Source organism: Streptomyces sp. NPDC006691, from assembly GCF_042869955.1.
In the GTDB taxonomy this organism is placed as follows: domain Bacteria; phylum Actinomycetota; class Actinomycetes; order Streptomycetales; family Streptomycetaceae; genus Streptomyces.
Map to the genome: position 1 here is coordinate 1 of NZ_JBIAGW010000034.1, position 44,671 is coordinate 44,671.

Genomic DNA, 44,671 nt, shown 5'->3' on the forward strand with positions numbered 1-44,671 from the left:
ACCCAACACCACCAACGGCCACACCCGCCGCACCGCCAACACCACCACCACAAAAACCTGCAACCCCAACCCCACCCACGGCCCAAACCGCGGATGGCTCTCGTGATGGATCTCGTTCCCCACGGCCACGACGACGTTCAGCGTGATCAGAAGGGTGAGGAGCAGGAGGTCGCAGGAGGTGGGGCGCAGCGAGGGGCGCTTACGGAACCGTTTGGCCGAGCCTGGGGAGGGTTGGCCAAAGGCCTGGGCGGAGTGCTGGGCGGGCGCCTCCGGGGACGCCTCTGACTGCTGTTCTCCGGCCGTCCTGGCTGGCTGCACGACAAGCCCACCCCCGTACATGTCGGCTTCGCGCTCAGTGGGTCGTTCGAGAGCTTAATGCGTTGCCCGACCAGACCGGAATCCCGCGCCTGGCCTGGGACTTCAACGCCCTCCAGCGGCTTTCGCGAGGTCCGCGCGGCGTGCCGGCCGCCGGGGCCCTTCACCTGCGCGGCACGGCGCACTAGGTCCACGAGAGGGGGAACGCCGTACGCGGGCACTACTTTCGTCGGTAGTGGTACCTACGTTTCCCTCTGCCCGGCCTTGGGTCCGCACCGGTTGAATAGTTGTTGTTGGCAGAGCGGAAAGCACAAGACTGCTCACCCGAACAGAAATTTTGAGGAGCGACATGCTGTGGGTCGGCATCGTCCTGGCGGTTCAGGGATTCGGTTCATTCCTGACGGAGCGCATTTGGGACACAAAATTCGGTGTCACGGCATTGCTGGGCGACAAGACGCCCTCGTGGGTGAGCCTTGCGATCGGTGTAGTGGGTCTCGTCATCCTCGCGTTCTGTGCGAGTTCACGTTCCCGTAAGGCCACACACAACTAGCACGACGGCCGTACACAACTGCACAACAACATCCCCCCTGGTATTTTGCCTCCCCTGCTGCGGCAGGGGACACGGATTCCCGGTGGCCGGTTCACCCCCGTAACCGGCCACCGGGCTTTTTCATGCCCGCGAAAGCTACGAGGTGAAGTGCGCCTTGAGGATCGCGATGACGTCGGGGGCGTGGTCGGTCAGGTAGAAGTGGCCGCCGGAGAAGACCTTCATGTCGAAGGTGCCCAGGGTGTGCGGCTCCCAGGCGCGCGCCTCGTCGAGGGTCGTGCGCGGGTCGTCGTCGCCGACCAGGACGGTGATGGGGCTGCCGATCTGCGCGCCGGGATCGGCCCGGTAGTTCTCGATCGCGGTGTAGTCGCTGCGGATGGCGGGCAGCACCATGCGCAGGACCTCGTCGTCGCCGAGGATCCGCGGGTCGGTGCCGCTGAGCTTGCGCATCTCGGCGATGACGCCCTCGTCGTCACGCTGGTGGACGTTCTCGGGGCGGTGGCTGGAGGGGGCGCGGCGGCCGGAGGCGAAGACGTGTGCCGGGGCCCGGCCGGTCCGCTCCAGGCGGCGGGCCACCTCGAAGGCGAGCACGGCGCCCATGCTGTGCCCGAAGAAGGTCAGCGGCGGCGAGGTGTCCGAGCGCAGCACCTCGGCGATGCGGTCCGCCAGCTCGGCGACGGTCTCGATGCCCTTCTCGGTGTGGCGGTCCTGCCGGCCCGGGTACTGCACGGCGACCACGTCCGCGACCGGGCTGAGGGCCGCCGATACGGGGAAGTAGAAGCTGGCCGAACCGCCCGCGTGCGGGAAGCAGACGAGACGGGCGGCGGCGTCGGGCGTCGGGTGGTAGCTGCGGAGCCACAGGTCGGCTGCGGTCGTCATGACGGGGTTCCATCCATGGTCGTCGGGGAGTCGGTACGTCGGGGCATCCGGCCGCCGTCGCCGGACGGCGAACGGAACGAAGGCGGGCCGGGGGCCCGCCTTCGTCGTGTGCGGCGCGCGGTGCGCGGGGGTCACTTGAGCGGGAAGCGGACTTCGCCGGCGACGATCGGGTTCGCGTAGTTCTTGCTGGAGATCTTGATCCGGTTCAGGGCGAGACCGGTCAATGCCTCGAAGACGGCCCTGCGGGCGTTCATGGCGGTGGAGTAGCCCGCGTCCAGGTGCGGGGCGACCTCGACGACGTCCATGCCGATCAGGTCCGTCTCGTGCGCGATGCGGCGCAGCGCGGTGAACAGTTCGCGGGTGGTGAGCCCGGCGGGCTCGGGGGTACCGGTGCCGGGCGCGAACGCGGGGTCGAGGACGTCGATGTCCAGGGACAGATAAACGTGGTCGGCGACGGCCTTGGCCTCCTCGATGACCTTGTCGATGACGGCGGCGAAGCCGACGCGCTCGATCTCGGCCATGAAGTGCGAGCGCATGCCGGCCCGGCGCATCCAGTTGAACAGCTGGTCGTCGGGTCCCGAGATGGTGCGGATGCCGACCTGGATGATGTTCGGACCCGGCACCATCTCCTCGTCGATGAGGCGGCGGATCGGCGTGGTGTGGGTGGCGCGGTGCCCGAACAGCTCCTCGTGGCAGTCGGGGTGCGCGTCGAAGTGGATGACGGCGATGGAGCCGCGCCCGTGGACCTCGCAGAGCGCGCCGACGCTCGGCCACAGCAGCGAGTGGTCGCCGCCGAGCACGACGGGCCGCGCCCCGACCTCGGCGATCTCGCGGACCAGACCGCGGATGGGCTCCATGGACCGGGTGATGTCGAAGGGGTCGACGGCCGCGTCGCCGTAGTCGACGACCTTCAGGACGTTGAACGGGTTGACGCGGGTCGCGGAGTGCACGAAGCCCTCGGGCGTGGCGTACAGATAGCGCTCGTCGGCGCGGATGGCACGCGGCCCGTAGGCGGCGCCGCGGTGCCCGCTGGAGACGTCCACGGGGCAGCCCACCACGGCCACGTCGACGCCGCCCGCCCGCAGGTCCTCCTGGTTGAGGGCGAGGGGGACGCCCATGAAGGTGGGCACGCCCGAGTAGGACGGCTGGACGTAGTAGCGGCGCAGGTCGATGGGGCCGGGATCGCGCCGGGGGAACGTGGAGCGATCGACCTCCCGCCGCCAGGCCTCGGACTCGGGTGTCTCGCTCATCTCTCTCCTCGGATACGGGGTTCGGTCACGCGGGGGTACCGGTCACGGGCAGCCGCGTACAGCCGCTGATCACCGGCGAGCTGCGGCGCCGCACCTGCCCGGCGACCCGCAGGTCGGGCAGCCGCTCGGCCAGGACACGCAGCGCGGTCTCGCCCTCCATGCGGGCCAGCGGGGCGCCGATGCAGTAGTGGATGCCGCCGGAGAACGACAGGTGCTCGGCCGGGTTCTCGCGGGTCAGGTCGAAGCGGTCGGGCTCGTCGTACACCTCGGGATCGCGGTTGGCCGCGCCGATCAGGACGACCACGGAGCTGTCGGCGCGGATGTGGTGGCCTTCCAGCGCGATGTCCTGGTGCGGGACGCGCTGGGCCTGCAGGGCGGGCGAGTCGTAGCGCAGGGTCTCCTCGACGGCGCTCGGCGCGAGGTCCAGGTCGTCACGCAGCAGGTCCCACTGGGCGCGGTCGCCGGTCATGGCGAGGACGGCGTTGCCGATGAGGTTGGTGGTGGTCTCGAAACCGGTGACCGCGAGGACCGTACAGAAGGCGAGCAGTTCCTCGGTGCTCAGCTTGCCCTCGCCGTTCGCCACGGTGAGGCGGCTGATGAGGTCGTCGCCGGGGTCGCCGGCGCGCAGCGCGATCAGTTCGGTGAAGACCTGGTCGAGGTCGTCGACGGCGCCGCGGAACTCGCGTGCCATCTTGAGGGACTTGACGCCGTCGATGACGGGCCCGACCTTGCGTCCGGCGTGGATGAACCGGTCGTGGTACTCCTCGGGCACGCCGAGGAGTTCGCCGATCACCAACAGGGGCAGCGGCCCGGCGAAGTCCTCGATGAGGTCGAAGCCGTCACGGGCGGACAGCTGGTCGAGCAGGCCGTGGCACAGCTTCTCCACCTGGACCTGGTACTTACTGATCATGCGGGGGCCGAAGGCGGGCTGTGCGAGGCGGCGCAGGCGGGTGTGATCGGGCGGGTCGAGGCCGAGGATGGAGCTGTTCCAGGGGATCTCGTCCATCATCTCGTGGCCGGGCACGCCGCCCTGCTCACGGTTGAGGAACAGCGAGCGGTCCCGCAGGATGCGGCTGCCGAGCTCGTGGCTGCCGGTGACCCAGGCGCCGAGGTGGCTGCGGTGCAGGGGGCCGCGCCGGCGGACCTTCGCGTACAGCGGATACGGGTCCTCCTGCCCCTGGAGCAGGCGGGTGAAGGGGTCGCCGAAAACGCCGAAGGCACGGAGGATCGCGCGGGTCGCGCCCAGCTTGGCACTGAACGCGAACCCGGCCGACTTGCTGTCCATGAGCGTGGCCATCAGTGCTCCTTGCGAGAGGTGGTCCTGGAGGGCCGGAGGGCCTGCTCCGGTCCCAGTGCCACCACGTCGAAGGCCCGGGTGGTGACGTCTAGGCGGTGGATGAGCCGGTCGGGTCCGGTGACGTGGACCGTGCGCACGCCCATGCCGCGCAGGGTGTCCACGACCGGGTGCCAGCGGACCGGGTGGTCGAAGGTGTCGAGGAGCAGGGTGCGCAACTGGTCGGCGCGGGTGATCAGGGACCCGTCGTGGTCGGCGACCAGCGGCAGTTCGGGGTCGGCGATATCGAACTTGGCGAGCACCTCCTCCTCGACGCGGGCCCGCAGGCCGGTGAGGACCCGGCAGTGCGCGGGCGGCTTCATCGAGTACAGCGAGTAGCCGCCGACAGCGCTGATGCGGCGCTGGAAGGGCTCCAGGGCCTGCTCGCGCATCGTGATCATGTGCATGCCCTCGTCGAGGTGGCCGGAGACCTCGTGGAACTCACCGCGCTCGTCCAGTTCGCCGAGGACCTCGTCGAGTGCCGCCCGGGGCACCCGGGTGATGGTGAGCGTCACCAGGTCCTGGTGCTCCTCCTCGAAGAAGCGCTGTTCGCACAGGGCGAGTTCATGGGTGAAGCGGACGGCCTCGGCGAATGGCAGGGCGCCGCTGAACGTGGTCGCGGCCTTCTGGCCGAAGCTGAAGCCGACGCAGATGTCAGGGGTGAGGCCCTGGGTCTCGACGGCCCGGTCGGCCAGGGCCACCGAGTTGATGAAGAAGGCGACCTGGGCGAACGCCCCGAAGTCCGTTCCCGCGGTGCGGAATTCGTCCAGGACCGAACAGCCAAGGGCGTCGTCCGCGGCGGCGAGGCGCTTGCGCACGAAGGGGTCGATCATCATGAACTTGCCCACGTCGGTGAAGCGCGAGGGCCCCATGCCCGGAAACACCACGGCGCTGCGTGCCTGGTCGATCGTCATCATGTCCGCTCTGTCTGGTCCGTCGGGTGGTTCTGGGGCACACGGTCGGTGCGCCGGTTTCCCGGGAGCGCCCGGCCGTTCGCGCTGGGGGCAGTCGTACGCGAACGGGGCCGCACCCGGGGGGCTCAGGCGGAGGCGGCGAGCTCCGCCGTGGCCCGTTCGGCCGCCCGCTGTTCCAGGGCGCGCCGGTCGGGCTTGCCGTTGCGGTTGAGGGGGAAGCTGTCGATGACGACGACCCGGTTGGGGTGCTCGTACGAGGGCAGGGCGTCCTTGATGCGGGCGCGCCACTCGGCGGCGTCCCGTCCCGAGGGGTCCTCGACGAAGAAGACGAGTTCGCAGCCGCGGGCGTCGTCGGGCAGGGCCACCACCTTGACGGCACAGCCCGCAACGGCGGCCCTCCGCTCGATGATCTCCGGGTAGAGCGTGTATCCCATGCGGTGCACGGCGAGCTTGCGGCCGGCCACGAAGAGGTTGCCGTCCACGTCGACGTGACCGAGGTCACCGGTGCGGTACCAGCCCTGCTCGACCGGCGCCAGGGTGCCGTCCTCGGCGAGGTAGCCGGCCATCATGTCGGGGGTGTCGACGACGAGTTCGCCCATCTCCCCCGCCGCGAGGACGTTGCCGTCGTCGTCCTGGACCGTCAGTTCCAGGCCCTTCATGACCCGGCCGCAGGCGACCGGGTTGTCGGTGGTGGCGAAGGCGATGTTGCCCAGTTCGGTGCTGCCGTAGCTGTCGAGCAACGGCTTGCCGAAGGACTCGACGTACTCGTCGGACAGCGCCGGATCGAGCGGCGCGGCGCCGCTGCAGAACATGCGTACGTTGCCCAGCGCGGCGCGCACGTCGGGCTGGCGGCGGGCGAGGTTGAGCATGCTGCGGTAGGTGGCCGGGGTCGCGTCGATGACGGTCACACCGCACTGGCCGCCCATGAGCAGCGACCGGTCGAGCCGCCGGTGCGGCGCGACGATCAGGGAGCATTCGGCGAGCCAGGCGATCAGGACCATGGACAGGCCGTACTGATGGGCGAAGGGCAGCAGCGGAAGCAGGACGTCGCCGGGGCCGTGGCCCATGTGGTCGGCGTTGCGCCGCAGGTTCTCCAGGAAGCGGCCGCCGTTCTTCACGACGCCCTTGGGGGTGCCGGTCGAGCCGGAGGACCACATGATCAGGCCGTCCGGCAGCGCGCACCACGCGTCGAAGTCGAGGGCCGGCTCGGTGGGTACGAGGCCGGACGCATCGACGAGCAGCTTGTACAGGTAGACGTCGCCGCGGGTCCCGGCCGGCACGGGGGCGTCGTCGTCGTACAGACAGAGCTTGGCGCGGGTGCGCTCCACGATCCGCGCGGTCTCACGCGCGTGCTCCTGCTGGTCGACGAGCACAATGGAGGCACCGACGTGCATCAGCGCGAAGAACGCGTTCAGCCAGGCCGCCGAGTTGCCGGCCTTGAGCAGCACCCGGTCACCAGGGCCGATGCCCTCCGCGCGCAGCACCATCGCGACCCGCAAGGTGTCCTGCTCGAATTCGGCGAAGGTACGTGCCGAATCCCCCGTGAATATGCTGGGTGTCATCAAAGCCGCCCCCTTTCCCAGTTCTGAGAAGCTTCGGGCACGATAAGGACGTTACGGTCGAGCATTTCTCCCACCCCGATCAAGTCGCCGAGGACCTACAGTAGAAGCTAGGGAGACCGCCCGAGCAGTAGAACCCCTATCTTCCCCCTAGCGGCCCCTGAGCAGTCAACTTGCCGCTCTCGGCGGCCAGCTGACGGGCCGTACCTGGCGCTACCTTCGACGGTGTTTACGCCATGTATCGCATAAGCCGCGGAGGCCCCGGTGGGAGTTCGGACGGAAGCCGGTGAAGTGCCGGATCAGGAAAAGAATAAGGAAGGCCTGGGAGCGACGGCAGCCAAACAGAAGGAACACCCGCAATCAACGGAAGGGGAGTGGCCGCCGGAAGGCTCCGATACGGCGGGGCCACCGGAAGGCTCCGCGCCACCGCCCTTCGCCGGGCGCTGGGTCGGCGCGGTCGCGGGTACCTCCGGTCTGGCCCTGCTCCTGGTGAGCACGCGGTACGGATTCCAGGGCGACGAGCTCTACTTCCTGGGCGCCGGAAAGCACTTGAGCTGGGGATACGCCGACCAGCCGGTGCTGCTTCCGCTGCTCGCCCACGGCATCGACGCGGTGACCGGCGGCTCGCTGTTCGCGCTCCGGCTGCTTCCCGTGCTGCTCACGGTGGCCGGCGCGCTCGTCGCCGCGCTCATCGCCCGCGAGTTCGGCGGGGCGCGCCGCGCGCAGCTCCTCACGGCCGCCGCCTACGGCTTCGCGCCCGCGGTACTGATCAGCGGGCACGCACTGTCCACGATGGCCGTCGACCTGTTCCTGTGGACGCTGGTGAACTGGCTCCTGGTGCGCTGGGTGCGCACCCGTGAGGACCGGCTGCTGCTGTTCGCCGGGCTTGCCACGGCTCTGGCGCTCCAAGGCAAGTACCTGATCGTCGGCTTCTGGGCCGTGCTCGCCGTCTGCCTGTTCGTCGTCGGGCCGCGTGAGCTGCTGCGCCGCAAGGCGCTGTGGATCGGCGCGGCCGTCGCCCTGGTCACCTCGCTGCCCGGCCTCATCTGGCAGGCGCAGCACGGCTGGCCGCAGCTGGAGATGTCCTCCGTCCTCGCCGACGAGGGCATCCTCGGCGGCCGGGCGGGCTTCCTGCCGTACCTGATCGTGCTGTCCGGCGGCGTGTTCACGGTCGTTCTGGTCTACGGCCTGGTACGGCTGCTCCGCTCGCCGCAGCTCGCGCCGTACCAGTTCCTGGCCTGGACGTTCCTCGGTCTGACAGCCGTGTTCCTGGTCACCGGTGGCCGGCCCTCGTACGTCGTGGGCGCCTTCGCGCCGCTGTGGGCGGCGGGCGCGGTCGAGCTGGCGCGCGGGGGCGGTGCCCGCTGGTGGCGGTGGCTGGCCGCGTGGCCGGTCGTCGCGCTGACGGCGCTGGTGGCGGTGGCCCTTTCGCTGCCCGTGTATCCGGTGTCGCTGGCCACGAAGACCGAGCAGCCCACGAACAACCCGATGACCGCCGAGACGCTGCGCTGGCCGAAGCTGATCGACGCGGTCGACAAGGCGAACCGGTCGCTGCCTGCTGCCGAGCGGAAGCGTGCCGTGGTGGTCACGCAGTACTACGAGGAGGCGGGCGCCGTCGACCACTTCGGCCCCGACCGCGACCTGCCGCCCGCCTACAGCGGCCACCGCGGCTACTGGTACTTCGGCGCGCCCTCCGACTCTTCCGGGCCCGTCCTGTACGTGGGCTCGGACGTGGCGAAGCTCAAGCCGTACTTCTCGTCGGTGAAGAAGGCGGCGACGGCCGCGGGCGGCCCCGGCGAGAGCTTCGTCGACGGCGTTCCCGTGTGGGTTCTCGACGGCCGGACGAAGCCGTGGTCGGACATCTGGAAGGACTACGGGCACTTGTCCTGACGCTTCGGCACCTTGCCCTGACGCTGCCTCGGCGTCGCACCACGCGGACGGCCCCGCCCCCACACCATGTGGGGACGGGGCCGTCGTGCTGCGTGTCTGTCGGGCCGGGTGTCAGAGCTTGCCCAGCCACTCCTCCACGGCGCGGGCCGTGGTGTGCGAGTGCTCCTCCATCACCGTGAAGTGCGTTCCGGGTACGTCCACCGCGGTGTGCTCCAGCTTCCAGGACGGCCGCCAGTCGTATTCCTTGGTCCACTCCACGAGGGGTTCGCCCGCCCGGACGAGGAGGGTCGGCGCCTCGATGGCGTCGGGCAGCAGGCCGAGGAACATGTAGCGGGCCATGGCGGTCACCCAGGCGTCGCCCCAGTCGTTGTCGCCGTCGCCGGTCTCAGCCCCGGACACGGAGTCGTAGCGGTCGCTGAGCTGCTGCCCCATCGCGGCGGCCATGTCGCCGAGCGCCTTCTCCTCGACGTACGTGTCGATGAGCACCACGCCCGCGGGCCCGGCGCCGCGGCGCTCCAACTCCCGTGCCACGGCGTGCGCGACGAGCCCGCCGGAGGAGTGACCGGCGAGCACGAACGGCTTGCCGCCGGTGCTCCGCTGCACGGTGTCCGCGTGCAGCCGCACCAGCGCCTCCTTGTCGGCGGGCAGCAACTCGCCCTCCAAGAAGCCGGGGTGGGTGATGACGCTGACATCGCGCCGGTCGCGGAAGTACGCGCCGAAGCGGGCGTAGTCGTACGCGCTGGAGCGGCCGACGAACGACGTGAAGAGCACCATGCCGACCGGGTCGTCGCCCCGGGCCAGCGTGAACGGGGCGCGCGGTGCGCCCAGTTCGTCCTCGCTGAAGGAAGCGCGGAACTGCGCCATGGTCCGCAGGAGCGGGATCAGGTCGTCGGCGCGGCCCTGGCGCGCGGCCTCGTCGTACAGCTCGGCGAGGCCGGTGGCCGGGCGGAGGCCGGGCACCGGGGGCGTGGCCGTGGTGGCCGCGCCCGGTGCCGGGGAGTGCCGACGTGCGGCTTCGGACTGCTGCGGGGCCGTGGGCTGCTGGTCCGCCGTCTGCGGCGCCCCGGTCCTCGGGGTGCGCTCCGGCTGTCCGGTCGCCGTCACCCGCTCGCGCGGCGACGCCGCGTCCCGGGCCGCCGCGGGTGCGGCCTGGTCCAGGTCGGCGGCGATCCGTTCGGCGAGCGACCTCGGCGTGGGGTTCTGGAAGACCAGGGTCGCCGGGAGCCGCAGGCCGGTGGCCGCCATGAGGCGGTTGCGCAGTTCGACGCCGGTCAGGGAGTCGAAGCCGAGCTCCAGGAAGCCGCGTTCGTCCTCGACCCGGTCTGCGGAGGCGAGGCCGAGTACGGCCGCGGCCTGGTCCCGTACCAGCGCGAGGAGCAGATCCGCGCGCTCGGCTCCGGACGCGGCCGCCAGGCGGCGCGCGAACGCCTCCGCCTCCGAGGCCGCGGCGCCGACGGCGGCCCGCCGGGCGGAGACCCGCACCAGGCGTCGCAGCAGCGGCGGCACGGCCTCTCCCCGCCGTGCGCCCGCGCGCAGGGCCGCTGTGTCGAGCCGTACGGGCAGCAGCAGCGGGGCGCCCGCGGAGCGGGCAGTGTCGAAGAGGGCGATGCCCTCCGCCGAGGACAGCGGCAGGACGCCGCCGCGTGAGATCCGGGAGCGGCGGGCCTCGTCGAGGTGGCCGGTCATCTCGCTGCTCTCGGCCCACAGGCCCCAGGCGAGCGCCGTCGCCGGTACGCCCCGTGCGCGCAGGTGGTGCGCGAAGGCGTCGAGGAAGGCGTTGGCCGCCGCGTAGTTGCCCTGCCCGGGGCTGCCGAAGGTGGCGGCGGCCGAGGAGAACAGGACGAACTCCGCCAGGTCGTGCCCGGCCGTCAGCTCGGCGAGGTTGAGGGCCGCATCCAGCTTCGGCCGCAGCACCGCGTCCACGCGCTCGGGCGTCAGGGAGGCGACCAAGGCGTCGTCCAGGACTCCGGCGGTGTGTACGACGGCGGTCAGCGGGTGCGCCGCCGGGATCGTGGCGAGGGCCGCGGCCAGCTCCTCGCGGTCCGCCGCGTCACAGGCGACGACGCTGGCCTCCGCGCCGAGCGCCGCCAGTTCGGAGACGAGCTCGGCGGCCCCCGGAGCGGTTTGGCCCCGGCGACTGGTCAGGAGCAGGTGCCGGGCGCCGTGCTCGGCCACCAGGTGGCGGGCGATGAGGGCACCCAGGGTGCCGGTCGCGCCGGTGATGAGGGTGGTGCCGTCGGGGCTGGGGGTGGTGGTGTTGGTGTTCCGGTCGGTGGCCGCGGGGGCGGCCGGAACGGTGGCCGGGACGGTGGCGGGCACGAGTCGGGGTGCGAGGAGAGCCCCCTCACGTATCGCCAACTGCGGTTCGTCCATGGCCAGTCCGGCGACGAGCACGTCGGCCGCGAACGGTCCCTGCGCATGGTCCAGGTCGACGAGCACACACCCGGCGCCGTCCGGCCCGCCCGCCTGCTCGGACTGAGCCGAGCGGGCCAGGCCCCAAAGCGGGGCGTGGGCGAGGTCGGGGGCGTCGCCGTCGATGGCGGCCACCGCGCCGCGCGTCAGGAGGACCAGGCGGGTGGCGGCAAGGCGTGCGTCGGACTGCCAGGTCTGGAGCAGGCCGAGGGCCTGGGCCAGGGCGGCGCGGGCCTGCGCGGCGGTGGCCTCGGGCTCCGGCTGGCCCCCGTGGCCCCCGCCCCCTTGCGCGAAGGTCACGAGCAGTGTCGTCGGGACGTCGGCCCCGGCGTCGAGCGCCGCGTACAGCGCGTCGGCATCAGCGTACGCGTTCATCTGGGCGCCGGACGCGGCGAGTTCGGTCCCCATGTCCAGGGGGTCGGGCCCGACCGTCGCCCAGGTCGCGCCCGCCACCTCGGCAGTGCCCGCGGGCACCGGTGTCCACTCCACGCGGAACAGCGCGTCCCGGTGGCCACTGTCGGAGGCGGCCTTCAGGTCGTCCGGGGTGACTGGGCGCAGCTCAAGGGAGTCGGCGCGGGCGACCGTCGTGCCGGTGTCGTCGGCGAACAGCAGCTCCACGCCGCCGGTGCCGGCGGGCCGCAAACGCACCCGCAGGACGGTCGCGCCCTGCGCGGTCAGGGTGACCCCGCTCCAGGCGAACGGCAGCCGCACCCCGTCGGCCTCCGCGAAGGGCGCGAGGGCCATGGCGTGCAGGGCGGCGTCGAGGAGCGCCGGGTGCACGCCGAACGCGCGGGCGTCCCGGTGTTCACTCTCGGGCAGGTGCACCTCGGCGTAGACGGCGTCGCCCGCGGGGTCCCGCCAGGCGGCGCTCAACCCCTGGAACGCCGGGCCATAGGCGAGCCCGCCCTCGGCGAGCCGCTCGTAGAGCCCTTCGATGTCCACGGCTTCGGCGCCCTCGGGCGGCCAGACGGTCAGCGCCCCGTCGTCGTCCGCGGACGCGTGCGCGCCGCCCGTGGCACCGAGGGTGCCGGTGGCGTGCCGCGTCCAGAGAGCGTCGGGAGCGCCCTGCGTCCGCGAGGACACGGTGAGCGGACGCCGTCCGCCCGCGTCGGGGGCGCCGACCCACACCTGGAGGACGACGGTGTCGTCCTCGGCGACGACGAGCGGCGCGTGCAGCGTCAGTTCGTCGACGAGATCGCAGCCGACCTCGTCGCCGGCGCGCAGGGCCATCTCGACGTACGCGGTGCCTGGCAGCAGCACGGTGTCGCCCACCGCGTGGTCGGCGAGCCAGCCGTGGGTGCGGCGGGTGAGGCGGCCCGTGAGAACGTACTGGTCGGCGTCGGCGAGTTCCACGCTGGCGCCGAGCAGTGGATGTCCTGCGGACTCGATGCCGACGGCCGTGACGTCGCCCGTTCCGGGGGCGGCGGGCGCAGGCCAGTAGCGTTGGCGCTGGAAGGCGTACGTGGGCAGGTCGACGGGGGTGCCCGCGCCGGGGAAGAGGGCCTTCCAGTCGAGTTCGGCGCCGTGCACATGGGCTTCGGCCATCGACGCCAGCAGGCGCTCGGCGCCGCCTTCGTCGCGGCGCAGGGAGCCGAGGGCGGCCGCGCTCGCGTGCGGCAGGGCGTCGACGGTCTCCTGCACCGGGACGGTGAGGACCGGGTGCGGGCTCATCTCCAGGAACAGCCCATGCCCCTCGGCCAGAAGCCCACGCGTGGCATGCTCGAAGAGAACCGTCTGACGCAGATTGCGGTACCAATAACCCGCATCCATCAGGGTATTGGCGTCCAACCAGGCACCCGTCAGGGTCGAGTACAGCGGGACCTCGGCAGCCTGCGGGGTGACCCCGTCCAACGCCTCGCCGATCTGCGTCTCGATCTGCTCCACGTACGAGGAATGCGACGCGTAGTCCACCGGGATCGTGCGGGCACGGATGTCCCGGTCCGTGCACTGCGCGACGAGTTCCTCCAGCGCTTCGGGGTCACCGGAGACGACCACTTGGGAGGGGCCGTTGACGACAGCGATCTCGATGCGGCCGGCCCACGGCTCCACGAGTGCCTCGGTCTCGTCCTGCGGCAGGACGAGGGAGACCATGCCGCCCTTGCCGGACAGCTCCCGGATGGCCTGGCTGCGCAGGGCGACGACGCGGGCCGCGTCGCGCAGGGTCAGGACGCCCGCGACGCACGCGGCGGCGATCTCGCCCTGGCTGTGGCCCACCACGGCCGACGGCTTCACGCCCGCCGCCTGCCACACCGCGGCCAGCGACACCATGACCGCGAACAGGACGGGCTGGACCACATCCACCTCGTCGAAGCGTCCGCCGTTCAGCTCCTCGACGAGGTCCCAGTCCACGAACTCGGCCAGGGCGTCGGCACATTCCCGCATCCGCTCGGCGAACACCCGGCTGGAAGAGAGCAGTTCACGCGCCATGCCCGCCCACTGCGAACCCTGCCCCGGGAAGACGAACACCGGGCGGATCGTGCCGCTCTGGGCACGTCCCGTCACGACGTTCCGCGCGTTCGCGTCGTCCCGCGCCAACGACTCAAGACCGGCCAGCAGCTCCTCACGATCCGCACCGAGCACCACGCCCCGGTACTCGAACCGCGACCGTGAGAGCACCAACGACCGCGCCAGGTGGCCGAGTTCGAGGTCCGGGTGCGCCGCGAGGTGGTCCCGCAGCCGGTCCGCCTGCGCGCGCAGCGCCTCCGGGGTCTTCCCGGAGAGGGCCAGCGGCACGACGCCCGCCACCACCTGAGCCGGTGCGACGTCCTCGGCAGGCTCGGGCTCTTCGCCCGGCGCCTGCTCCAGGATCACGTGCGCGTTGGTCCCGCTGATACCGAAGGAGGAGACGCCCGCCCGGCGCGGCGCGCCGTCCTCGCGTCCCGGCCAGTCGCGGGCCTCGGTAAGGAGTTCCACTCCCCCGCCGGCCCAGTCGACCTCGGGGGTCGGGGCATCCACGTACAGCGTCTTCGGCAGGATGCCGTGCCGCATCGCCATGACGGTCTTGATGATGCCGCCGACACCGGCGGCGGCCTGGGTGTGCGCGATGTTCGACTTCAGCGAGCCCAGCCACAAAGGCTGTTCCTCCGAGTGCTCCTTGCCGTACGTGGCGATCAGGGCCTGGGCCTCGATGGGGTCACCGAGGGTGGTGCCCGTGCCGTGTGCCTCGACGGCGTCGACGTCGGCGGGCGTGAGGCGGGCGTTGGCGAGGGCGGCGCGGATGACGCGCTGCTGGGAGGGGCCGTTGGGGGCGGTGAGGCCGTTGCTCGCGCCGTCCTGGTTGATCGCGGAGCCGCGTACGACCGCGAGGACCTGGTGGCCGTTGCGGCGGGCGTCGGACAGCCGCTCCAGGACCAGCATGCCGACGCCCTCGCCCCAGCCGGTGCCGTCCGCCGACGCGGCGAACGACTTGCAGCGGCCGTCGGGGGCGAGGCCTCGCTGGCGGCTGAACTCGGCGAAGGAGGTGGGGGTCGGCATGACCGCCGCGCCGCCCGCGAGCGCCATCGTGCACTCGCCCTGCCGCAGCGCCTGCACGGCGAGGTGCAGGGCGACGAGCGAGGAGGAGCAGGCGGTGTCGACGGTGACGGCCGGGCCTTCGAAGCCGAAGGAATACGAGAGGCGGCCGGAGGCGACGCTCGCCGCGTCGCCGGTCATGACGTAGCCCTCGACGCCTTCGGCGCCGTTGAGGGTGGTCGAATAGCCCTGGGTCGACAGGCCGACGAAGACGCCGGTCTCGCTGGCGCGCAGCGCCGACGGCACGATGCCCGCCCGCTCGAACGCCTCCCAGGAGGTTTCCAGGAGGAGCCGCTGCTGCGGGTCCATGGCCAGGGCCTCGCGCGGGTTGATGCCGAAGAACTCGGGGTCGAATTCGTCGGCGTCGTGGAGGAAGGCGCCGGTGGTGACATACGTCGGGCCCTCGTCGCCGTCCGCGTCGGCACCCTCGAAGCCCGCGGGGGCGGTGACGTCCCAGCCGCGGTTCCCGGGGAACCCGGTGAGGCCGTTCTCACCGGCGAACACCATGCGCCACAGGTCCTCGGGCGAGCGTACGCCGCCGGGGTAGCGGCAGCTCATCGCGACGATGGCGATGGGGTCGTCCTGTCCGGCCGCCGGGGCGGTGGTGCTCCGCGGGGCGTCGGGAGCGGCGGCGGACCCGGTCTCCGGGAGCGAGCCGAGGAGTTCCGTCCGCAGGTGGCCGGCGAGGGCGACGGGCGTGGGGTAGTCGAAGACGAGGCCGGCCGGGAGGCGCAGCGCGGTGGCGGCGCCCAGTCGATTGCGGAGTTCGACCGAGGTGAGGGAGTCGAAGCCCAGCTCCTTGAACGCCTTCGCGGCGTTGACGGATTCGGGCGACGGGTAGCCGAGTACGGAGGCGACGTTGCTTCGTACGAGGTCGACGAGGAACTGTTCGCGCTCCTCGGCGCCGAGCCCGGCCAGGCGCTCGGCCAGGGATTCTCGGCCGTCGGCTGCCGGGGCGCCCCCCGCTTGCGGGGTAGCCGCCCTGCGGACCTGGGCGCGGATCAGGCTCCGGAAGAGCGGGGGTATGTCGGTGCCGAACTGCTTGCGCAGCGTTTCGGTGTCGAGCTTCATCGGGACGAGAGCACCGTCGGGCTGGGCGAGGCAGGTGTCCAGCAGAGCCAGGCCTTCATCGGCCGACAGGGCAGCCACGCCGGCACGGTTCATACGGTCGATGTCCCCCTCGGCCAGGGCCCCGGCCATGCCACCCTGATCCGCCCACAAACCCCACGCCAATGAGGTCGCGGACAGACCCTGGGCACGACGGTACTGAGCCAGCGCATCCAGGAAAGCATTGGCCGCCGCATAGTTGGCCTGCCCCGCACTGCCCAGCACACCAGCCGCCGAGGAGAACAGCACGAACGCCGACAGATCCAGACCGGCCGTCAGCTCGTGCAGATTCACCGCCGCATCCACCTTCGGCCGCAGCACCGCATCCAGACGCCCAGGCGTCAACGCCGTCACCACACCGTCATCGACCACACCCGCAACATGCACCACGGCAGTCAGATCAGCACGCACCTCATCCACCAGCAAGGCCAGCGCGTCACGGTCAGCGACATCACACGCCGCGATCCTCACCCTCGCACCCAACCCCTCAAGCTCCGCACGCACCTCACCCGCACCCGGCGTACCCTCACCCCTCCGCGACACCAGCAACAGATCCCGCACACCGTGCCGGCCCGCCAGATGCCGGGCCACAACCCGCCCCAGCCCACCCAGCGCACCCGTCACCATGACAGTCCCCCGCCCATCGAAGGACGGCGGCAGCGTCAGCACCACCTTGCCCACATGCCGCGCCTGACTCAGATACCGGAACGCCTCCGGCGCCCGCCGCACATCCCACGCCCGCACCGGCAACAGCTCCAGCACACCCTGCTCGAACAGGGCCAGCACCTCCACCAGCATCTCCCGAATGCGGTCGCGTCCGGCGTCGATCAAGTCGAAGCTCTGGTAAGTGACTCCGGTGTGTTTCTCGGCGATGGCGTCCGGGTCGCGGAGATCGGTCTTGCCCATCTCCACGAAACGCCCGCCACGCGGCAGCAACCGCAACGACGCGTCCACGAACTCCCGCGCCAGAGAGTTCAGTACAACATCCACCCCCCGGCCCCGGGTCCCCTCAAGGACCGACGCCTCAAAATCCAGCGTCCGGGACGACGCCATACGAGAATCCTCGACCCCCAACTCCCGCAGCACACCCCACTTCCCACCACTCGCAGTCCCAAACACCTCCGCACCAAAATGCCGGGCCAACTGCACCGCAGCCATACCCACACCACCCGCAGCCGCATGCACCAGCACCGACTCACCCGCCCCAAGACCCGCCAAATCCCGCAACGCGTAATACGCCGTCAGAAACACCGTCGGCACCGACGCAGCCTGCGCGAACGACCAACCCTCCGGCATCCGCGCCACCAACCGCGCATCCGCCACCGCCACCGGCCCGAACGCACCCTCCAACAACCCGAACACCCGGTCACCGACCACCAGACCAGTCACCCCGGCACCGACCTCGACCACAACACCAGCACCCTCGGTACCCATCACCGCCTCACCCGGATACACACCCAAAGCAATCAACGGATCACGGAAGTTGACACCCGCGGCACGAACACAGACACGCACCTCGCCCACGTCCAACGGCCTGCCGCCAAACACCCCGGCACCCTCGGCCACCGGCAGCAACGCCAGATCCTCCAACGTGCCCCGACCCCTCACCCCCAACTGCCAGGCCTCGCCCGCCGGAACCGCAAGCACCCCGCCACCAGCACCCACCCGCATCAAACGCGGAACCCACACCACATCCCCACGCACCGCCACCTGCGCCTCATCGAGGCCAAGCACCCCGGGCAACACAGCCAGAGCCGCCGCCGAACCATCGACGTCCACCAACACCAGCCGCCCCGGATTCTCCGACTGCGCCGAACGCACCAAACCCCACACCGGCGCATCCACCAAACCCACCGCCGACACCACATCACCGGAACCCACACCCACAGCACCACACGTCACCACCACCAACCGCGAACCACCACCACCCCCGAACGCCAGCCACTCCCCCACCACACCCAACGTCTCGGACAAAGACGCACGCACGGACCCAGCCGTGTCCACGCCACGAGACCCACCGACGCACGTCACAAACACGGACTCCGGTACAACAGCCCCACCATCGACCGCCGCAACCAGCTCAGCCACATCCCCATACACCGCCACAGTCATCCCGGCGCTCTCCAACGCCCCACGCAGCCCCAACACATCCCTACCCAAGACGGCGCAGGCCCCCGACACAGGAGCAGGCGCGGACACCACGCTCCAATCCACGCGGAACAACGAGTCGTGGCGGTCGCTCTGCCCGTCGTCCGTGTCCGGTGCGGCGATGGGTCGCAGAACGAGGGAGTCAACGGCGGCGACCGGTGCGCCGGAGGAGTCGGCGATGGTCAGGGAAACGCCGTCGGTTCCGGCGGCGGTGAGGCGGACGCGCAGTTCGGATGCGCCGGTCGCGTGCAGGCTCACGCCGGTCCAGGAGAACGGCATGCGGCCCTGATCGGTGTCGGACACGAACGTGCCGAGGCCGAGCGGGTGCAGGGCGGCGTCGAGGAGCGCCGGGTGCAGGCCGTACTCGGCGGCGTCGGCGCGCTCCTCGTCGGGCAGCGCGACCTCCGCGAAGAGTTCGTCGCCGCGCCGCCAGACGGACCGCAGCCCCTGGAAGGCCGGGCCATAGCTGAATCCGGCGGCGGCGAGGCTGTCGTACAGCGCGTCGGTCTCAGCGTGTTCGGCGTCGGCCGGGGGCCACTGGGTGAGGTCGGCGTCGGCGGGGCGGGCGGCCGGCGTGGGGGCGAGTGTTCCCGTGGCATGGCGCAGCCAGGGCTCGTCGGACCACAGGTCCTCGGACGAGGCGTCGTGGGAGGGCACGGCCTGCGGGCGGGAGAAGAGGTTCACCGGGCGGCGGCCGAAGGCGTCGGCGGCGCCGACAGCGAGCTGCATCTGTACGGCCCCGCGCTCGGGCAGGATCAGCGGCGCCTGGAGCGTCAGTTCCTCCAGGTGGGCGCAGCCGACGCGGTGCCCGGCGTGCAGGGCGAGTTCGACGAAGGCCGTGGCCGGAAGCAGGACCGTGCCGTCCAGGGCGTGGCCCGCGAGCCAGGGGTGGGACGCGAGCGACAGTCGGCCGGTGAAGAGGTAGCCGTCCATGTCGGCGAGCGCGACGGCGGCGCCGAACAGCGGGTGCTCCGCCGGGTTCAGGCCGGTGGCGTACACGTCACCCGTGTTGCCGGTGCCGGGGCGCGGCCAGTAGCGCTGGCGCTGAAAGGCGTACGTGGGCAGGTCGACGCGGTGGCGGGACTCGGCCGGCGCGTACAGAGGCTTCCAGTCGACCTCGACGCCGCGCACGTGGGCCTTGGCGAGGGCGGTGAGGAAGGTGTCGGTTTCCGGGCGGTCCTTGCGCAGCGCGGAGATGAGGCCCGTCTGCGTGACCGGGTCGGTGAGGGTGTCGTGGGCCATGGCCGTCAGGACGGAGTCGGGGCCGAGCTCAAGGAGGGTCGACACGCCGAAGCCGGTGAGGGCGCCGAGGCCGTCGTGGAAGCGGACGGCCTCGCGGATGTGCCGGACCCAGTAGTCGGGGTCCTTCAGTTCGGCGGCGGTGGCGAGGCGGCCGGTCAGGTTCGACACGACCGGCAGCGCGGTGTCCTGGTACGTGAGGTTCTCGGCGACCTTGCGGAAGTCGTCAAGGACCGGGTCCATGAGCGGTGAGTGGAAGGCGTGCGAGACCTTCAGCCACCGCACCTTCCGCCCCTGCCCACGAAGGATCTCCTCCAGGCCCTCCAGAACCTCGCGGTCGCCAGAGAGCACCACCTGGGCGGGGCCGTTCACGGCCGCCACACCGACACGGTCTGCCGTGCCGTCCAGTAGGGGCAGCACATCGGCCTCCGCCGCCTGCACGGCCAGCATCGCGCCACCCTCAGGCAGCGACTGCATCAACCGGCCCCGCGCGACCACCAGTTGGGCCGCATCCGCCAACGACCACAGCCCGGCCACATACGCAGCCGTCAACTCGCCGATCGAATGGCCGCCGACAATCTCGGGCCGCACCCCGAAGGACTCGGCAAGGCGGTACAGGGCCACTTCCACCGCGAACAGCGCGGGCTGCGCGTAGCCCGTCTGCTCCAGCTGCCCGGCGTCCGTGCCGAACATGACGTCCTTGAGCGGGCGTTCCAGGAGGCCGTCCAAGTGGGCGCACACCTCGTCCAGCGCGGTGGCGAAGACGGGGAACGTCTCGTACAACTCCCTTCCCATGCCGACGCGTTGACTGCCCTGGCCGGTGAAGAGCACCCCGAGGCGGCCCTCGACCGTCGATCCGGAGACCAGGGCCGGACCGTCGCCGCCGTCGGCCACGGCCGCGAGGCCGGACAGGAACTCCGGCCGCTCGCGCCCGAAGAGCACCGCCCGGTGTTCGAGCTGGGAACGCCCCGAGAGGAGTGTCCAGCCCACGTCGACGGGGTCCAGGCCGGCGTCGGCCGTGACGTGGTCGCGCAGCCGGTCGGCCTGTGCCCGGAGGGCGTCCGCGCTGCGGCCGGACACCAACCAGGGAAGTGCGGTGGACGGAACGCTGGTTCCGGTGGAAGCAGTCGGTTCCTCCGCCGGAGCCTGCTCCACGATCACGTGGGCGTTCGTGCCGCTGACGCCGAACGACGAGACGCCCGCGCGACGCGGTCGTGCGGCCTCCGGCCAGGCGCGGGCTTCGGTCAGGAGCTCGACGGCCCCCGCCGACCAGTCGACGTGCGTGCTGGGGCGGTCGGTGTGGAGGTTCTCGGGCAGGATGCCGTGCCGCATAGCCATGACCATCTTGATGACGCCCGCGACGCCCGAAGCGGCCTGGGTGTGGCCGATGTTGGACTTCACCGAGCCGAGCAGCAGCGGCCGGTCGGCGGGCCGGTCCTGGCCGTAGGTGGCGAGGAGGGCCTGGGCCTCGATGGGGTCGCCGAGGACCGTGCCAGTGCCGTGGCCCTCGACGGCGTCGACGTCGTCGGTGGAGAGGCGGGCGGCGGCGAGGGCCTGGCGGATGACACGCTGCTGGGACGGGCCGTTGGGGGCGGTCAGGCCGTTGCTGGCGCCGTCCTGGTTGACGGCCGAGCCGCGTACGACCGCGAGGACCTCGTGGCCGTTGCGGCGCGCGTCGGAGAGGCGTTCCAGGGCGAGGACGCCGACGCCCTCGCCCCAGCCGGTGCCGTCGGCGGCCTCGGCGAAGGGCTTGCAGCGGCCGTCGGAGGCCAGGCCGCCCTGGCGGCTGAACTCCGCGAACGCGCCGGACGTGACCATCACGGCGACACCGCCGGCCACGGCGAGGTCGCACTCGCCCTGTCGCAGCGCCTGCGCGGCCAGGTGCAGGGCGACCAGCGACGACGAGCAGGCGGTGTCGACCGTGACCGCCGGGCCTTCGAGGCCGAAGACGTACGACACGCGACCGGAGATGACGCTGGAGACGTCGCCGGTGAGGAGGTAGCCGTCGACGTTGTCCGGCGACGCCATGAGGGCCGGGCCGTAGCCCTGGGCGGTGGCGCCGACGAACACTCCGGTGCGACTGCCGCGCAGCGAGGCCGGGGGGATCCCGGCACGCTCGAAGGTCTCCCACACGGACTCCAGGAGGAGCCGCTGCTGCGGGTCCATGGCCATGGCCTCGCGCGGTGAGATGCCGAAGAAGGCGGCGTCGAAGTCGCCCGCGTCGTAGACGAAGCCACCGCCGCGCTCGGGACCGTCCTGGTCGCCCGCTTCCGTACGGCCGCCGAGCGCCTCGACGTCCCAGCCACGGTCGGCGGGGAAGGCGGAGAGGGCGTCGCGTCCGTCGGCGACGAGGCGCCACAGGTCCTCGGGGCCGCATACGGCGCCGGGGTAGCGGCAGCTCATGCCGACGATGGCGACGGGCTCGGGCTCATCCGCCTCGGCTTCGCGCAGCCGCTGGCGCGTCTCGTGGAGGTCGGCGGTCACCCGCTTGAGGTAGTCGAGGAGCTTTTGCTGATCCGCCATCGGAAACTCACCTGTTCGCTCAGTCACAAGAAAAAACCGCACCGGTCGGGCCGACCGGGCCGCGCGTCGTCGGCCCGGTCGGACTGATTCAGGACATGCCGAGTTCTTTGTCGATGAAGTCGAAGACCTCATCGGCCGAAGCCGACTCAAGCAGCGAGGAGACCGCCTCGCCCTCGGCGGGCTCCTCCACCTCCGCGCCCTTCCACTTCGACATCAGCGCCTCCAGGCGCATGGTGATGCGCATGCGGGAGCTGTCATCGGGCGTGATGGAACCGAGGCCCGCCTCCAGGCGGTCCAGTTCCCGCAGGGTGGAGTCCACTCCGTCGGCGTCGTCCTGGAGGAGCTCGGTACGCAGGTACTGAGCCAGGGCGACGGACGTCGGGTGGTCGAACACGAGGGTGGCGGGCAGCCGCAGCCCCGTGGCCTTGTTCAGGCGGTTGCGGACCTCCACGGCCGTCAGGGAGTCGAAGCCGAGCTCCCTGAAGGCCAGGTGGGCGTCGATGGACTCCGCGCCGGTGTAGCCCAGCACGGCGGCCGCGTGCGAGCGCACGATGTCGAGCAGGATCACCTCGCGCTCGGGCTCGGTGAGCGGCGCCAGACGGGCGCGCACCTCGTCGGCCGCGTCGGAGCCGGTGCCCGCGTCGGCCGCAGGTTCGACGGCCACGGACTCCACGTACCGGCGCACTTCGGGGAGGTCCCCGATGAACGGGCTCGTGCGGGCCGAGGTGAAGGCGGGCGCGAACCGCTTCCAGTCGAGGTCGGCGACGGCGAGGAACGTCTCGTCGTACGCCACCGCCTGGGCGAGCGCGGCGACCGCGAGGCCGGGTGCCATCGGCCGCAGCCCGCGGCGGCGGAACTGCTCCTCGCCGTCCTCCCCGGCCATGCCGCCCCCGGCCCACAGGCCCCAGGCCACGGAGGTGGCGGTGAGGCCGCGCGCCCGGCGCTGCTCGGCGAGTGCGTCGAGGTGGGCGTTGGCCGCGGCGTACGCGCCCTGGCTGCCGCTGCCCCACACGCCCGCGTTGGACGAGAACAGCACGAACGCGTCGAGGGCCGCCCCGGAGCCGAGGAGCGCGTCGAGGTGTTCGGCGCCCGCGACCTTCGCCTCCAGGACCTCGGCGACGTCTGCGGCCGTCATGGCGTCCAGGGGCTGGCCCTGGCCGACGCCCGCCGCGTGGAAGACGGAGCGCAGGGTGTGCCCGTCCTCGGTGAGGCGGCCGAGCAGTCCCGCGACGGCGTCGCGGTCGGCGACGTCGCAGGCCGCGATGGTCACCTTGGTGCCCAACTCCTCCAGTTCCGCCTGGAGTTCGACGGCGCCGGGTGCGTCGAGACCGCGGCGGCTGGTGAGAACCAGGTGCTCGGCGCCCTCGCGGGCCAGCCAGCGGGCGACGTGCCCGCCGATCGCGCCCGTGCCGCCGGTGATCAGCGCGGTGCCGCGCGGTGCCCACTCCCGTGTCGCGCCCGCGCCGACGGGAGCCCGTACGAACCGCCGCACGAGCACGCCCGCCTGGCGCACGGCGAGCTGGTCTTCGTCCCCGACGGATCCGGCGACCCCGGCTCCCGCGAGGATCCCGGGGAGCTGGGACGCCGCCCGGCCGTCGGGGTTCGCGGGCAGGTCGACGAGACCGCCCCACCGGTCCGGGAACTCCAGGGCCACGACCCGGCCGAGGCCCCAGACCTGCGCCTGGGCGGGTCGGGCCGGCTGGTCGACGCGGTCGGTGGCGACAGCGCCACGCGTGACGGCCCACAGACGGGCGCCGATCCCGGCGTCACCGAGGGCCTGCACGAGGGCGACGGTGCCGATGAGCCCGGCCGAAACGACCCCGTGAGCGTCGGGGGCGTGGTGTGCGTTGTGCGCGTCGTGGGCCTCTTGCTCGGATTCGTCGAGGCTGAGCAGTGAGACGACTCCGGCGAGTCCCGCCTCGCCCGCCTCCCGCAACCGTTCGGCCAGTGCTCCTCGGGTCAACTCCCCTGATGAGACAGACAGTTCGACAACATCCGCACCGGCCGCTGCCAGCGCTTCACGCACGTCCGTCACCCACGGGTTATTCGCCGCGTTCTCCAGGAGTACGACGAGCCAGCGCCCGGTCAGGCGGGTGACAGGCAGAGCACCCGCCAGGGGCTGCCAGGCCACCTGGTAGCGCCAGCTGTCGAGCGTCGACCGCTGGCGCCGCTGCTTGCGCCACGACGACAGGACCGGAAGGACTGCGCCCAGCTCCGCGGCGGGACCGTCCGCCACGGCGAGCTCGGTGGCCAGCTGCTCCAGATCCTCGCGCTCCACGGCGTCCCAGAACCGCGACTCGACCTCGTCCGTGGCGAGCGGCAAGCCCTCACCCTGCTCCTCCTGCGGGGCGGCGAGCAGCCAGTAGTGCTGGCGCTGGAAGGGGTAGGTGGGGAGGTCGACGGGGGTGCGGGCGCCGGGGAACAGGGCGCTCCAGTCCAACTCCGCGCCGTGTACGTGGGCTTCGGCCATCGACGCCAGCAGACGCTCGGCGCCGCCTTCGTCACGCCGGAGGGAGCCGAGCGTGACAGCCGGGCTCTCGGTCGCGTCGATCGTCGCCTGCACCGGGACGGTGAGGACCGGGTGCGGGCTCATCTCCAGGAACAGCCCATGCCCCTCGGCCAGAAGCCCACGCGTGGCATGCTCAAACAGGACCGTCTGACGCAGATTGCGGTACCAATAACCCGCATCCATCGCAGTGTTGGCGTCCAGCCAGGCACCCGTCAGGGTCGAGTACAGCGGGATGTCGGCGTTCTGCGGGGCGACCCCGTCCAACGCCTCGCCGATCTGCGTCTCGATCTGCTCCACGTAGAAGGAGTGCGAGGCGTAGTCGACGGGGATGGTGCGCGCACGGATGTCGTTCGCGACGCACTGCGCGACCAGTTCCCCCAGGGCCTCGGCCTCACCGGACACCACGATCTGGGCAGGACCGTTGACAGCCGCCACAGAAACGCGCTCACCCCACGCGGTGATCAGCTCGCGCACGTCCTGCTCCGGCAGCGGCACGGACACCATCCCGCCCCTGCCCGACAACTCACGAATGGCGACACTCCGCAGCGCCACGACGCGAGCGGCATCCCGCAGCGACAGCACACCCGCCACACACGCCGCAGCGATCTCCCCCTGACTGTGACCCACCACAGCCGCAGGCTTCACACCCCCCGCCTGCCACACCGCAGCCAGCGACACCATCACCGCAAACAACACCGGCTGGACCACATCCACCCGGTCAAACCGGTCCCCGCACAACTCCTCAAACAGGTCCCACTCGACAAACTCGGACAGAGCGTCCGCGCACTCCCGCATGCGTTCCCCGAACACCGGGGACTCCGCCAGCAGCTCACGCGCCATCCCCGCCCACTGCGAACCCTGCCCCGGAAACACGAACACCGGACGGACCACGCCACCCTGCGCGCGGCCGGTCACCACGTGAGTGGCCGCCGCGTCGTCCTGCGCGAGCCCTTCGAGCCCGGCGAGGAGTTCGCCCCGGTCCCGCCCGAGGACGACGCCCCGGTGCTCGAACCTCGACCGCGTCGTCGCCAATGACCAGGCGACATCGTCGAGTTGAAGTTCTCCGTGCGCCAGCACGTGCTCCCGGAGCCGGGCGGCCTGCTCCCGCAGGGCGCTCTCGGTCTTCGCGGAGAGGGCCAGCGGGACGACACCCGCCACCACCGACGGAGCGGCATCCCCGGCGTCCCCGGCGGCCACAGCGGGGTCGGGCTCCTCCGCCGACGGCACCTGCTCCAGGATCACGTGCGCGTTCGTGCCGCTCATGCCGAAGGAGGAGACGCCTGCGCGGCGGGGTCCACCGTTCTCGCGCTCGGGCCAGTCGCGGGCCTCAGTGAGGAGTTCGACGGCCCCTTCGGTCCAGTCGACCTCGGGGGTCGGCTCGTCGATGTGCAGGGTCTGGGGCAGTACGCCGTGGTGCATGGCGAGGACCATCTTCATCACGCCCGCCACGCCGGAGGCGGCCTGGCTGTGCCCGATGTTCGACTTGATGGAGCCGAGCCACAGCGGCTCGCCGGTCTCCGGCCGCTCCTGCCCGTACGTGGCGAGCAGGGCCTGCGCCTCGATCGGGTCACCGAGCGTCGTGCCCGTGCCGTGGGCCTCGACCGCGTCCACATCGGCCGCGGTCAGGCGCGCGTTGGCGAGGGCGGCGCGGATGACGCGCTGCTGGGAGGGACCGTTCGGGGCGGTGAGGCCGTTGCTCGCGCCGTCCTGGTTGATCGCGGAGCCGCGTACGACCGCGAGCACGCGGTGACCGTTGCGGCGCGCGTCGGACAGGCGCTCCAGGAGCACCATGCCGACGCCCTCGGCCATGCCCATGCCGTCGGCGCCGGCGGCGAACGCCTTGCAGCGGCCGTCGGCCGCGAGGCCGCGCTGCTGACTGAAGGCGATCAGCGCGCCCGGCGACGACATCACGGCGACACCGCCCGCGAGAGCGAGCGAGCACTCACCGTTGCGCAGGGCCTGTGCGGCCAGGTGCATGGCCACGAGCGACGACGAGCACGCCGTGTCGACCGTCACCGCCGGGCCTTCGAGGCCGAAGGTGTAGGCGATGCGCCCGGAGATGACGCTGGGCGCGCTGCCGGTGAGGATGTGGCCTTCGGCGCCCGCGGTGACCTGGCCGGGACCCGTGCCGTAGTCCTGGTAGTTGGTGCCGACGAACACTCCGGCGGCCTCGCCTCGTACGGAACGGGGGTCCACGCCGGCGCGCTCGAAGGCCTCCCAGGACGTCTCCAGGAGGAGGCGCTGCTGCGGATCCATGGCCAGGGCCTCGCGGGGCGAGATGCCGAAGAAGGCCGGGTCGAAGTGGCCCGCGTCGTGCAGGAAGCCGCCGCCCCTGGTCGTGGTGGTGCCGGGGGTCTCCGGGTCCGGGTCGTAGAGGTGGGCGGTGTCCCAGCCGCGGCCCGCCGGGTAGCCGCCGACGACGTCGGCGCGGTCCTTGAGGACCTGCCACATCCGCTCGGGAGTGCTGATGCCGCCGGGGTAGCGGCAGCTCATCGCGACGATGGCGATCGGCTCGTCGGTGGCCGCCGCGACGGGGGCGGCCGTGGGGCGGGCGACGGCAGTGTCGGCGCCGAGGACCTGGGTGCGCAGATACGCGGCCAGGGCGGTGCCGTTGGGGTGGTCGAAGACGACCGTGGTGGGCAGCTTCAGACCGGTGGCGGCGCCGAGCCGGTTGCGCAGGTCGACGGCAGTGAGCGAGTCGAAGCCGAACTCGCGGAAGGCTCGCTCGGGGTCGAGGGCCTGCGCGGACTCGTAGCCGAGCACGGCCGCCGCGTGCATGAGCACGAGATCGACCAGGACGCGGTCCCGCTCGGGCTCGGCGAGGCCGGTGAGGCGCTCGCGCAGCGCGGACGCCTTGGTCGAGGCCTTCCCGGCACCCGCGTCGGCCCCTTCACCGGCGGCACCGTCCTCGTCGGCGGCCAGCACGCGCTGGGCGTCGGGCAGGTCGGCGAGTAGCGGGCGGGCGCGGCGCGAGGTGAACACCGGCACGAACTGGTCCCAGTCCACGTCGGCCAGGGCCAGGAACGTCTCGTCGTCGTCCAGGGTCTTGCGCATGCCTGCGAACGCGAGGTCCGGGTCGAGGAACGGCAGCCCCTGGCGGCGCAGTTGCTCCGGGTCGACGTCGACCGGTGCGCTGCCGCTCTCGTGGGGGTTGACGACGTTCCACACACCCCAGGCGATCGAGGTGGCGGTCAGGCCGCGCGCCCTGCGGTGCTCGGCGAGGGCGTCGAGGTGGGCGTTGGCGGCTGCGTACGCGGCGTGGTCGCCGCTGCCCCAGACGCCGGCGATGGAGGAGAACAGCACGAACGCGTCGAGATCCGCGTCGAGTCCGGTCTCGGTCAGGAGCTCGTCCAGGACGACCGCGCCCGCGACCTTCGCCGCGACGATCTCGGCGAAGTCACCGAGCGTGGTGGTGACGAGGGGGGCGAGCTCGATGAGGGCGGCGGCGTGGATGACGGCGCGCAGCGTGTGCCCGTCGGCGGCGAGCCCTTCGAGGAGCGCGGATACGGCTTCGCGGTCGGCGACGTCGCAGGACGCGATGGTGACTTGAACGCCCAACTCCTCCAGTTCTGCGCGGAGTTCGGCAGCCCCGGGGGCGTCCGGGCCGCGGCGGCTCGTCAGGACGAGGTGCTCGGCGCCCTCGCGGGCCAGCCAGCGCGCCAGGTGGGGGCCGAGGGCGCCGGTGCCGCCGGTGATCAGGACGGTGCCGCGGGGAGTCCACGGGGTGGCGGCGGATTCGGAGGTGCTCCCCTTCGCGGGGCCGGCGGGGGTGCTGGACTCCGCCCGCACGAGGCGGCGTACGAAGACTCCGGAGCCGCGCACGGCGAGCTGGTCCTCGGCGCCTACGCCTGCGAGGATCCCGGCGAGCCGGGCCGCGGTGCGGGTGTCGGGGGTCTGCGGCAGGTCGACGAGACCGCCCCAGCGCTCGGGGTGTTCCAGGGCCACGACCCGTCCCAGGCCCCAGGTCTGCGCCTGGGCGGGGCTCGCCACCCGGTCGTTGCGTCCGGTGGAGACGGCTCCGGAGGAGACGGCCCACAGGCGCGCGTCGATCTCGGTGTCGCCGAGAGCCTGTACGAGGGCGACGGTGCCCGCGAGGCCTGCCGGCAGGACCGGGTGTGCGGGGTGCGGCTGCTCGGCGAGGGCCAGCAGCGAGACCACTCCGGCGATCCGCTCGGCCTCGCCGGAGGCGTCGGAGGCGTCGGAAGCGTCGTGAGCGCCCGAAGCGTACTCAGCCAGGCGTTCGGCCAGGGTCTCGCGCGTCAACTCGGCGCCGCTGACGCGGACTTCGGCGAGGGTCGCCCCGGCCTGCGTCAGCGCGTCCGTGACACCCGCCACCCACGCGTGGGCGGCCGCCTCCTCGGGAACGACGACCAGCCAACGCCCGGTCAGAACCGGACCGGGAAGAGCGCCACTGGCCAGCGGCTTCCAGGTGACCCGGTAGCGCCAGCTGTCGAGAGTCGACCGCTCGCGCCGCTGCCGCCGCCACGACGACAGGACGGGCAGCACGGCGCCCAGTTCGGCGGCGGCGGAACCGTCCGCCACCTCCAGCTCGGCAGCCAACTCCGCCAGGTCCTCGCGCTCCACGGCCTCCCAGAAACGGGCCTCCACCTCGTCCACCGCGAGGGTGGGCTCGACGCCTGGCGCGCCCGCCTCCTGCTCCGGCGAGAGAAGCCAGTAGTGCTGGCGCTGGAAGGGGTAGGTGGGGAGGTCGACGGTGGTGCCCGCGCCGGGGAAGAGGGCCTTCCAGTCGAGTTCGGCGCCGTGCACGTGGGCTTCGGCCATTGACGCCAGCAGGCGCTCGGCGCCGCCCTCGTCACGCCGGAGGGAGCCCAGCGTGACGGCCTGGCTCTCGGTGGCGTCGATGGTGGCCTGCACCGGGACGGTGAGGACCGGGTGCGGGCTCATCTCCAGGAACAGCCCATGCCCCTCGGCCAGAAGCCCCCGCGTGGCATGCTCGAAGAGAACCGTCTGACGCAGATTGCGGTACCAATAACCCGCATCCATCGGGGTATTGGCGTCCAGCCACTCCCCCGTGAGCGTCGAGTACAGCGGTATGTCGGCAGCCTGCGGGGCGACCCCGTCCAACACCTCCGCGATCTGCTGCTCGATCTGCTCCACGTAGAAGGAGTGCGAGGCGTAGTCGACGGGGATGGTGCGCGCACGGATGTCGTTCGCGACGCACTGCGCGACCAGTTCCCCCAGGGCCTCCGCCTCACCGGACACCACGATCTGGGCAGGACCGTTGACAGCCGCCACAGAAACGCGCTCACCCCACGCGGTGATCAGCTCGCGCACCTCCTGCTCGGGCAGCGGCACGGACACCATCCCGCCCCTGCCCGACAACTCACGAATGGCGACACTCCGCAGCGCCACAACGCGAGCAGCATCCCGCAGAGACAGCACACCAGCCACACACGCCGCAGCGATCTCACCCTGACTGTGACCCACCACAGCCGACGGCTTCACACCCCCCGCCTGCCACACCGCCGCCAGCGACACCATCACCGCAAACAACACCGGCTGAACCACATCCACCCGGTCAAACCGGTCCCCGCACAACTCCTCAAACAGGTCCCACTCCACATACTCGGACAGGGCTTCCGCGCACTCGCGCATGCGGTCCGCGAACACCGGGCTGGAGTCCAGCAGTTCACGCGCCATCCCCGCCCACTGCGAACCCTGCCCCGGAAACACGAACACCGGACGGACCGTGCCGCCTTGGGTGTGACCCGTGACCACGTTCTGCGCGGCCGCCTCATCCCTCGCCAGCGATTCGAGCCCGGCGAGCAGCGCGTCGCGGTCGCGGCCGAGTACGACGCCCCGGTGCTCGAAGCGCGAGCGCGTCGCTGTCAACGACCAGGCCACATCCGCCAGTTCGACGTCGGCGTGCGCGACGAGGTGGGCGCGCAGGCGTGTGGCCTGGTCGCGCAGCGCGTCCTCGTTCTTCGCCGAGAGCGCCAGCGGGACGACGCCCGCCACCACTCGCGACTGCGACGACGTGCCCGCCCCGTCCGTCCCGGCCGGCTCCGGCTCGGCGGACTCCGCCTCCTCGGCCGGCAGGCCCTGCTCCAGGATCACGTGCGCATTCGTCCCGCTCACACCGAACGACGACACACCCGCGCGACGCGGCGCACCGCCGTCCCGCTCGGGCCAGGTGCGGGACTCCGCCAGGAGTTCCACGGTGCCCGCCGACCAGTCGACCTCGGGGGTCGGCGCGTCCACGTTCAGCGTGCGCGGCAGTACGCCATGGCGCATCGCCATGACCATCTTGATGACACCGGCGACACCGGCGGCGGCCTGCGTGTGTCCGATGTTGGACTTCACCGAGCCGAGCAGCAGCGGCCGGTCGGCTCGGCGCTGCTTGCCGTACGTGGCGATGAGGGCCTGGGCCTCGATGGGGTCGCCCAGGGGGGTGCCCGTGCCGTGCGCCTCGACCGCGTCCACGTCCGTGGGCGTGAGGCGGGCGTTGGCGAGGGCGGCGCGGATGACGCGCTGCTGGGAGGGGCCGTTGGGTGCGGTCAGGCCGTTGCTCGCGCCGTCCTGGTTGATCGCGGAGCCGCGTACGACGGCCAGGACCTGGTGGCCGTTGCGGCGGGCGTCGGACAGCCGCTCCAGGACCAGCATGCCGACGCCCTCGCCCCAGCTCGTGCCGTCGGCGGCGGCCGCGAAGGGCTTGCAGCGGCCGTCCGCCGCGAGGCCGCGCTGGCGGCTGAACTCCACGAAGGTGCCCGCCGTGGGCATCACGGTCACACCGCCCGTGAGTGCGAGGGTGCACTCGCCGTTGCGCAGGGACTGCGCCGCCAGGTGCAGGGCGACCAGCGACGACGAGCACGCCGTGTCGACGGTCACCGCCGGGCCTTCGAGACCGAGGGAGTACGAGATGCGGCCCGAGGCGATGGCGCCGGAGCTGCCGGTGCCAAGGTAGCCCCCGAGGCCCTCGGGGACGCTACTGAGCTGGGATCCGTACTCGTGGTAGATCAGACCGGCGAAGACGCCCGTGGGGCTGCCGTGCAGCGTCGCCGGGTCGATTCCGGCGCGCTCGAACGCCTCCCAGGAGGTTTCCAGGAGGAGCCGCTGCTGTGGGTCCATCGCGAGCGCCTCGCGCGGGGAGATACCGAAGAACGCGGCGTCGAACTCGCCCGCGTCGTGCAGGAAGCCGCCCTCGCGGGCGTAGCTCGTGCCGACGCGGTCGGGGTCGGGGTCGTAAAGGGATGCGGTGTCCCAGCCCCGGCCCTCCGGGAACTCGGTGATGGCCTCTTCGCCGTCGGTGAGCAGCCGCCACAGGTCCTCGGGTGTGTGGACGCCGCCGGGGAAGCGGCAGCTCATCGCGACGATGGCGATGGGCTCGTCCTGGGCAGCGGCCGCGGTGGCCTGAGGCCTGTTGTCTGCTGCCGTGTCCGCCAGGTCGCCGAGGATTTCGGTGCCCAGGTAGTGGGCGAGGGCCTTCGGAGTCGGGTAGTCGAAGACGAGCCCGGCGGGCAGCCGTGTCTCGGTGGCGGCGTTGAGGCGGTTGCGGAGTTCGACGGAGGTGAGGGAGTCGAAGCCCAGTTCCTTGAACGCCTTCGTGGGTGCCACATCCTCGCCGGAGGCGTAGCCGAGTACGGCGGCGATCTGGGCTCGGACGAGGTCTAGGAGGGCGCGTTCGCGGTGCTCGGGGGCCAGGGCGGCCAGTTGGCCGGCGAAGGAGGTGCCGGCCGCGGCGGGGCCGGATTCGACGACGCGACGGGTGCGTGCTCCGCCTCGTATGAGGCTCCGGAAGAGCGGGGGTATGTCGGCGCCGAACTGCTTGCGCAGCGTTTCGGTGTCGAGCTTCATCGGGACGAGGGCACCGTCGGGCTGGGCGAGGCAGGTGTCCAGCAGAGCCAGGCCTTCGTCGGCCGACAGGGCAGCCACGCCGGCACGGTTCATGCGGTCGATGTCCCCCTCGGCCAAGGCTCCGGCCATGCCACCCTGATCCGCCCACAGACCCCACGCCAATGAGGTCGCGGACAGGCCCTGGGCACGACGGTACTGAGCCAGCGCGTCCAGGAAAGCATTGGCCGCCGCGTAGTTGGCCTGCCCCGCACTGCCCAGCACACCAGCCGCCGAGGAGAACAGCACGAACGCCGACAGATCCAGACCGGCCGTCAGCTCGTGCAGATTCACCGCCGCATCCACCTTCGGCCGCAGCACCGCATCCAGACGCCCAGGCGTCAACGCGGTCACCACACCGTCATCGACCACACCCGCAACATGCACCACGGCGGTCAGATCAGCACGCACCTCATCCACCAGCAAGGCCAGCGCGTCACGGTCAGCGACATCACACGCCGCGATCGTCACCCTCGCACCCAACCCCTCCAGCTCCGCGCGCACCTCACCCGCACCCGGCGTACCCTCACCCCTCCGCGACACCAGCAACAGATCCCGCACACCGTGCCGGCCCGCCAGATGCCGGGCCACAACCCGCCCCAGCCCACCCAGCGCACCCGTCACCATGACAGTCCCCCGCCCATCGAAGGACGGCGGCAGCGTCAGCACCACCTTGCCCACATGCCGCGCCTGACTCAGATACCGGAACGCCTCCGGCGCCCGCCGCACATCCCACGCCCGCACCGGCAACAGCTCCAGCACACCCTGCTCGAACAGGGCCAGCACCTCCACCAGCATCTCCCGAATGCGGTCGGGCGACAGCTCAGCGAGGTCGAAGCTCCGGTACTCCACGCCCTCGTGGGCGCCGGCCACGGCTGCGGGGTCGCGGAGGTCGGTCTTGCCCATCTCCACGAAACGCCCGCCACGCGGCAGCAACCGCAACGACGCGTCCACGAACTCCCGCGCCAGAGAGTTCAGTACGACATCCACCCCCCGGCCCCCGGTCCCCTCAAGGACCGACGCCTCAAAGTCCAGCGTCCGGGACGACGCAATACGAGAATCCTCGACCCCCAACTCCCGCAGCACACCCCACTTCCCACCACTCGCAGTCCCAAACACCTCCGCACCAAAATGCCGGGCCAACTGCACCGCAGCCATACCCACACCACCCGCGGCCGCATGCACCAGCACCGACTCACCCGCCCCAAGACCCGCCAAGTCCCGCAACGCGTAATACGCCGTCAGAAACACCGTCGGCACCGACGCAGCCTGCGCGAACGACCAGCCCTCCGGCATCCGCGCCACCAACCGCGCATCCGCCACCGCCAACGGCCCGAACGCACCCTCCAACAACCCGAACACCCGGTCACCGACAACCAGACCAGTCACCCCGGCACCGACCTCGACCACAACACCAGCGCCCTCGGTACCCATCACCGCCTCACCCGGATACACACCCAAAGCAATCAACGGATCACGGAAGTTGACACCCGCGGCACGAACACAGACACGCACCTCGCCCACGTCCAACGGCCTGCCGCCAAACACCCCGGCACCCTCGGCCACCGGCAGCAACGCCAGATCCTCCAACGTGCCCCGGCCCCTCACCCCCAACTGCCAGGCCCCGCCCGCCGGAACCGCAAGCACCCCGCCACCAGCACCCACCCGCATCAATCGCGGAACCCACACCACATCCCCACGCACCGCCACCTGTGCCTCATCGAGGCCAAGCACCCCGGGCAACACAGCCAGAGCCGCCGCCGAACCATCGACGTCCGCCAACACCAGCCGCCCCGGATTCTCCGACTGCGCCGAACGCACCAAACCCCACACCGGCGCATCCACCAAACCCACCGCCGACACCACATCACCGGAACCCACACCCACAGCACCACACGTCACCACCACCAACCGCGAACCACCACCACCCCCGAACGCCAGCCACTCCCCCACCACACCCAACGTCTCGGACAAAGACGCACGCACGGACCCAGCCGTGTCCACGCCACGAGACCCACCGACGCACGTCACAAACACGGACTCCGGTACAACAGCCCCACCATCGACCGCCGCAGCCAGCTCAGCCACATCCCCATACGCCGCCACAGTCATCCCGGCGCTCTCCAACGCCCCACGCAGCCCCAACGCATCCCTACCCAGGACAGCGCAGGCCCCCGACACGGGAGCAGGCGCGGACACCACGCTCCAATCCACGCGGAACAACGAGTCGTCGTCGGAGGCGGCGTCCAGTTCACCGGTGGCAAGGGCGCGCAGGACGAGCGAGTCGACCGTGGCGACCGGCTCGCCGGAAGTGTCGGCGATGCTGAGGGACACCGCGCCGGAGGCGGCGGGCGTCAGGCGGACGCGCAGTTCCGGCGCGCCGGTCGCGTACAGCGACACACCGGTCCAGGAGAACGGCAGCCGTGCCCCCGCCTCGGCCCCGTCCTGGCCGATGGCGGTCAAGACGATGCCGTGGAGGCTCGCGTCGAGAAGCGCGGGGTGCAGGCCGTACTCGGCGGCGTCGGCGCGCTGGTCGTCGGGCAGCGCGACCTCCGCGAAGACGTCGTCGCCGCGGCGCCAGGCCGCTCGCACGCCCTGGAAGGCCGGGCCGTAGCCGAGACCCGCGGCGGCGAAGCCCGCGTAGAGATCCTCGGTCTCCATGGCGACGGCGCCGGTGGGCGGCCACTGTGCGAAGTCCGCGTCGGCGCCCGTCGGCCGGGCGGGGCCGGAGGACGGGTCGGCGGTGGCGAGGACTCCAGCCGCGTGGCGGATCCACGGCTCGTCGGGGACGTCGTTCTGGGGCCGCGAGTGCAGGGTGAAGGTGCGCCGTCCGGTGTCGTCCGGCTCCTCCACCCACAGCTGGAGCTGTACGCCGGTGCCGTCCTCTGGCAGGACAAGCGGGGCTTCAAGGATCAGCTCTTCGAGCAGGTCGCAGCCGACCTCGTCACCGGCGCGCACGGCCAGTTCGACGAAGGCCGTACCGGGCAGCAGCGTCCTGCCTGCGACCACGTGATCGGCGAGCCAGGGGTGGGCGTCGGTCGACAGCAGGCCGGCGAACAGGCGCGTGTCGCTCCCGGCGACCTGGACGGCCGCGCCGAGCAGCGGGTGGTCGGCGGCGGCGAGCCCTGCCGAGGTGACGTCACCGGTCAGGGCAGCGGCGTGCAGCCAGTAGCGCTGGTGCTGGAAGGCGTACGTGGGGAGGTCCACGCGGCGGCGGGACTCGACGGGGGCGTACAACGGGGTCCAGTCGACCTCGACGCCGCGCACGTGGGCCTTGGCGAGGGCGGTGAGGAAGGTGTCGGTTTCCGGGCGGTCCTTGCGCAGGGCGGAGATGAGGCCCGTCTGCGTGACCGGGTCGGTGAGGGTGTCGTGCGCCATCGCCGTGAGGACGGAGTCCGGGCCCAACTCAAGCAGCGTCGAAACGCCTTGGGCGGTAAGAGTGGTCAGACCGTCGTGGAAACGGACCGCCTCACGGACGTGACGGACCCAGTACTCGGGGTCCTTGAGTTGGGCCGACTCGGCCAGTTCACCAGTCACGTTGGAGACGACCGGCAGCTTCAGGTCCTGATAGGTCAGGCCCCGCGCGATCTCGCGGAAGTCGTCCAGGACCGGGTCCATGAGCGGCGAGTGGAAGGCATGGGACACCTTCAGCCACCGCACCTTACGGCCCTGGCTGCGGAGTGCCTCCTCCAGGCCCTCCAGAACCACGCGGTCACCGGAAAGCACCACCTGCGAGGGGCCGTTGACAGCGGCCACACCGGCCCGGTCTTCCATGCCCTCCAGCAGCGGCAGCACATCGGCCTCCGCCGCCTGCACCGCCAGCATCGTGCCACCCTCAGGCAGCGACTGCATCAACCGCCCGCGCGCGGCCACCAGTTGGGCCGCATCCTCCAACGACCACAGCCCGGCCACATACGCAGCCGTCAGCTCACCGATCGAATGACCACCGACAAGCGCCGGCCGCAACCCGAACGACTCGGCAAGGCGATACAGCGCAACCTCTACGGCGAACAGCGCGGGCTGCGCATACCCCGTCTGCTCCAACAACCCGGCATCCGCACCGAACACCACGTCCTTCAGAGGCCGGTCCAGGTGCCCATCCAGGTGTGCACACACCTCGTCCAGCGCGGTGGCGAAGACGGGGAACGTCTCGTACAACTCCCTTCCCATGCCGACGCGTTGACTGCCCTGGCCGGTGAAGACGACCCCGAGGCGGCCCTCGGCGACCGCGCCCGAGACGACTCCGGGCCCGTCCGACGCCAGCGCCTCAAGGCCGGTCAAAAACTCTTCCCGGTCCCGGCCGAAGACGACCGCGCGGTGCTCGTGCAACGCGCGGGCCGACAGCAGGGTCCAGCCCGCGTCGACGTAGTCGAGGCCGTCGCTCCCCGCCACGTGCTCCCGCAGCTTCCCGGCCTGCGCGCGCAGCGCCTCGGCGCTGCGGGCCGACACCAACCAGGGAAGCGTGCTGGACAGAACGTCCGTCTTAGCGGCAGCAGTTGCATCCTCCACCGGCACCTGCTCCACGATTACGTGGGCGTTCGTGCCGCTGACACCGAACGACGACACACCGGCGCGACGCGGCACGCCCTCCTCGCGTTCGGGCCATTCGCGTGCCTCGGTCAGCAGTTCGACGGCGCCGACGGACCAGTCGACGTGCGTGCTCGGCTCGTCGACGTGCAGCGTCTGCGGCAGGATGCCTTCCCGCATCGCCATGACCATCTTCATGACGCCCGCGACACCGGCGGCGGCCTGCGTGTGTCCGAGGTTGGACTTGACGGAGCCCAGCCACAGCGGCCGGTCGGCGGGCCGGTCCTGGCCGTAGGTGGCGATGAGGGCCTGGGCCTCGATGGGGTCGCCGAGGGTGGTGCCCGTGCCGTGGCCCTCCACGGCGTCGATTTGCTCGGGGGCCAGGTGGGCGTTGGCGAGGGCCTGAAGGATGACGCGCTGCTGGGAGGGGCCGTTGGGTGCGGTCAGGCCGTTGCTGGCGCCGTCCTGGTTGACGGCCGAGCCGCGTACGACCGCGAGGACCTCGTGGCCGTTGCGGCGCGCGTCGGACAGCCGCTCCAGGAGCAGCAGGCCCGCGCCCTCGCCCCAGCCGGTGCCGTCCGCCGCGTCCGCGTACGGCTTGCAGCGGCCGTCGGAGGCAAGGCCGCGCTGCTTGCTGAAGTCGACGAAGGTGCCCGGCGTGAACATCACGGTCACGCCGCCCGCGAGCGCGAGCGAGCACTCGCCCTGCCGCAGCGCCTGCACGGCCAGGTGCAGGGCGACCAGCGACGACGAGCAGGCCGTGTCGATGGTGACGGCAGGGCCTTCGAGGCCGAAGGTGTAGGCGATGCGGCCGGAGACGATGCTGCTGGAGGCGCCGGTGCCGAGGTAGCCCTCGACGTCCTCCGGCACCGAGTGCAGCCGGGAGGCGTAGTCGTGGTACATGACGCCCGCGAAGACGCCGGTGGCGCTGCCGCGCAGCGAGGCCGGGTCGATGCCCGCACGCTCGAACAGCTCCCAGGAGGTCTCCAGGAGCAGCCGCTGCTGCGGGTCGGTGGCCAGCGCCTCGCGGGGCGAGATGCCGAAGAACTGGGCGTCGAACCGGTCGGCCTCGTGCAGGAATCCGCCCACGCGGGCGTACGCGGCGCCGGCCCGGTCGGGGCCCGGGTCGGCGAGCGCGTCCGCGTCCCAGCCGCGGTCCGTGGGGAACGGGGTGAGGGCGTCGGTGCCGTCGGCGACGAGCCGCCACAGCTCCTCCGGGGTGCGGACCCCGCCGGGGTAGCGGCAGCTCATCGACACGATGGCGATGGGCTCCTGGCTGCGCTCCTCCACCTCGCGCAGACGGCGACGAGCTTGACGCAAGTCGGATGTCGTCCGCTTGAGGTAATCCCGAAGCTTCTCCTCGTTCGACATCTGGTCGTCAGCTCCTCGTGGTGTTGATAAAGGCCGCGTCGGCGGCACTGGTCGTGCGGTTCACTTCGGGCAGTTCAGGGAGTGCGGTCACGTCAGTCGAGTCCGAGTTCGTCGTCGAGCGCGTTGAAGAGGTCCTCGTCCGAGACCGAGTCCAGGTCCAGGTCCAGGTCGTCGTCCGCCGGGCTGGTGCCGCCCGCTCCGTGGCCCTGCGGTGCGCTCCAGCGCGACATCAGGGTCTGGAGCCGGATGGTGATCTTCGAGTGGGCGATACTGTCGGTCTCCATCGCCAGCAACGACGACTCCAGGCGGTCGAGTTCGTCGAGCGCGGAGAGTCCGCCTCCGCCCGGTCCTTCGCCCAGCGGCAGGGCCGTGGCCAGGTGCGCGGCGAGGGCGGCCGGGTTGGGGTAGTCGAAGATCAGGGTGGCAGGCAGCCGCAGACCGGTGGCGCCGTTCACGGCGTTGCGCAGTTCGACGGCGGTGAGCGAGTCGAAGCCGAGCTCCCTGAACGCGCGGTGGGCCTCCACGGCCGCCGCGGACTCGTAGCCGAGGACGGCCGCCACGTGGGTGCAGACCAGTTCGGTGAGCACCTTGTCGCGCTCCGCCGAGTCGAGGCCCGAGAGCTGTGCGAGCAGGGCCGTCTCGGACGACACTGCTGATGCCGCCGTGGCGGTACCGGCGGCGGAGCGCCGCAAGGGCGTGCGCACCAGGCCGCGCAGCAGTGCCGGGACCGCGTCGGTGTCCGTGCCCCCGGCACCCGCGCCGGCCCGCAGCGTCTCGGTGTCCAGGCGTACGGGGACGAGGGCCGCGGGCGCGTCGGGCGCCGTCAGGTTCGCGGCGGTGACTGCGGCGTCCAGCAGGGCCAGGCCCTCCTCCGTGGACAGGGCCGCGACGCCGCCGCGTGCCATGCGCTGGAGGTCGGCGTCGGCGAGGGCGCCGGTCATGTCACTGTCCTGCGCGGCCCACAGCCCCCAGGCCAACGAGGTCGCCGGGAGGCCCTGAGCACGGCGGTGTACGGCCAGTGCGTCCAAGTAGGCGTTCGCCGCCGCATAATTCGCCTGACCCGGGCCACCGAAGACGCCAGAGGCGGAGGAGAACAGGACGAACGCGGACAGGCCCAGGCCGACGGTCAGCTCATGCAGGTTCAGCGCCGCGTCCACCTTCGGACGCAGCACCCTCGCCAAACGCTCCGGCGTAAGCGAAGTGACCACACCGTCGTCCAGAACACCCGCCACATGCACCACCGCCGACAGCTCCGCGCCCTCCTCATCGAGGAGCCCGGCCAGAGCCTCACGGTCGGCCACATCACACGCGGCCACGGTCACCTTGGCACCCAACTCGGCAAGTTCCGCCTGGAGTTCGGCCGCACCGGTGGCCTCAAGGCCGCGACGCGACACGAGGAGCAGATCACGTACACCGTGCCGCACGGCCAAGTGCCGCACCACCACACGCCCCAGACCACCGAACGCACCCGTCACCAGGACCGTGCCCGAACCCCACGGCCCCTCACCCTCATCGGACACGGCGGCGGCCACACGTGACAGGCGCGGTACCCACACCGCACCGTCCCGCACCGCCACCTCGGGCTCACCCGACGCCAACGCCGCGGCGAGGTCCGAATCAGCCACCCCGGCCACATCCGAGCCCGCTGCGACGTCCACGAGCACGAACCGGCCCGGGTGCTCCGACTGCGCCGACCGCACCAGACCCGCCACGGCCGCAGCGGCGGGATCCGGCGACGTCGCACCCGCGCCGACCGCAACCGCACCCCGCGTCACCACGGCTAGCCGCGCGTCCGCGAACCGCTCGTCGGCCAACCACCCCTGCACCACGGCCAGTGCCTCGGCCAACACCGTGGAAACGGCCTCCGGACGAGCAAGTCCCGCACCGTCGGCGCCCGAGGAACGATCGGCCGGCCACACCACCACGGCCGGAGCCTCCTCCCCGGCTTCCACCGCCGCACCCAGCACCGCGAACGGCACCGGGTCGACAGCCGCATCCACGGACTGCCGCCGCCACTCGACGTGGAACATCGAGTCGCCGAGGTCGCCGCTCCTGAGCCGGTCCACCTCGACCGGCCGGAAGACCAGCGAGTCCACGGTGGCCACGGGTTCGCCGAGTCCGTCCGCGACGGTGAGCGATACGGCGCCGTTGCCCGCCGGCGCCAGCCGGACCCGCAGGGCGGAAGCACCGGTCGCGTGCAGCGAGACGCCGCTCCAGGCGAACGGCAGCCGTGCGCCGTCGGCCGCGCCGTCCTCGGCCGACGCGTCGCCGCGGAGTACGCCGAGGCCGAGCACGTGCAGGGCCGCGTCAAGGAGTGCGGGGTGCAGTCGGAACGACTGCGCGTTCTCGTACTGCTCCTCAGGCAGGGCGACCTCGGCGAACACCTCGTCGCCACGCCGCCAGGCGCCGCGCAGCCCCTGGAACGCCTCGCCATAGGCGAAGCCGAGCTCCGTCAAGTGCCGGTACAGGCCCTCGACATCGACCTCTGCGGCGTCGCGCGGCGGCCATTCGGCGAGGCTGAAGTCCGCCGTCGGCGTCCCGTCGGAGAGCACACCGCTCGCGTGGGCGGTCCAGACGCCGTCGCCCGCGTAGTCGCCGCGCTCTTCGCGCTCTTCGCGGGAGTGCAGGGCGACGCTCCGCCGTCCGTCCTCGTCCGCCGCCCCGACGCCGAGTTGCAGCTGTACGGCGCCACGCTCGGGCAGCACGAGGGGAGCGGCCAGCGTCAGCTCCTCAAGGACCCCGCAGCCGACCTCGTCACCGGCGCGTATCGCCAGCTCCACGAACGCCGTACCCGGAAGCAGCACCCGCCCCGCCACCGCGTGATCGGCCAGCCACGGATGCGTGGCCACCGACAAACGGCCCGTGAACAAGTATCCGTCCGTGTCCGCCAGCGGCACGGCCGCGCCCAGCAAGGGATGTTCGGCGGAGGCGAGCCCCGTGGCCGACATGTCGCCGACCGCACCGGCCGGCCCGGACGCCGCACGGGGCCAGTAGCGGCTCCGCTGGAAGGCGTACGTGGGCAGGTCCACGCGGCGTCGGGACTCGACCGGGGCGTACAGCGGCGCCCAGTCGACCTCGATCCCGCGCACGTACGCCTTGGCAAGAGCGGTCAGGAAGGCGTCCGCTTCCGGCCGGTCCTTGCGCAGCGCGGCGACCAGGCCCGCCTGCGCAGCCGGGTCGGTAACGGTGTCGTGCGCCATCGCGGTCAGGACGGAGTCAGGGCCCAGCTCCAACAGGGTCGACACACCTTGGGCGGTAAGAGTGGTCAGACCGTCGTGGAAGCGCACGGCCTCCCGGATATGCCGGACCCAGTAATCGGGGTCCTTCAACTCGTCGGCAGCGGCGAGCTGCCCGGTCAGGTTCGACACGACCGACAGCGCCGGGCTCTGATACGTCAGGCCCTCCGCCACACGCCGGAACTCGTCGAGCACCGGGTCCATCAACGGCGAGTGGAAGGCATGGGACACCTTCAGCCACCGCACCTTGCGTCCTTCGCCCCGGAACGTCTGCTCCAGGCCCTCCAGAGCCTCCCGCTCACCAGAGAGGACCACCTGGGCGGGGCCGTTCACGGCCGCCACACCGGCCCGGTCTTCCATGCCCTCCAGCAGCGGCAGCACATCGGCCTCGGCCGCCTGCACGGCCAGCATCGCGCCACCCTCAGGCAGCGACTGCATCAACTGGCCACGGGCGGCCACCAGTTGGGCCGCATCCTCCAACGACCACAGCCCGGCCACATACGCAGCCGTCAGCTCACCGATCGAATGACCACCGACGATCTCGGGACGTACCCCCAAGGACTCGGCCAGGCGATACAGCGCAACCTCGACGGCGAACAACGCGGGCTGCGCATACCCCGTCTGCTCCAACAACCCGGCATCCCCACCGAACACCACATCCTTCAGCGGCCGGTCCAGGTGCCCGTCCAAGTGCGCGCACACCTCGTCCAACGCATCTGCGAACACTGCGAACGCCTCGTACAACTCACGGCCCATACCAAGCCGCTGACTGCCCTGACCAGTGAAGACCACACCGAGACGACCCTCAACCACCGACCCCGACACCACACCCGAACCACTACCGGAAGCCAACGCCTCCAACCCGGACAGGAACTGCCCTGACCCCCGACCCAGAACAACAGCACGATGTTCGAGCGGCGACCGGCCCGACAACAGCGACCAGCCCATATTCACCGGGTCGGCGTCGGCGTGTGTCACCAGGTGCTCGCGCAGGCGGTCGGCCTGTGCGCGCAAGGCGTCCGCGCTCCGGCCCGACACCAACCATGGAAGCGCGCCGGCTGGAACGTCCGTTTTGGCGAGCTCGGTTGCTTCCGCCACCGGAGCCTGCTCGACGATCACGTGGGCGTTCGTCCCGCTGACACCGAACGACGACACACCCGCACGACGCGGCCGCGTGGCGTCGGGCCAGTCGTGCGCCTCCGCGAGGAGTTCGACGGCGCCGGCGGACCAGTCGACGTGGGTGCTCGGCTCGTCCACGTGCAGGGACCGCGGCAGGACACCCTCCCGCATCGCCATCACCATCTTGATGACACCGGCGACACCGGCGGCGGACTGGGTGTGACCGATGTTGGACTTGATGGACCCAAGCCACAGCGGGCGGTCCTCGGGCCGTTCCTGTCCGTACGTCGCGAGGAGCGCCTGGGCCTCGATGGGGTCTCCGAGGGTGGTGCCCGTGCCGTGCGCCTCGACGGCATCCACGTCACCGGCCGCCAGACCCGCGTTCGCCAACGCGGCCCGGATCACCCGCTGTTGGGACGGCCCGTTCGGGGCCGTGAGCCCGTTGCTCGCCCCGTCCTGGTTCACCGCGGAACCCCGTACGACCGCAAGCACCTCGTGGCCATTGCGGCGGGCATCCGACAACCGCTCAAGGAGGAGCAGGCCGACGCCCTCGCCCCAGCCGGTGCCGTCGGCGGCCTCCGCGAAGGGCTTGCAGCGGCCGTCGGCGGCCAGGCCACGCTGACGGCTGAACTCAAGGAAGGCAGCGGGGCTGACCATCACGGTCACGCCGCCCGCGAGGGCCATGTCGCACTCGCCCTGGCGCAGCGCCTGCGCCGCCAGGTGCAGGGCCACGAGGGACGACGAGCACGCCGTGTCGACCGTCACCGCCGGGCCTTCGAGACCGAAGCTGTACGAGAGGCGGCCGGAGATGACGCTGGTGGCGTCGCCGGTCATGAGGTAACCCTCGACGCCTTCCGGCGCGTGTGCCAGGCCCGCCGCCCAGCCCTGGGAGCAGGCACCGACGAAGACCCCGGTGCTGCTGCCGTGCAGGCTCGACGGCGCGATGCCCGCGCGTTCGAAGAGTTCCCAGGAGGTCTCCAGGAGGAGCCGCTGCTGCGGGTCCATGGCCAGGGCCTCGCGCGGCGAGATGCCGAACAGGGCGGCGTCGAACTCGGAGACGTCGTAGAGGAATCCGCCCTGCGCGGCGAAGCTCGTGCCGTCGGCGGAGCTGGTGTCGGGGCCCCAGCCGCGGTCGTCGGGGAAGCCGGAAATAGCGTCCGTACCGTCGGCGACCAGCCGCCACAGGGCGTCGGGGCTGGTGGCGCCGCCGGGGTAGCGGCAGCTCATCGACACGATGACGATCGGGTCGTCGGCCTCGGCGCCCGCCGCCCGTCCGGCCGGTACCACGGCCGTGCCCCTCGTCGCCGTCGGCTTCGCATCGTCGCCGACCAGATGTGCCCGCAGGTAGCCCGCGAGGACGGCTGAGGTCGGGTAGTCGAAGACGAGGGTGGTGGGCAGCTTCAGGCCGGTCGTGGCGGCGAGCCGGTTGCGTACCTCGACCGCCGTGAGCGAGTCGAAGCCCAGCTCACGGAAGGCACGCCCGGCCTCGATCGCTTCCGCGCCCGCGTAGCCGAGGACCGAGGCCGCCTGGCCCCGCACCAGGTCGAGCAGCAGCCGCTCCTGCTCCCGCTCGGCCAGGCCCGCGAGGCGCTCGGCCCACTCCGAGCCCGCACCGGAGCCGTGCGTGGCCGAATCGGCCGTCGCCTCGGGCTCGGCGAGCGCACGCCGCACCTCCGGCAGGTCGCCCATGAAGGGGCTCGGCCGCAGCGAGGTGAAGGAGGGCGCGAAGCGCTCCCAGTCCACGTCCGCGACGGCCAGGAACGTCTCGTCGTACGCGATCGCCTGAGCCAGCGCGGCCACCGCACGCTCCGGCGCCATCGCCGTCACACCACGGCGCCGCAGGTGCTCCTCGGCCTCCTCGGCCGACGCCATGCCGCTGCCGCCCCAAGCGCCCCAGGCGACCGAAGTCGCGGTCAGGCCGCGGGCCCTGCGCTGCTGCGCGAGGGCGTCGAGGTAGGCGTTGGCAGCCGCGTACGCACCCTGGCCACCGCCACCCCACACACCGGAGTTGGACGAGAAGAGGACGAAAGCGTCCAGGTCCTCTCCAGCCACCAGCTCATCTAGATGCGCGGCGCCCGCCGTCTTCGCACCGAACACCTCCGCGATGTCGGCGGCGGACATGTCCGCGACCATGTGCGCCGGGCTCACACCGGCGGCGTGGAAGACGGAGCGGATCCGGTGCCCGTCGGCGGCCAGTTCCTGCAGGAGCCCCGCGACCGCCGCACGGTCGGCGATGTCGCACGCCGCGACCGTGACCGCGGCCCCCAACTCCTCCAATTCCGCCTTCAGTTCACCGGCGCCCGGAGCGTCGAGACCGCGACGGCTCGTCAGTACGACGTGCTCGGCGCCCTCACGGGCCAGCCAGCGCGCCACATGCCCGCCGATCGCACCCGTGCCACCGGTGACCAGCGCGGTGCCGCGCGGCGTCCACT

10 protein-coding genes are annotated in these 44,671 nt (G+C 71.8%); 1 reads left to right on the forward strand and 9 read right to left on the reverse strand.

The features are described from left to right. The 6 genes from ACFYNP_RS36585 to ACFYNP_RS36610 form a co-directional block, all read right to left on the reverse strand. Positions 1 to 318 (reverse strand): hypothetical protein (locus ACFYNP_RS36585; RefSeq protein ID WP_388418647.1); only part of this gene is annotated, 318 nt, incomplete at its 3' end. 682 nt (positions 319 to 1,000) lie between these two features. Further along, a complete protein-coding gene (locus ACFYNP_RS36590; RefSeq protein WP_388418650.1) occupies positions 1,001 to 1,741 on the reverse strand; it encodes a thioesterase II family protein in 741 nt (246 codons plus the stop codon). 131 nt (positions 1,742 to 1,872) lie between these two features. Continuing rightward, positions 1,873 to 2,991, reverse strand: a complete 1,119-nt coding sequence (locus ACFYNP_RS36595) for an agmatinase family protein (RefSeq protein WP_385022559.1) — start codon at positions 2,989 to 2,991, stop codon at positions 1,873 to 1,875. A gap of 25 nt (positions 2,992 to 3,016) precedes the next feature. Next, complete coding sequence (locus ACFYNP_RS36600; protein WP_385022562.1) at positions 3,017 to 4,288, reverse strand: cytochrome P450; 1,272 nt, start codon at positions 4,286 to 4,288, stop codon at positions 3,017 to 3,019. After that, positions 4,288 to 5,241, reverse strand: coding sequence for an ACP S-malonyltransferase (locus ACFYNP_RS36605; RefSeq protein WP_388791603.1), 954 nt, complete (start codon positions 5,239 to 5,241; stop codon positions 4,288 to 4,290). The genes ACFYNP_RS36600 and ACFYNP_RS36605 overlap by 1 nt, the downstream gene beginning before the upstream one ends. Positions 5,242 to 5,363: 122 nt before the next feature. After that, positions 5,364 to 6,800, reverse strand: coding sequence for a class I adenylate-forming enzyme family protein (locus ACFYNP_RS36610; RefSeq protein ID WP_388791605.1), 1,437 nt, complete (start codon positions 6,798 to 6,800; stop codon positions 5,364 to 5,366). 486 nt (positions 6,801 to 7,286) lie between these two features. Between ACFYNP_RS36610 and ACFYNP_RS36615 the strand changes: the two genes are divergently transcribed. After that, on the forward strand, positions 7,287 to 8,687 hold the full coding sequence (locus ACFYNP_RS36615; protein ID WP_388791607.1) for an ArnT family glycosyltransferase: 1,401 nt from the start codon (positions 7,287 to 7,289) through the stop codon (positions 8,685 to 8,687). 111 nt (positions 8,688 to 8,798) lie between these two features. On the opposite strand, the gene ACFYNP_RS36620 is transcribed toward ACFYNP_RS36615, so the two are convergent. From ACFYNP_RS36620 to ACFYNP_RS36630, 3 genes are all read right to left on the reverse strand, one after another. Further along, positions 8,799 to 21,626: an SDR family NAD(P)-dependent oxidoreductase gene (locus ACFYNP_RS36620; RefSeq protein WP_388791609.1), complete on the reverse strand. Its 12,828-nt coding sequence runs from the start codon at positions 21,624 to 21,626 to the stop codon at positions 8,799 to 8,801. A gap of 88 nt (positions 21,627 to 21,714) precedes the next feature. Beyond that, positions 21,715 to 37,884, reverse strand: a complete 16,170-nt coding sequence (locus tag ACFYNP_RS36625; RefSeq protein WP_388791611.1) for a type I polyketide synthase — start codon at positions 37,882 to 37,884, stop codon at positions 21,715 to 21,717. 92 nt (positions 37,885 to 37,976) lie between these two features. Continuing rightward, a partial coding sequence (locus ACFYNP_RS36630) for a type I polyketide synthase (RefSeq protein ID WP_388791613.1) occupies positions 37,977 to 44,671 on the reverse strand: 6,695 nt, incomplete at its 5' end.

Bases quoted from the DNA above. Each gene is read 5' to 3' on its own strand.
- ACFYNP_RS36625 (WP_388791611.1), bottom strand. From the start codon at position 37,884: ATGTCGAACGAGGAGAAGCTTCGGGATTACCTCAAGCGGACGACATCC.
- ACFYNP_RS36610 (WP_388791605.1), bottom strand. From the start codon at position 6,800: ATGACACCCAGCATATTCACGGGGGATTCGGCACGTACCTTCGCCGAA.
- ACFYNP_RS36595 (WP_385022559.1), bottom strand. From the start codon at position 2,991: ATGAGCGAGACACCCGAGTCCGAGGCCTGGCGGCGGGAGGTCGATCGC.
- ACFYNP_RS36600 (WP_385022562.1), bottom strand. From the start codon at position 4,288: ATGGCCACGCTCATGGACAGCAAGTCGGCCGGGTTCGCGTTCAGTGCC.
- ACFYNP_RS36590 (WP_388418650.1), bottom strand. From the start codon at position 1,741: ATGACGACCGCAGCCGACCTGTGGCTCCGCAGCTACCACCCGACGCCC.
- ACFYNP_RS36605 (WP_388791603.1), bottom strand. From the start codon at position 5,241: ATGATGACGATCGACCAGGCACGCAGCGCCGTGGTGTTTCCGGGCATG.
- ACFYNP_RS36620 (WP_388791609.1), bottom strand. From the start codon at position 21,626: ATGGCGGATCAGCAAAAGCTCCTCGACTACCTCAAGCGGGTGACCGCC.